Origin of the sequence: Bacillus sp. BF2-3 (genome assembly GCF_008368795.1) — a bacterium.
GTDB lineage: Bacteria > Bacillota > Bacilli > Bacillales > Bacillaceae_G > Bacillus_A > Bacillus_A cereus.
Genome location: NZ_QOSA01000020.1, coordinates 172,348 through 230,018, shown reverse-complemented (window position 1 = coordinate 230,018; position 57,671 = coordinate 172,348). Strand labels below are relative to the sequence as shown.

Here is a 57,671-nt window from a genome sequence, read left to right as displayed (position 1 = left end):
CCGCCATTCCTCCAATTGCTGGTGCATTACGGCGGTGACATGTTTGAATTACTTTCAAAGAATACGAACGCATAAATGGCGCCGTCATCGTGACTTGTGCTCTATCTGGTAGTAAGAATTTATTATGATTACGGAAACTCTTTAAAAAGCTAAAAATATAATCCCATCTTCCGCAATTTAAGCCAGCAGAATGATCTTTTAGCTCATATAAAATTTCATCCATTTCAAACGAAGCGTGAATCGTTTCTAGTAACACAGTTGCTTTAATCGTTCCGTTTGGAATGCCGATATATTTTTGAGCAAATACGAATACATCATTCCATAATCTCGCTTCTAAATAACTTTCCATTTTCGGTAAGTAAAAATATGGGCCGCTCCCTTTTGCTAAAAGAGCTTTCGCATTATGGAAAAAATACAAGCCGAAATCTACTAAACTACCCGACATATTTTTCCCATCAACTTGCATATGCTTTTCCTCTAAATGCCATCCTCTTGGACGTACAATGAGTACAGCTGTTTTCTCATTTAATCTATATTCTTTCCCTTTATCATTTTCATGTGAAATCGTTCCCTTTACTGCATCTCGTAAATTGATTTGCCCTTCAACTGCGTTTTTCCAAGTTGGTGCATTCGAATCTTCAAAATCCGCCATAAAAAGATGCGCGCCTGAATTTAAAGCGTTAATGACCATCTTTCTATCTACCGGTCCAGTAATCTCTACGCGGCGATCCTCTAAGTCTTTTGGCAGCTTGGCAATTGTCCAATCCGCTTCACGTATGTGTTTTGTTTCTTCTAGAAACTTCGGAAACTCCCCTGCATCAATTCTCTTTTGTTTTTCTACACGTTTTTGTAAAAGTTCTATGCGGCGCTCATTAAAATTCTCATGTAGTTCCTTCAAAAAACTAAGCACCTCAGGTGTCAATATTTCGTTGTACGCTGGTAACATTTCTCCAACGAGTGTAACCCGTGAAGTTTGCGTCGACATATTAGCATCCCCTTCTTAAACTGTTTTATAACAGATTTGATTTCATGTTTTATATTATATAACAAATCTTCAGAAAAGGAAGTTTTTTTCGAAAATTCATTTCATTTTTTTTCAAAACGCCATTCTTTCGCGCTTTATTTCATACAAAAAAGGCCGCTGTTATACAACAACGACCTTTTTGTATTATTTTTAAATTTCACTTTGACTAGTTAAACTTTATTACTGCCCTTGTTCCATATCATGCAATATTGCTCTATGTAAAAACTGTGCGTATTGTTCTCTCGTTACCTTCATAGACGGACCGAATTTACCTTCTCCGATTCCCATTGTAATACCATTTGTTTGTACTGCACTAATTGCATTCGTTGCCCATGAATTTGTTGAAACATCATTAAAGTTATGAGATCCCTTCGCCTGTAAGTCAAAAGCATTCGTAAGAACTTGTGCCATTTCCGCACGCGTTAACGTCGCCTTCGGTCTAAAGTTTCCATTCTCGTCTCCCTGGAAAATTCCCATTTCCGTTAACGCCAATATCTCCTCGATAAAGCTTGTTGAATTTTCATCAATATCTCCATATGGGTTTTCATATTCATCTTGTTCTTCCATATCAAACACACGGTAAATTAAAGCTGCAACTTGCTCACGTGTTACATTATCCCCAAAACCGAATATTCCATCGCCATATCCCAAAATAATTTCTTGTTCCGCTAATTCATGAATTGCCTCATATGCCCAATGTCCTTTTGGTACATCTTTAAATACAATTGTATTTGTTTTTTGCAACGGTGCACTTTCCGCTTTTACACTGTTACTCTCTGCTGAGAATAATACCCCACCCATAATTGTTAATGCTGTAGCTGTTTTTAATAATTTTTTGCTCATCTAATTATCTCCCCAATATGTATATGTTTTTTTAAAAATATACAGAATAAATGGTATAGCGACAATATATTTTTCGACACATTTCGTGACGGTTTTGTGAATCATATTACACATCATGTCTTTTTTATCGGGTTGATTATAAAGCTTGTGTATAACCATAAAAATACATAAATACGAATAATAATTCTTTTTTAAACAAACAAAAAAGCACAAATATTTCTATTTGTGCTTTCATATTTCACTCTACTTCCAATCCTCTTTCAAATGATAATTAATAATCGCATTATTAATAAACTGAGCATATTGTTCTCTAGGTACAGGGCGATTTAATTCATACATGTCATTCCCAGTTCCTCTCACAACATTATTAGATTGTAACGCACTAATTGCATCTTCTGCCCAGTGGCCTTTTGGAATATCTTTAAATGTATGTTTTTGTTTCGTTTCAAAATGAAATGCTCGTTTTAAAATGACAGCCATTTCCGCTCTAGAGATTGGTGCTTTCGGCCTAAAATTCCCTTGGCCATCCCCTGAAAAAACACCACGTTTTGTTAACGCCAAAATTTCCTTTTTAAAAGTTGTTGTACTATCAGAAACATCTTTATATGGATTCGCTACTGGCCCTTCTTCTTTTATCTCAAGTGTTCTGTAAATAGTCCCAGCTACTTGTTCACGTGTTATAAGATCGCCAACACCATACTTCCCGTTTCCATACCCTAATATAATTTTATGATATGCTAAGTCCATAATGGCATCATATGCCCAAAATCCGTATGGAACATCTTCAAACACAATCATTTGTGGATACTCTTCCGCTTTTACAGGCGTCACATTCGTCCCTGCAAATATACCTCCTGCCATTGTCGCAATCATCATTACACCCAATATTTTTTTCTTCATTGTCCTCTCTCCCTATTTCATTCAAATAAAATGAACTTCATTGTTTCAGGAGTATTATTTTTTGGTGAATGTAAGATAAAATGTAAATCTTCTAGAAGAAATATTTCCACTACCTTTCTGCTTTATACTCCCTTCTTTCTTTTTCAAAAAGGAAGTTGTCACATCTAAGGTGTTATATACTAAAACATTCTACAATCTCTTTATAAACTCCTTTTCACTTTACAACTTCCCTTTATTGGCACCTAAAGGAGATACCTAGTGGAGGCTACTATATTCATGGTTTATATTTCAGAGGTAGCATTCCCCTTCACTGATAACTCGTTTTCGCTGAATTTTGAGGTGGGGGGTCTTACTGTCCAGCAAATAGCGGGATAAAAAAATCATCCTTTTTTCTTAAAAGAGGATGATTTTTTTTTATTTATTAACACTCAAATATGCTACTACTTTTGAAGAGTAAATTGGGCAACTATTTGTTTTAGTTTTCCTGCTGCGTTATGCATATGTTCAATTGAAACCGAAATCTCTTGAACAGATTTTTCCTGCTGTTGAATAGACTCTTTTACCCTATCAGTTCGGTCAGATGATCTTTGGGAAATTTGAGCCATGTCTTCTGCAGAAGCCGAGATTTCCTCACTACTCGCTGCAATTTCATCTGTAGACATAGATACCGTTTGAATTTGCTCAGATACTTGCTGTACTTTTTCTGTAATTGTTCCAAATACTTTTTCTGTATGCATTACTACTTGTGTACCTGCCTGTACCTCATTATCTACTTTCCCCATCATATGTACTGTATGGTTCGTTGTTCCCATAACTTGAGTAATAAGATTCTCAATTTGTTTTGCAGAATCACTAGATTGTTCTGCTAATTTCCGCACTTCATCTGCCACAATTGCAAATCCTCTACCACTTTCACCAGCACGTGCAGCCTCAATTGCGGCGTTTAATGCTAATAAGTTAATCTGGGAGGTAATACCTTGCATTACATCAATGATTTTAACAATTTCTTCTGATTGTTCTTTCATAGTCTCTACTTGTTTCACACCGCTATGTACCGAATTTTGGATTGTATCCATCTGTTGAATCATTTGTTTCATTAATTTGTTACCACTCTCTGCATCTAATGCTGATTGAGCAGATAATTCATTTACAGAGGATGATGTATTGACTATACTCTGCATTCCTTGTGTCAACTCTTCCATCGCACCCGCAGTTTGTTCCATTGCTTGCATTTGACTCTCTGCGCCATTTGCGACTTCTTCAATATCCATAGTGATTTTTTTGGCTGCACTACTAGATACTTCTGACGCAGATGCTACTCCGTCTGCATATTGGAATAGAAGCTGAATATTATTCTCTACTTCTTGCATATTTGTTCTTAGCCCTGCAATCATCTCATTAAAATTACTTACTAATACACCTAATTCATCCTTAGCAGTATAATCACCATGTACAGTTAAATCTCCTTCTTTCGCTCTTTCCATCATACGACTAACCGTTTGTAAAGGAGCAACTATAAGCTTGCTAATAATATAACTTACTATACATATAACGATTGTAGTAACTACTACAAGAATGATAAAGGTAATAACGGAACGATCAATCATTTTTTGCGAATCTTTAAATACTTGGTCAGCTAAATTTGAAACATACGATTCTAGATCCACTGCATAACCAGCTAACTCTATTCCCTTCGGTTTTAATTCCTTCTGAAATTCATTTATCATTTGCGGCTCGTTTGTTGCCTTTGCCTTTTCAAATAATTTCTTATATGTATCTTTATAACTTGGTAAAGATTTCTTCATCTTCTGAAACAGTTCATCCTCTTGCTTACTTAAATTAAAACCATCATCATATTCTTTTAATAAAGAATCATATTTTTTAAGATCCTTTTCAATATTATTAATTATTCCCTCTTTATTTGCCACTTCATTTTGTGATGCCGTAATTAACTCTAATAAGTTATATTCTAGTGAATTTTGTGTGCGAAGCATTCCTTCTAATAAAATTGCAGAATATTGATAATCATCTACTACAACCTCTGTATCGTGCTTAATCTTATTAATAGAATGAATTGCTACACTGCTTATAATTACCATACCTAAAACTGCTAATGAAATAAGCGCTAATAATTTATATTTCACTTTTAAATTTTGTAAAAAATACATTTTTTCACCTTTATTCCTTTATATATAGATTTTTAGAATTTTATAGCTTATTATTTACAAAATCGCAATAAAAAGCAATGATAAATATTCCCAATATTAAACTTATATCTCTATAAAAAAAAGTAGCATAATAGCTACTCCTTTTTGCTTTGTTTCTCATATTGTTCAAACGTATGAATTCTTTCAAAAATTGGTGGGTGCGTGTATAAGAAAAATTTCACTAACGCAGGCGGATTCACTTGGCTTAAACTTGTTTTTGATAAATATTGAAAAGTTTTCACACCAGATTTTCCGTCCTTCGTCATATTTAAAGCATATTGATCTGCCGCTCTTTCTTCTATACGTGAAACATAGTTTGTTGCTGGTTGTACTGCAAATGAGAGTATAGAAGAAATTAAGAAAAATAAAGGTAAAATGGAGAAACATGCCACTTTTGAAATTTGCAATGTATCTCCCCATTTGCGAATACACATATTTATAATACGACTAATTAAAAACATACCTATAAACGATAGCAATACATAACTTGCAACGCCAAAATATATATGCTTCATAACATAATGCCCCATTTCATGAGCCATGATAAATAAAATCTCTTTATCTTTTAACTGCTTAAGCGTTGTATCCCACATTACAATACGGGCGTTAGGGCCAATTCCTGTTACGTAAGCATTTAATGCATTCGTTTTTTCTGACATATTTACTTCATATACGTGTTTAGCAGGAATGTCCGCTTTGTCTGCTATCGCTAAAATTTTCGTTTCTAATTCTTTATTTTTCAGCGTCGAGAAGTCGTTATACAGCGGATCAATAACGACAGGCTGTATGAATGTTAAAAAGATTGTAAATGGAACAGAGAGTGCCCATCCTGCGAGCCACCATCTCTTCGGAAATTTACGGATAAGCCATAATAGAACGGTAACTACGATTAACATAGTCGCATAGCTTTCCCAAAAACCGATAACATGATCTTTTATCCAGCTTTGTGTACTTTGCGTTGAAATGCCGTAATCAACGGACACTTTCCGGCCAATCCATTGCATCGGTAAGGCAAGCACTGTTGTCAGTAATGATAAATAAAAGAAATAAATCGCAACTTGCAAAACACTTATTTTAGTCGTTTCCTTCGACCATTTCTCAAACTTTCTTGAAATACCTAGCACAAGTACAAATAATAAAATAATCCATTCAAGAGGCGTCGCTAAAAAGTATAGTAAATTTTTCACGCGCGAATAATCTTGGCTTAGCGTAAGCTCTCTAGCACTCATAAACGTTTCTGGATCTGCACTCGTTCCCTTATACATGTCCGGAATAAGTTCATGATTCCATCCAAATAAATACCAATATATAAGTAACGCAAATCCAACGTACAAAAAAAGCGACCAACCGATAACCTTCCTCACGCTATTCCCTCCTCTATGCTGCCTGTCTATTATTATTGTAAGTTCGTACACGCTAAATTAGAACAAGCTTATTATGTGAATTGCTCGAAATCCTTTTATTTACATAAAAAACTCTTCTACATAAGAAGAGTTTTGCCTATCTTTAAACACTTTCTTCGGTTCACAATCCGTAATAAGGATCACACTTACAAACCAACACGTACCCTACTTGCTTTTTAGATAACATAAAAAGCCTCTTTAAGGAAGTACATCTATTAATAAACTAAAATCTTGTAAAGAGAAAGAACTATATTTCATAATACCCTGTACAGCTAAAAGTAAAACAAGACCGATCACACACATATAGTTAACGCTTTCTTCATTCTTTTTTTCAGTAACGACTCCACCACTTATACATAAAATCCCCAACAAATGGAGCGCTAAATACATGAAAAAGTAAGCTTCCTCCCAGCGCAAAATAACATTCACTGTCGTTATTAACACTAGACTAAGTAAAATCAAATAAAAAAACTTATTTGATGATATCGTTTCATTCATATAATTTTATACATCCCTTTCAAATTTCGAATTAATGATGTTTCAAAGCTATAAAGTAAATGATTGTTTTCATACCATAAAACAAAAGGAAAGCCACCATGACTTTCTCGAATACTTTATGAACCCACACATACTTCTCTTCATTCTTTCTGAAGATGCGCTTCATCATTTCTTCTACAATTAGACCAAATATTAGTAAAACCCCGAACACAAGTAAGAAGAGAAATAATATTCTCTTTTAAATGAGTACTAGAAAATAAGTAATACTCTGGAAACACAATCGTATCTACTACAGGTTGAATCCAATGACAAACGCTTTTATCACACATATCTGTAATAGACGTAACATCTATAATGTCTTTTAATATTTTTTCAACCGTCTTCTTCATCTTATTTACTCCCGACTACATCTGAAAAGCTCTTTTTCTGCTCTGCATATATAACTGGCACTTCTTTACTCCAATATTTGCGATTAACAAATAAAAAGATAAGTACTAAGTTTAATCCTGTTATAAAAATAATAAGTCCAGGAAAGAATGTCGTATAACTTGAGAAATCGGCAAAACTCATAATTTTTTCTCTACTTATTAGAAAAGACGCACCTATTACAAATGCATTATTTAACATATGTATTGCAATTGGCATGAGTAAACTTTTCGTACGAATATATACGATTGACAATACGATGCTGAATATGGCTGCACCGAGGAAATCAACATGTAACAACGCAAACAATATTGCTACAACGATGGTCGCTATGCTCGTTCCCCATTTTGTTGCAAAACGTTGAAGTAAAAATCCGCGAAAAACAAATTCCCCGATAATTGGTGCGATGAATACGACCCTAATGACTTGAGATACATATCCCCCAGTACTATCTACAATTGGTTCATGCAGGGCGTTCATAATAAAGTCCGGTGTAATCCATGCAAAACTATACATATACAAAATAAGATACCCGTAACTAAACATGCATAACATAACCGTAATGTATAAAACTTGTACCAAGTTAAATGTTTCATTTTTATTAACAAATAATGAAAATGAAATGTGGTGCTTTCTATACTCATAAGAAATCCATACCATCGGAAGGATATAGAATATAAGGATATTTATAAAAGAAGAATTTTGTATATGAAATATACTTGTTAGCAAATCGCCACTACTTCTCGCTATTAAAATTAATAGTGCAAATACAATTAAAAAATATCTAGCTCGCATCACTTGAAACGGGTTCACACTCATCTCCTCCCCTATGTTACTTTTATCATATCATTTGATTCTTAATTTTTTGCGAAAGAAAACCTTAAAATTTCCTTAAAAATTCCATAAGTTACAAAATGATGATATGATATTCGAGAAAATTAGGAGGGATGTTTATGTACCAAGCAAATATTTTACTCGTTGATGATGAAACAGCAATTTTACAATTACTAACTACCATTCTTGAAAAAGAAGGCTTTTCTCATATTACAACTGCAACATCAGCTGAAATGGCTTTATCTCTAACTAAGCAAAACAATTACGATTTAATTATTTTAGATGTAATGCTTCCTGGACAATCTGGTTTTGATATTTGTCCAATCATTCGCCAACAAACAGATTGTCCAATTTTCTTCCTATCAGCAAAAGCATCTGATTTAGATAAAATATCCGGATTTTCATACGGTGCAGATGATTATATTACAAAACCATTTAATCCATTAGAAGTAGTAGCACGCATGAAAGCACAGCTTCGGAGACATATGAAACAAACCGTACCACACGAACAAAAATCACACTCGATTTCATTTGGAAGATTTGAAATTGATCAGCACTCTGCAGAACTAACAGTAGATGGGCACATTGTCGAATGCTCCGCTCAACTCTTTCAACTACTACTCTTCTTTTGCGAGAATCCGAACTACGTATTTTCGAAAGAGGAAATATACGAAAAAGTTTGGGGAGCACCTGCCTATAATGGCGATGACAACACTGTTATGGTCCACATTCGAAAACTACGTGAAAAAATTGAACATGATCCAAGTAAACCAGAATATATAAAAACCGTTCGCGGGCTTGGTTATAAGTTCGTTACAAAGTAGGGTGACGATATGAATTTTAATAAACGACTTATTATTCAATTTATCATGCAACACGTTTTTGTTTTAGTTACATTACTTATCGCTGTAGTTGCTGCTTTTACTTATTTAATTTTTCTTCTTACTAGTACTTTATACGAACCTAATATTCCAGATTCTGATAGTTTTACAATTTCAAGATACATCTCTTCAGAAGATGGGCATATTTCGTTACAATCTGAAGTGCAAGATTTAATAAAGGAGAAAAATGATTGGCTCCAAGTTGTAGATGAAAACGGAAAAGTCCTCTACCACTTTAATACACCAAATGATGTTCCGAATGCTTATACGAAGACATCTTTAGTCGCATATATACAACATCATATCGAAAGTAATTATAAATTTACATATTGGGAAATTGAATTAGAAGAAAAGAAAGTACTTGTTATTTATGGTGGTATGTTAAAAAGCAATGCGTTACTGACAGCAATTCAAAAGGATCACTCCTCTTTAACGATGGATTCGTTCACATTAACAGATCAAGAAAAACAGTTACTGTCTAAAGAAAAAGCAGCACTTCAAATATTTAATCAAAATGGCGAAGAGGTTTTTGCCTATCCAGCTGGAAAGAAAAAAACATTTTCAGCAATACAAATCGCCCTTAATGAAAAAGAACCGTGGAATCATAAAGAAAATACGTCTAGCTTTTACGATGCAAATAGTGGCAACCTTCTCGTTGTAACTGCAAAAAATGAGCACTACTATCCAGGTGACGAAATTGAAGATGTATTTACTAAGAAGTTTCTCATCGGATGCGGATTAATCCTTCTTATCGTATTTGTTTATTTAGTCATTCTTTCTATTTGGTACGGTAATAAATTCGGGAAACCGTTATTACATGCGATGCGCTGGCTTAAAAATATCGCTGGTGGAAAGTATGAAGAACCTATTAGTAAAAAAGGAAAACCCGTCAGGTTCCGGCGATCTGGTAAAGAAAAATGGTCATTCCGTTTATTTAGAGATGTAACAAGTTCACTAGAACACCTTTCTATTACACTCAAAAAAAATGATGCGATGAGGCAAGTCCTCCAGCAAACACGAGAAGAATGGATTACCGGTCTAACACACGACTTAAAAACACCACTTAGCTCTATATATGGCTACGCATTATTACTCGAATCGAATCAATATAACTGGACTGATCGTGATATTCAGCAATTTGGTAGTGTTATGAAAGAGAAATCTCAATATATGACGACATTAATTGATGATTTAAGCTTAACGTATCAATTAAAAAATAACAGCCTTCCTGCCCAACACGTAAACGTTGAAATCAATCAGTTCGTTCAAAAAGTGTTATTGCAATTTATTAACAATCCAACACTCCAAAATCAAAATATTGAATTCGTACCGAGCTCAAATAAAATTCAATATTTCATTGAAGAAAAATGGTTCCAGCGTATTATCGAAAACTTACTCGTAAATGCTGTAAAACATAATAACGAAACAACTACTGTCATCGTAAAATTATCACAAAACGCTAATTCCTTTACACTCTCCATTTCAGATGACGGAAAAGGAATGGATGAAAAAACGAAAGAACTTCTATTTGAACGATATTACCGCGGAACAAACACAGAAGAAAGCAACATCGGAACTGGACTTGGCCTAGCCATTACAAAACAGCTCGTTCATGCTCATAACGGAACAATTTCCGTTGATAGTGCACTCGGAAAAGGAACGACGATTATTCTTGTATTTCCGTTTCGTTCGTAGGAAAGACGCTATGTGGCGTCTTTTTTCTTCCCTGGAATAATTTTACTGTAATTGAAATTATGTGGATCGTTTTTTTTGAGGTGTTTTAGAGGTATATGAAATTATATCGGCGATTTTTTGAATATATCAGCGCAACTCGAATTATATCAGCGATTTTCTAGATATATCGACTTACCGACAAAAACCGACAATACTAACATGCTTCCCTACTATACAAAGTAAAAATAAAACTATTAACAAATACATTTCTAAACTGTTATACTATAAATAGAAGTATAAACTAACTAAGTTTTGCATAAAATGAAGTAGACGAGGTGCTTCCAACACCCCGTCACTGCAACTAATTACCGCAAGGTGGAAGGTTGCAACTAAAGCTTATTTGCGCTTAGAAGACTTCCCACGCTTCGCAGGCAGACGGGTGGTCTTCTTTTTGCGCTTTTTTGCCGTTAATTTCTTAAATCCAAAAACTATACCTTCTCTAGCTATAGTTTTTGTAATTTCCAACAAAATTTGCAAAAGAAATTCCATACGATTACACCTCCTTTCTTCACAAAATGAAGAAAGGGCATAACCTTCCACCCGCAATATTTAATTGCTATTTTATTTTACCATTTTCATATGTATTACAGATAAAACAATACAAATTTAACAATCCACTTATAAAAAAAGCGAACCATCTCCCAATGATTCGCTCTTACCCTATTATTTTTTCTTCACCGGTATCCAAAGCTCTACTTGTGCAAACTCACTCTTATCTTCGTGGCAACGCTCATCGTATAATTCAAACTCTGTAACGCCGCAATGTTCATAGCCTGAATGCGGAAACCATTCTGAGAATACTGCATTCCAAGTTTGGTGGATAGACGATACCATTTCTTCATGAGGAACTTTCGGCGTTGTAAATACTGCATATGTTGCTGCCGGGAAAGTACGCTTTGCAATTTCATTTGGTACATTTTCAAAGTCTGTAACTTCCATTCCGATAATATAAGTGAAGTCTCCTGTTTCTAAATTAAAATCAGTACATAATCCAAGCTCTACCCATTGGCTCGTATCTTTACGATTCGGAATCGTTGTCCCAAGATTTTTTTGTAAATATTCTTGCCAAAATACTGGAATGTCTTGATGGTTTTTCCCTTCTTTACTTGTCGTCTTCAGTTCATAACCCGCCACTAAAAATTCTGGTTTATTTACAATACGATATTCCATTTGTATGCCTCCTAAATACGGATTTAATTTTCTTTGCTTTACATTCACTCTGTAATACATCGGTGTTTCAATTTCTTGTTTTCGATATTCACTCGGTGTCATTTGAAATAATTTTTTAAAGGCTCTCGTGAACGTTTCGTGAGATTGAAAGCCATGTTCAAACGCGATATCAATAACTTTTTCATCCGTATGAGAAAGTTGATAAGCTGCCCGGGCTAACCTCCTCTTTCGAACATACTCCATTACTGTATCACCTACTAATGCCTGAAATACACGATGAAAATGCGACTCAGAAAAACCTGCAACCCTCGCTAAATTACGCAGCGTTTGTTTTTCCATTACATCTTCCTCAATATAATCAATTGACCTTTGAATTTGTGTTTCATAGCTTTCCATCTCTGTTCACCCGCCTTATATGTATTATGATAAAAGAGAACACAATCCAATTCTTGACGTTTTTTACTATAATTCCATAAAAAATTGTAACTTTTTTATATGTATTTCGTTGTTATGTATGAAGGGAGGGAAATGTAGTGAAACGCAAACAATCATTAGAAGAAATTTACTCAGAGCATATGCAAGATTTATTTCGCTATCTTCTCTCCCTAACCGGAGATTCCCACTATGCGGAAGATCTCATGCAAGAAACATTTTACCGAATGCTCGTCCATATTGACTATTATAAAGGAGAAGAAATTAGAGAGGTTCCTTCGCTTGCACTTGAAGCAACGATCCCAAATAGCCGTGTTATGGGAGGCGTAACAAGTGTAGAAGCTTTTTTCCGTACGAATAGCCAATTTGATTTAGTACGAACCGTCGGTAAAAAAGAAATGCCCCTCGGTACAATAGAAACAAAAAGCTTTTTATCATCTGTAGATGTTACGAAGCGAACTTGGATGAATCCGTTCTATCAACCAAAACTCTTCTTTGTTCATCCAAAAACAGAGCAGGGTGATTATTTAAAGGATTCATCAAAAAAAGTATGGGATACACTTGCAAAAGTACATGATGGAACCGTTGCAGAAGTAGCAATTTCTTTTGATAAAGCTTACACTTTAAAAGAATTAGAACCGCTTTTATATAGCACATTCGAGGCACAAGAACTCCCTCCAACTCCTTTATGGTACGCTTTAGATACAGGACAAGAAAGAAAAAATGTAGATGACTATATCCTACATGGCGGAGAAGCTATAGGGTTTCCAGAACATGTAAGATTCCTCGATAATGAAACTGACGGGCAGAAAACGCAAGAAGACAAAGTAACCGAAATGATGCGCGTCCTTTCTATCCATAAAAAAACGGTAAGCAAAATAGCAGCGCTTTCTGAGAAAGAACTAAACTTAGATAAACGTTATGAATATGTAAAAGAGAATGGCGTAAAAGTATACGGCATTGTCATTACTGGCCCGTCGAAAGAGTTATTAAAATTACAAAACTCCCCGCACGTACGTTATGCGACTCTTGGAGATATTGAGATTTGGAATTGGTTTGATCATTAATAAAAAAGAAGTAGCGCTCTAAAAACGATGCGCTACTTCTTTTTTAATTCGAAATCACTTTCACATACATCCCTCTCACCGCTTTTTCATAAGCAATATCACTCATCTGTCTTATGTTTTCTGACACAACAGATGCTGGAATAACTTCACCTTCACGAAGTAACGGAGGATCAATAAGACGGACTTTATTTTTCTGATACAAATCGTAATCGTCTCTATCTTCTTTTACTTTTACATTGGGATGAACTTTTCTTAATAAAGCATGGACTTCTGAATCATTACATTGCTGCAATTTCGAAATAAGCTCCTCATCTTCAAGAAGGAAATCATCTGCATGAATAACCTTTTTATGAAGAGCTAACTTTAACGTTTTCACTAACATATCATTTCCGTAAATATTCATTGGTTTCATAAAGAAATCGATTACTTCTTTGTAATACGTTTCTGTAAACCACTCTGCCATTTCGATACTTTGAAGGACCATTTTCCCCTCTACTGCGATAATATCCTCTAAAAATCTATGAACCTCTTCTAAAGAAATATATCCGTATGTATACATATCTCGTAACGTATAATCCACTCGATCTGCACATAATTCGGGCGCTGACCTTTCCAGTAATGTCCACTTCGAATCATCTAATAAAATATCTTCATAGTTATAACCATGCTTCGCAAGGATCGCTGGAATTTCTGAGTTTTTCACAACAGAACTAAATATCTCTTCATGATAACTTTCATCTTCATTATCAAAAACGTAATCAATCACGTGGGAAAAGGCAGTATGCGATACGTCATGCAGTAAACTAGCGATCTGTTCTTCTACTGAACCACCTAGTTTTTTAACTAATAACATAACACCAACTGAATGATCAAAGCGCGTTACATTCCATTTCTCGTTCACTAAGTAACTTGCGCCATTTTGATGAATTCCCTTTAGTCTTTGCATAGACTTACTTGAAATTAATTCTTCTACTACTTGATCCACTTCAAATTCTCCGTATAGTACATCTGATATGATCACTTACAATCCCCCTTTATTTTAATCGAGTCTCTTTTATGAAATTAGCACCAACATAAATATTTATTTTTATTTGTTTTTATTAAAAAAAATAGAGAGCCATCAACTCTCTATTTCATAACCCCTATTCAAACGTAACTTCTACCTGCACAATCTCCGACCTACTACCAAGTCTAAGCGGGGGTCCCCAAAATCCAAATCCAGAAGAAACAATTGCGTGGAACGCACCTTTTTGTGCGTATCCCCAGTCTAGCTCGTACATTCTTCTCGTTACAATATGATTGGGCGCCATTTGTCCGCGGTGCGTATGACCGGATAATAATAAATCTACACCTGCCGCTGCTGCTTGTTTCAATTCAAATGGCTGGTGATCCATTGCGATAACAGGCATCGATTTATCTACCGTACTCATTAATTGTTCAAAGCTTTGGCGATCTCGCTCTGTTTTATCTCTTCTTCCAATGAGATAAAAGTCATCTTCAATTGTAATTACTTCATCTAAAAGAATACGAATATCAATCTTATCCATCTCTTGTAAAAACTCTGGAACTGCTCTGCCGTAATATTCATGGTTTCCTAAAACGCCATATACGCCTAATGGAGCTTTCATTTGTTTCATGATTGGTCCCATATTCTTTTGAATGAACACACCTGGATGATCATCGATAATATCACCTGGCAGTAAAATAATATCAGGTTCCATCTCATTTACATGACGAACAAGTCTTTTTAAATGCGAAACGCCAGACAGTTTACCGAAATGCATATCAGAAGCCATCGCAATGCGTAAACTTTTACGCCCCTCTACCTTTTTCGGTATGTGCACCTCGTACTTTCTTACTACCGGACTATACGCATTAAATACTCCATACGCAAAGATAAAGATAAATGCAACTATCACAGCCGCCCCTGTCCAAATAATTGCCGCTTCTTTCTCTACTGAAAACTGTAAAAGAAAGACCATAATATCAGCTAATGGCAACAACATAAGCGCATATTGTATGACCGCAAACCAAATCGAACCTATCGTTCGCAGAAATGGCAAAAACTTAAACACTTGCACGAGAATGTACGCATATGAAATAAATGCGACTATGAAAGCATAATATCCCCAAGATTCCCAGCCAAATACCGCATGAAGCCAAACCCATCCGTTCCAGCCGATGTAAAACATAAGTAGTGTGTATATAATTAATATGGTAAATATATTGAGATAACGAAGATTCTTCACAGCCAGCCTCCTTATTGATTTCTTTTATTATAACTTGTTATGCACTTATAACGTAAATATTAAGCGCTTCAATCTTCAGAATAAGAACATTGATAAACATATTGTCTTAAAATTTTTAAGAACGGCTGTAATGGACATTTTCGAGTCTTAAGTGTTGGATGAAATTCTATTATCTTTATCCTTCAAAACTCATCTATGCAATTATGCATAACTATCCATTACGTTTTATTTTCATGTTACGATATAAATGTAATACGACATATATCGACAAAGATAAAAGGAAGTGATTGTATGAAACGTTCTAAAACCTACTTAAAATGTTTAGCATTATCCGCTGTTTTTGCTAGTAGTGCTGTAACTCTTTCAACACCTGCTACTTACGCTCAAACGACGTCACAAGTTGTAACAGATATCGGGCAAAATGCAAAAACACATACGAGCTATAATACATTTAATAATGATCAAGCTGATAATATGACAATGTCTTTAAAGGTAACTTTTATCGATGACCCAAGCGCTGATAAACAGATTGCCGTTATTAATACAACTGGTAGTTTTCTAAAAGCAAATCCTACTATAAGTGATGCACCTATTGATAACTACCCAATCCCTGGCGCTAGTGCAACATTACGTTATCCTTCACAATATGATGTTGCATTTAACCTTCAAGATAACAGCGCTCGTTTCTTTAACGTAGCACCTACAAATGCTGTAGAAGAAACGACTGTAACATCTAGCGTATCTTATCAACTTGGTGGCTCTGTTAAAGCTTCTGTAACGCCTAATGGACCTAGCGGTGAAGCTGGTGCAACTGGTCAAGTCACTTGGTCTGACTCTGTAAGCTATAAACAAACTAGTTATAAAACAAATTTAATTGACCAAACAAACAAAAACGTAAAGTGGAACGTATTCTTTAACGGATATAACAATCAAAACTGGGGTATTTACACACGTGACTCCTATCATTCTTTATATGGAAACCAACTTTTCATGTACTCTCGCACATACCTATATGAATCTGATGCAAAAGGTAATTTAATACCGATGGATCAACTTCCAGCATTAACAAATAGCGGTTTCTCTCCTGGTATGATTGCTGTTGTTATCTCTGAAAAAAATACAGATCAATCTAACTTACAAGTCGCTTATACAAAACACGCCGACGATTACCAACTTCGTCCAGGCTTCACATTCGGAACTGCAAACTGGGTTGGAAACAACGTAAAAGACGTTGATCAAAAAACATTTAATAAATTGTTCACACTAGATTGGAAGAATAAAAAATTGGTAGAGAAAAAATAAAGAAAACCGAACCGCCACTTAGATGACGGTTCGGTTTTTATTTAAATCACAAAATCCTCCGGAATAAACACTTTCACTTCTTTCGGCTGTACGTATACGAAATCACCCGCTTGAATGCTGAGATGCTTGAACTGTTCTTTACTTATTTCTGCTTCTAAGTACTCATCTGTTCCATCTCGTTTTAATTCTACATATACGACAGGTCCAACTGCGTGAGAGTATGATACTTTGGCCGGGATTGCATCTACGCTTTGTTTCGTACGAGAGATTGATAAGTCATGCGGCCTTACGTAGGCTATTCCGTCTACGTTGGAAACGTGCTTATGCTCTGGTGCTTCTAGTTCGACCGACCCTACATTTAGCTTTCCTTTATGAACGCGGCCGTGAAATAAATTTACATTTCCTAAAAAGTCATATACAAACGGACTTGCTGGGTTTTCATATACTTCTTCCGGTGTTCCCATTTGTTCAATGCAACCTTCATTCATTACAACGATGCGGTCTGCAACGTCTAACGCTTCTTCTTGATCATGTGTTACGAATACGCTCGTAATTTGAAATTCGTCATGTAATTTTCGGAGCCATCTTCGTAATTCTTTTCTCACCTTTGCATCGAGTGCACCGAACGGTTCATCGAGTAATAAAATTTTCGGTTCGACTGCAAGTGCCCGGGCTAGTGCAATACGTTGACGTTGTCCACCAGATAATTGCGCTGGATAACGTTTAGCAAAGCCATCCATTTTTACGAGCTTTAATAATTCTGTTACCTTTTCTTCTATCGCTTCTGCTGACGGTCTTAAGCTTTTCTTTCTTACTTTTAAACCGAAAGCGACATTCTCAAATACATTCATATGTTTAAAGAGCGCATAGTGCTGAAAGACGAAACCGACTTGCCTGTTTTTCACATGAATGTCTGTTAGATCTTCCCCATCAAATGAAACAGAGCCTCCATCCGCTTCTTCTAATCCTGCAATAATGCGTAATAACGTCGTTTTCCCAGAACCTGACGGGCCTAATAAGGCAACAAGTTCACCTTTTGGGATATCCAAATGAATGTCTGTTAGTGCTTGAAATGTACCATATTGCTTTGATACACCTTGAATTTGAATACTCACCGTAATCCCCCTCTTATTGTCGTTTTTCCATTCGCCATTCAATCCAGTTTTTTATAACGAGTGTAAACACTGCAATTAATGACATTAACGTCGCTACTGCAAATGCTGCTGAAAATTGATATTCATTGTACAAAATTTCAATATGGAGCGGCATCGTATTCGTAATACCGCGCACGTGACCTGATACGACAGAAACGGCTCCAAACTCACCGATAGCACGGGCATTACATAGAATCATGCCGTACAAAAGACCCCATTTTATATTTGGAAGCGTAACGCGCCAAAACATTTTCCAGCCACTTGCGCCAAGTGATAAAGCTGCCTCTTCTTCACTTTTCCCTTGCGCCTGCATAATGGGAATTAATTCACGTGCAACGAACGGGAAGGTTACAAAGATTGTTGCGATAATAATGCCTGGTACAGAGAAAATGAGTTTCACTCCATGTTCAAGTAACCATTCGCCAAGAGCACCCCTCGGTGTGAAAAGTAAAACGAATACTAATCCTGCGATAACTGGTGACACAGCAAACGGCAGTTCAATAAGAGAGAGTAATACTTGTTTTCCTTTAAACTGAAACTTTGTAATAAGCCATGCGGCCGCTACCCCAAATATCGTATTAAGCGGCACAACGATTAACGCAACGAGAAGCGTTAATCTAATTGCTGAAAATGCTTCTTGATCTGTAATAGCGGCAATGTATACATCCATCCCTCTTTCAAAGGCTTTTAGAAAAATAGTTATGAGTGGCAGTAATAGAAAGAGAGATAAAAATAAAACTGTAATCGTAATTAATATGCCTGGTACAAGCTTAGATTCTTTTTTAGCTGATACGCTTTTTACTATTTTCTTTTCTAATAATGTTGGTTCCATTTTCTCTCCTCCTATTCACTTTTTAGTTCATGCCTTCTACTCCAGCTTTGAATCATATTAATAAGAAGAAGGAAAAGGAGAGAAATAATAAGCATCACGGTCGCTACAGCTGTTGCCCCCGCATAATCATATTGTTCTAGTTTCGTCATAATCATCAGTGGCGCAATTTCTGTTTTCATCGGCATATTACCTGCGATGAAAACGACAGATCCGTATTCTCCTAATGCTCTTGCAAATGCGAGTGAAAAACCTGCAAGAAGAGCGGGAAAGATTTCTGGTAAAATGATTTTCACAAATATTTGCAAGCGGGATGCACCTAAACTCGAAGCCGCCTCTTCTACTTCTTTATCAATATTTTGCAGCACTGGTTGCACCATTCGAACGACAAATGGTAAACCGATAAAAGTAAGCGCAACGATAATTCCGATTGGTGTAAAAGCTACTTTTATATGAAACAGACTAAATATTTTCCCAATCCATCCATTTTCCGCATAAAGCGTTGTAAGTGTAATACCAGCTACAGCTGTCGGAAGTGCAAACGGTAAATCAATGAGTCCATCTAATAGTCGTTTCCCTGGAAACTTGTAGCGTACGAGCACCCAAGCTATTAATAAACCGAAAATGGCATTTACAATAGCAGCTGCAAATGAAGTTGTAAAACTAACTTGATAGGAATGCAACACACGCTCGTTCGTTATAACCCCAGCGAACTTCTTCCAACCTAACTGTGAAGTTTGAATAAATACGATAGAAAGTGGTATAAGTACGAATAAGCTCATGTACAACATTGTAAATCCAAGCGATAATCCAAACCCTGGTAAAACACGCTTCTTCCTCATCCTCTTTCACCTCATCCCCCTTTAGCAGTACGCATTATTTTTGATAAATTTTATCGAATACGCCGCCGTCATTAAAGTGTTTTTCTTGTGCTTTTTTCCAGCCACCAAATAGTTCATCTACTGTAAATAATTGAACTTTCGGAAATTGAGATGCATATTTTTCTGCTACTTTTTCATTACGCGGACGATAAAAGTTTTTCGCCGCAATTTCCTGTCCTTTTTCTGAGTACAAATATTCAAGATACCCTTCTGCTACTTTTTTCGTTCCTTTTTTATCAACGACTTTATCTACAACCGCTACTGGTGGTTCTGCAAGTACACTAATAGAAGGGGTTACAATTTCAAATTTATCTTTTCCAAGCTCTTTTTGAGATAATAACGCTTCATTTTCCCATGCGATTAATACGTCACCAATTCCTTTTTCAACAAATGTTGTCGTTGCTCCGCGCGCTCCTGAATCTAATACTTCTACGTTTTTATAAATTTGGCTAACAAACTCTTTCGCCTTATCTTCACTATTATTATATTTTTTCAATGCGTATCCCCACGCCGCTAAATAGTTCCAACGTGCTCCGCCTGATGTTTTTGGATTTGGTGTAATGACAGACACACCTTTTTTCGTTAAATCATCCCAGTCTTTAATTCCTTTCGGGTTTCCTTTTCGAACAAGAAATACAATTGTTGACGTGTATGGAGTGGAATTATTCGCAAGTCGCTTCTGCCAATCTTCTGCTAGTTGTTTTTTCTTACTAATGGCATCAATATCATAAGCAAGTGCTAGTGTAACAACGTCTGCTTCTAAGCCATCAATAACAGAACGCGCCTGACTTCCAGATCCCCCGTGTGATTGTTTTACATTTACTGTTTGCCCGTGCTTCTCTTTCCAATACTTCGCAAAATCTTTATTAAAATCTTGATATAACTCCCTAGTTGGATCATAAGAAACATTTAAAAGCTCAACTGTTTTTTTATCCCCACTTCCTTCAGAATTACTAGTGGATGTTGCCGAACCACACCCTGATAAAAGTACAACTGCTGATAATAAAACACCTGTACTTTTCATAAACGCTGCCTTACCCCACTTTTTCATCGTTAAGCCCCCTTAGTTTATACAATAGAAAAAGGCACACAATATATTCACAAATGTGAACATTGTGCGCCTTCAGTTTATCTGATTAGCTTCTAATGTATTGTATTCGATTTCTTTTCATTTTAATTCTGTAATTCATATGTGTCAACTTGGATTTTAAATTTTCTTGCTAAACTAAAATATTGGCATACTTCGAGCCCAATGATTTTTCAAATCAGCAAATTCTTTTGGTAACTTACTATTTTCATTCCATTCTAATTTATATGCATTTACTAACACCGTAGCCATTGATTCACGGTTCATTACTCCATTTTGATTAAAATTACCGTTCTTATCATTTTCAGAGTTCATCCATAATTTCACAAATAAGATATTGCACTCGCCGTAAGCGTTAATCCCTTCTGTTCTATGTATATCTCCTCCTTGTTGGTCATATGAAGCTTTAAATATATGGCACCACAGCTTAATCAATGCACAAAAAAATGAGGCAACCACCTTCAAAGATGGTTGCCTCATTTTTACACTTGCATCGCTTTCTCTCTCAATGCTCTTCTTAACAACTTACCCGTCGTATTCTTCGGTAATTCTATTAAAAACTCAATGCTTTTCGGCACTTTATATTTCGCTAAATGTAACGTACAGTAATGCATTAGTTCTTCTTCTGTTACGTTTGCTTGCTTCAAAACGACGTACGCTCGCACAGCTTCTCCTAAGTTTTCATCAGGAACACCGATTACGACAACTTCGGCTACTGATTCGTGCGTATATAATACTTCTTCTACTTCACGAGGGTATACGTTATAACCGCCAACTAAGACGATATCTTTTTTACGATCAACGATATAGAAGTAACCTTCTTCATCCATTTTCGCCAAGTCACCTGTATATAGCCAGCCGTCTTTCAATGTCGCAGCTGTATCTTCTGGTGCATTATAGTATCCTTTCATAACGTTAGGTCCGCGAACGATTAATTCGCCGACTGCGCCGACAGGTACTTCTTCCCCAAGTTCATTTACAATTTTATTTTCTACATGCCAAATATTTGTGCCAATCGACCCTGGTTTACGAGGACGATCTAGCGGATTGAAACAAGTAACTGGTGATGCTTCTGATAAACCGTATCCTTCTGAAACAATAACGTTAAAACGTTTTTCAAAGTTTTGTAGAAGAGCAACAGGCATCGATGCGCCACCGGAAATACAAAGACGAAGCGTCTTCACATCTTCTGCGCTTGCTTCTTCAAATAAATATAAATAATTGTACATCGTCGGTACGCCAGCAAAGATCGTTGGTTCGTACGTACGACAAATACGGAATACTTCTTTCGGACTAAATTTCGGTAACATTAAAATCGTTGCCCCGTTCACAATCGGTGCATTTACCGCAACTGTTAAACAGAATACATGGAACATAGGCAGTGCCGCAACAACGCGGTCATCAGCCGTATATTGTAAATACGAAGCCACATCGCTCGCATTACTATATAAATTTTTATGTGTTAACATAGCGCCTTTCGGTTTTCCAGTTGTGCCCGAAGTGTATAGGATAACCGCTACATCTTCTTCATCTAGTTCAGGACCTTCGTAAGTTGTATCTCCAGTCCCCACAAAACTAGTAAACGTTTTCATTTTTTCGGTTTCTGTATGGTTAAAATCTGATGAGGTTTCGCATATGATGATGTTTTCTAATGAAGGAAGTCTTGTTGTAAGAGATTGTATAACAGGTAGAAGGACGTCGAGTACGATGATTGTTTTTACATCTCCATTTTGTAAAATATAATGCATTTCGTCTGCTGTATAAATTGGATTAACTGGAATAACAGTTGCTCCGGCTTTCATTGTTCCGTATAAACCGACCAAAAAATGTGGTGAGTTCCCAACAACTAATGCGACATTGTCCCCTTTTCCAATGCCCATTTCTGCTAAATTGCCAGAAAACCTTGTGACCATTTTGTTTAATTGGTCATATGAGACCGACTGATCCATAAATATATAAGCCGGTTTATCCCCCTTCTTTTTTGCCGTTTCAGCCAAAGATTGAACGAGATTCACAAAAACCCCACCTTTATAAAATTTAGAATATTTAAAAATTCTAAATTAATTATATTAAAAGAAAATTAAAGTGGCAAGTGATATTCTATTAACTGCATATAGACAGACCACCTACTCTTAGTTTACTTTGGAAGAATAAGGGGATTTTATTTGTAAGTAATTTATGAAACTAGACCAGAAATCATTTTAGGATAATATGCATTCATCTTTTCTCTAAGTTTATTAAGTTCCTCTTTATTTAACGTCGTATGCTCGCCGTGCAAGTTAAGAGCGTCCGCTCCATCTTCATGAAAATACACCGTAACATATAACGTCGGTAACCCTTTGTTGTTTTCATCTATTGATAAGACGACATCTGGCGTTTTATTAACAGTGCTGAATGTTTCATTTCTTTTCCACTTCTTATTTTGAAACATGTCTTGTATATCATGTATCTTTCGTTTGTTATCTGTATGCGTAAAATATATAACATTATCCTCAGCCGGTTTTCCGATAGACAAAATTGTACGACTTGAGGGCAATCCACTGTTACACGCTGTCATTCCGATGACGAAGCTGAGCAATAATATAACGTACATTACTCTTTTCATTTCGATTCGCCTCCTTTTCATATATATATTCCTTTATAAGAGGCAGATGTCCTGTAAGTATACATTTTGTGGTAAATGGAATTATATCGACAAAACTACAAAAAGAAAGAGGCTGCCTTTATGGCAGCCTCCCTCATTTTTAGAAGAATAAATGTAAGAAATCTTCAGTTGTAATGTTACCGAAGTAGCGTGCGATATCTACGCCTTCTAAAGCTGCAGTGAATGCATCTTTATCGAACTGAACGCCTGTTAGACGCTCTTCGATATCATGAACATCTAGTGAACCGAAGAAGTCGCCGTAAATTTTACATTCTGTTACTGTTCCTTTTTTCACTTCAAGACGAACATCAACTTGTCCAACTGGGAAGCGGTGTGAATGTTGTAAGTTGAACTTCGGTGATTTTCCGTAGTTCCAATCCCAATTTTGGTAACGTTCTTCAGAAAGTTTGTGGATCTCTTTCCAATCATTTTCTGTTAATTCATACGTTGGGATTTCTGTTTCTCCTTCGAAAATTGTTTCTAGAAGAAGTTGTCTAAACTCTTCTGTCGTCATTTCTTCGTTTAGGAACTCTGTAATGTTCGCAACGCGGCTACGGATTGATTTAATACCTTTTGATTGAATCTTATCCATTTTTACTTTTAACGCTGATACGACGTGATCGATTTCAGAGTCAAATAGTAACGTACCGTGGCTGAACATACGACCTTTCGTTGAGAACTGCGCGTTACCTGAAATTTTTCTACCTTCAGCTAAAATGTCGTTACGACCACTTAGTTCAGCATTTACGCCTAATTTACTAAGCGCTTTCGTTACAGGCTCTGTGAATTTTTTGAAGTTGCTGAAACTGTCTCCATCATCTTTCGTAATAAAACTGAAGTTTAAGTTTCCTAAATCATGATATACTGCGCCTCCGCCTGATAGACGACGAACGACATGAATACCTTTTTCTTTTACGTAATCTGCATTAATTTCTTCTACTGTGTTTTGGTTTTTACCAATGATAATCGAAGGCTCATTAATGTAAAACAGTAAATATGTTTCGTTAATATCTAAATTCTTCACACAATATTCTTCAATCGCTAAGTTTATTCTAGGGTCTGTAATTCCTTTATTATCAATAAATAACATCGTATCACCTCATGAGTTCCATACGTAGCCACTATGCGCTAGCGTAATGTGACCACTGAAAATTTGTTTTGCTTCTGTTACTAAATCAGATGGGTTGCCTGTATGCGGTAAGTGCGTTAATAAAAGTTCTTTTACATTCGCATCTTTTGCAATACTTGCTACTTCTGTACTATTCATATGCCCTGCTTTTGCAGCCTCTTGATGTGCATACATATTACACTCACAAATGAAAAGATCAGCATCTTTCGTGAATGGAATAAACTCAGGAATATAACTGGAATCAGCGCTGTATACTACGATATCACTACCTGCTGTAATGCGCATCGCAAAGCATGTAACAGGATGAACAGTTTTTAAGAATGAAATCGAGAACGGTCCAATTTGAAGTGTTTCTTCTGGATTGTACGCGATTCCTTTCGTATGCGGTTCATGTGTTAAAGAATGGAAACCATTCTCATCAAACGTATGACCGTATATTGGTAGTTCTGGTAGTTGCCTTGTTGTCGCACTCGTAATTAGTCTCGCATATTGCAATACCCCAATGTCTGCAACATGATCGTGATGATAGTGCGACAGTACAACTGCATCTATATCAGACGGTGTTATATATTTTTGAAGCTGTGCTAGTACACCACTACCACAGTCTACAAGTAAACGAAAACCATCGTGTTCAAACAAATACCCCGACGTTGCTTCTCCCGCTTCTGGAAAGCCGCCCCAAAAGCCGACAACAGTCATTTTCATATGTATCCATCCTTTCTAAAACCGAGTAGAAATGCATGTTTTGCTTACATCCTACATTGTTAACTATAATCCATTTCCTAAACTTTTTCATTAATTTTCAATTTTGTTATAAAACAGTTATTGACTTTTATTTTTTGTACTAATACAATGATAGTAAGAAATGGAAATGGAGGGATTGACATGATCGATCAACCAATGGAGTTTTTCAGAAATTTACCGACGAAAACTTGTGCGCACTGCGGGAAAGAAATTGATGAGCAGCACGAAGCATACCATAACAAATGTGATGATTGCGTTCACGAAGAATAGTAGTTTGTGAACAGAAAAAAACCTAGCAGACATAGTCTACTAGGCTAATAACATCTTATCCTTCATCGTTGAACCTTTCACCAAGAGCTCCAGTTCAAACTCATACAATTCTTTTTTTCGATAATTTTTCGTATGAATTTTATCCATCATTAGGTCGACAACTTTTCGGGCCATTTCATCAATTGGCTGTTCAATTGTCGTAATACCTGGTTCTGTAATCTGCGATAATATTTGATTATCAAAACCGATAACAGCGAGATCATCTGGAATGCTCCAGTTATGGCGTTTCGCCTCTGAGATAATTCCAGCTGCTACCTCATCGCCTCCTGCCAAAATCGCGGTAGGATTTTTTTTGTCCTTTAATACTTCATGGAATATTCGTTTTCCATCTTCCCAAGAGAAAGCGTTTTCAAGAAAGTCAATCGCTTCTACTTGGCGGCTCTTCTCAGTTATTGCACGTAAAAAGCCCATTTTTCGCTGCTGGCTAACGACTTTGGTTTCGTTACCACGGCAAAAAATAAGATTACGATATCCTTGATCTAAAACATGCTTCGCAGCTATGTATGCTCCTTGCGCATGATCAAATTTCACTGTTGGAATATTTGCTTCCTCAATATATTCATTACACAACACGATTGGACCGTGCTGTAAGTATGGCTCTACATCTTCCCACGGATTTTCTAGTGAACATAGAATAATCCCATCTACTTGTTTCGTAGATAATAATTGTAAATACTCCATCTCTTTTTCCGGTAAATACCTTGTTTGACAAATAATCAGTTTATATTTATGTTCAGAAGCAGCAATCTCGATTGCTTCGATAAATCTACTGAAGAAAGGATTTGTAATCCTTGGAACGAGCACCGCAATTGTTTCCGTTTTTTGTTTACGAAGCCTTCTCGCCGCAGAATTAGGAACGAAGCCTAAATGCTTCATTGCTAATTGAACCCTTTTTTTCTTCTCATCTGAAACATATGGATGATTATTAATCACCCTAGAAACCGTTGTCCTTGATAACCCCGCTAATTTCGCCACGTCCTCTATAGTCGACACGAAATTCTCCCCCTTTGCATGAAAACGTTTTCTTAAATTGATTATATAGTATATTATTGGAAACTGCAATATCGGTTGTTATGATTTTACTATATTAATATTATACATAGGTAAAAGTCTGTTAATGCATGGGCAATATACTGCTTTTAGAAATTTACGTTATGTACATTCCTTTTCTTAATACCATATATCCTTTATTCAATATAAAACCCCATCAATACGTCATCTCCATATGATCCATCTTCATACTTTATTTGCTTTCGTTGTCTGCCTTCTTCTACAAAGCCCATACGTTTGTACACTTTAATTGCCCGATCATTAACAGAAACTACACCTAAACAAATTTTCTCTAAACCTTTCTGCCCTTTCGCCCAACTAATAAGAAATTCAATTAATTTCGTGCCGATGCCTTGATTACAATACGCCTCTTTAATCCCCATTCCCATTGTGCCTGCGTGTTGTAACCGTTCTAGTTCATATCGGTTGAAAATTAAAAAGCCAACTACTTTCCCATCTACTTCATACACGATATAAAGATTACCTTTCTCATTACTTTTCCGTATCTTTTCTCTTTCTGCATTCATATCATTCGGTAACTTCTTTGGGGATACTATGAAAAATTTTGTAGTAGTTTCCGATAATATAATTTCTTTTCTAATATTCATAATTGCTTCTGCATCAGTCTCTTTTACTAACCGTATCATTGAATCACCTCGTACTTTTTCTTTTTAAAAATAATATTACAACTATAAAACGGCCAATATGCAATATTACATATTGAGAATCTTTTTACTCTTGATACAATATTCATATATCAAAATAAAAGGAATGTATACAATGAATCCAATCTTAACAGCTGCAAAACAACTATTACATAAAGAAGAAAAAATTTTATCTACTTTAAAATGTTCACTTACTGGCTATATGATTACGCATAAAGTCCCGTATCCTGGCATGTTACTTGCTACTAATCAAAGACTTCTCTTTTTTAGCCAATATAAAAACACATTCATTGCCGAATTTGATTATGAAAAAATTCTATCCATAGAAACGAAGAGAAGAATCTTTGACAAAAAAATAATATTTTACTATGAAGATGAATATATAACGCTTGGATACATTACAAGTTCGAATGTTGAAGCGTTCATAGACTTACTACATAGAACGTAAGTATTCCAAATGCATCTTTCATACTTGTATATACTTCTTTATCAAACAATATAGATGAAAGGGCATAAACAAGAAAGATGATTAGCGGATTTACGATAAAATAATAAGTAAGATTGCCTTTCATCATATCAACTCCTCTACCCTATGTTTCTCTGTAAATTGTTGTAATTCCTTTTCTTTCGTTTCTATAGCTTGTAGAAAGATTTATAGATGAACTAAGGAAAAGATGCCCTCTATTAAAATAAAAAAGCACCAAAAAGGTGCTTTTATCTATGCTTCAACCGATTGATTTTCAGCAACATTTTTAAATTGTCGTTTGTGCATCAAAGTTAAAGAACCGATCGTTCCAAGTGATAATATAACGATAAAGATCATGAGCATTCCTATGTTTTGCCACATGAAGTCAAAGTCTCCACTTGATACGACTGCTTTCAATCCTGATACAGAGTATGTCATCGGTAACCAAGCATTGAATGGTTGTAAAAACTTCGGAATCAATTCTAGCGGGAATGTTCCGGCACTCGTTGTAAGCTGCATAATTAATGTGATGATGGCGATAAAACGGCCTGCATCACCGAATGCTGTTACTAAACATTGAATTAATGAAATAAACGCTAAACTTGTAACGATACTAAAGAGTATGAAGTACGGAATACTTTGTACTTCTACACCTAATCCGAACAGTAATATAACATCTGCTACTATCGCTTGAATAATACCGACCGATAGTAAAACACCGAACTTACTAATAAACCAGCTAAACCCTGATTTTGGAACACCAACTGTGTCACGTAATGGATATACGATAGATAATAGTAATGCCCCAACGAATAAACCGAGTGATAGGAAATACGGCGTAAATCCAGTTCCGTAGTTTGGAACTTCCGCCATTTTCTCCGTCTTCACTTTTACAGGACTTGCAAACATATCATACGTTTTATCCGTCCCTTTTACTTCACCAGTTTTTTCTGCTCCTTCGCCAAGTTTCTCTGCAAGTTCACTTGAACCATCGTTTACTTTCACTAGTCCATCAGTTACTTTTCCTGATCCGTCTGCTAGTTTATTTACTCCGTCGATTAGCTGGGTTGAGCCATTTGATAATGTACCTAAGCCTGTTGTTACTTGACCGGAGCCATCTGCTAATTGATTTACTCCACCTGCCATTTGATTTGCTCCTACAGATAATGTTCCTAAACCGCCTGTTACTTGACCGGAGCCATCTGCTAATTGGGACACCCCTACAGATAATGTTCCTAAACCGCCTGTTACTTGGCTTGAGCCATCCGCTAATTTCGTTACTCCTGCAGATAATATTCCTAAACCGCCTGTTACTTGGCTTGAGCCATCTGCTAATTGATTTACTCCACCTGCCATTTGGTTTGCTTCTGCAGACAATGTTCCTAAACCGCCTGTTACTTGACTTGAGCCATCTGCTAATTGATGTACACCACCTGCCATTTGATTTGCTCCTGCAGATAATGTTCCTAAACCGCCTGTTACTTGACCAGAGCCATCTGCTAATTGATTTATCGCATCAATTAATTGACCGGATTCATTTTTAAATTTATTTGTGCCTTCTTTTGCTACATTTAAATTCTTACCAAACCCTTGGAAATTTTCAACAAATCCTTTTTGTGCACTGGATAATTTCTCAATACCCTCTGTTAAAGAGTCCAATTTCGCTGTATTCGGTAGTTTGTTTTGTGCATCACTTGTTTTTTGATTTATTTCGCCTTTTAATTGTTTTACTTCTTCATTTAATTTATTTGTTCCACCTGCTACTCCGGCAGCTTTTTGTTGAACTGTAGCTGTACTTTTTACAGCACTTGTTATAAATGGTTGTAACTGCTCTTGATATTCTTTCGGTAAACTCTCGATTTGCTTTTGTAAATTCGCTACATCTTGCGCTGCATTTTTTGCATCTCCTGCTGTTGATTGCGTAAGTTCATTTAACTGATTTACATTCGCCCCAGCTCCATCTATTTTCTCATTTACTGTATTCAATATAGAAGGGCCTTTCGACTGTATTTCCTCTAAACCTGCAGCAGAACTTTTCACTTTACTATTTAAATCTTGCAAACCCTTTTCAATTTTTTGAGAAGCTACCTCTAATTGTTTTTGTCCCCCAACCAGTTGTTCCATACCATTTGATAGATCAGTTGTTCCTGTTTTTAATTCACCGGATTTACTTACTAACTTGTTCAAACCACCGGTCACTTTCTCAGATCCATCACGCAATTCGCCAATACCTTTTTGCATTTCACCCGTTTTGTTATTTAACGTATTTAAACCGTCTGTTACTTTTCCTGACCCATCTACTAATTTTCCGATACCTGTTTGCATCTCACTTGTTTTACTATTTAACGTATTTAAACCGTTCGTTACTTTTCCTGAGCCGTCTACTAATTTCCCGATACCCGCATTGCCATTTAGTGCATGTAAACCGTCTGTTACTTTTCCTGACCCATCTACTAATTTTCCGATACCTACATTGCTATTTAATACATGTAAACCATCTGTTACTTTTCCGGAGCCATCTACTAATTTCCCGATACCTATTTGCATTTCACCGGTTTTGCTATTTAACGTATTTAAACCTGCTGTCACTTTCCCAGATCCATCAAATAGTTTCCCAACTCCATCCTTCATCTCCCCAGATTTCCCTTGAAGCGTATGAAGGCCATCCGTCACTTTACTTGAACCATCATGCAACTCACTTGATCCGTCGTGTAGTTTACTTGCCCCTTCCGCTCCATCTGCTAATCCTTTTGAGACGTCTTTAATAGAATCGAACATTTTCTCTGCATATGTTTTCGTTAACGTGCTTGATACTTCAGTTTTAATCTTTTCAATGGCTGTTCCTCCAATTTGTGAAGATAAGAAGTTTAAACTTTCATTTGGAATGTACTCTAAGTTTAATGGCTTTGGATTGTCTTTTAGTAACGTTGTAGCGTTACTTGAGAAGTCATCTGGAATGCGCACTAACATGTAATACTTTCTATCTTCCATTCCTTTCTTCGCTTCTTTTTCACTTACGAACTCCCATTTAAAACTTTTATTATCTTTTAAATTATCAACGAGCCCTTTTCCGACCTCAATTGGTTTCCCATCAAATACTGCGCCTTTATCTAAATTGACTACTGCAACTGGTAAGTCATCTAACTGTTTATACGGATCCCAAAAGGCCCACAAAAACATCCCTGCATATAAAATCGGTACGAATAAGACCGCAATAATTGGAATTAATATTTTTTTACTTTTTATAATTTCCGTGAACTCTTTCCGAAGTAACTGATTCCCTTTCATAATTTCTCCCCCTTTTTATAAAATGACCAAAATGTTCATATAGTCATTTTTACCCAAACAAAAAGGCTATACTTGTTCATACATATGCCTTATCCCTGAATTTATTACTATGCAACTTTTTCTTATTATGATTATAATTTTTCTATATCCCCCCTTAACTTAAATATATGACCGCATTGTTCATTTGGTCATTTTTTATAAAATTAAAAGGATTATCTTAGTTTGACAATCCTTTTAATAAATAAAGTTCAAATAACTCTGCAATTTTTTCTTTTTCTAGCGGTTCGTGATTTTTTTCCCAATCAAAAATAAGCGATACATATAGACGAAGCATAATAAATGCTGTAATTTCTGGATCACATTTGCTAATTTCACCTTTTTCAATCGCAATCTTTAAATACGATTGAATAACAGAAACGATTTCCACATCAACTTGTTGCATAACTTCTTGTACTTCTTTCGTTCCCATATCGCGCTCTTCTTGAATTAATTTAATCATGAGCTGATGTTCTTTTCTAAATTCCAAGATGCTATATAATGCTCTATGTACATTTTCAAAAAATGAAACATCTGAACGAATTGCACTTTCTGCAACTTGCTTCATTTCTGTAATTAAATTAGAAATAATTTCACCAAATAGCTCTTCTTTATTTTTGAAAAAAGTATAAATCGTTCCTTTTCCTACATTCGCTAACTTCGCTACTTGATCCATCGTTGTTGCTTTATAACCGAACGCTGAAAAAGACTTTGTTGCAGCTTCAATAATAGAACGTTTTCGATCTATCGCCACATTGTCACCTCCAAAAATGACCAATTGGATAATATAGTCAATCAGTACATCTTTGATATTACCACACGCTTACATTCTATACAAGTTCTCTTTTTATTATTTCCAGTATAAAAAAATTCCAGTCAGTGTATATCATACTGTCCATAGTTTATCAAAAAGTATACTTGTATGGAAAGCTAGAATATATTCGTAAATAATTGCTGACTAGATCCCACTAGAAATTTAATAAAATAGACAGTGTTCTTAAAACCAAAGGTTAAGAACACTGTCTATTATTTTGACATAGAAAGTAATATTTTCTCCATTTCTTTCTTAGTTAGCTCATCATCGATTATCTCTTCGTATATCTTTGTATCTCTTGTAAAAATATCATTCACTATGACAATTTGATAATCACTATTCTTACCTTGTGCTGGTACAAACATTTTAAGGCCTCTTAACTTCCCCTCTCCATGAGAAGATTTATTATAGACCATTCCTTTCCCGTCTAAACTATAACTTTCTAAATTCTCTTCTCCAGGCATCATATAGTGTAGTGGATCCTTACCACCATTAACATTACCATCCATATACATCCTTGACTGATAAATCGTAAAACCATATTTCCCTTTTGTATATTCTGATTTAATAACTAATTCTACATCTCTTCCAAAATATGAGTCAGCCCATTCTCTCTTTAGCTCATAACCTTCTGGTATATAAGTCGGCTGCTTAATTTGATACGGTACATGTTCTTTTGCTTCTTCTATAGTATATGTTAAAGACTTCTCCAGCTTATCTTCAAGCGGCTTTAATGTCTTCTCAATAGTAGCTAATCTTTCTTGATCAGCTTTCTTCAAGCGTTCAGGTTTATATTCCTTTGTATCTCCATCATAATTCTCAGGCACATTTTTCTTAACCATTGCTTTCTTATGAATTTCTTGCGCTTCCTTAAATAATTGAACATACTGCTCAAATTCTTCTTTCGTAAAATTCTTTTCTGCCAAATACAAAAAATCTGTATTCATTTTATATGACTTTATCGACATACCCCATTCTCTACTTGCATTCTCTGGTGTACCTAATACTGTTTCTATCGCTTCTTCAAAAGCCGCTTTATGTTGCTTTTTTCCTACAATTTTTTCTTCCTGTCTTTCATCTCCCTCAGTTATCCTTGCATTTAATAAAAATCCGCCTGCTATAGCTGCTATCGCAATCACTCCAAGTAAAGAAAGGCGATACGATTTCTTTTGGAATTTTTTAATCATAACGATTCTCCTTTTTAGTGTTCGTTTATTTCTACTTAAATTTGCTAGGCTTGGTACTTGATAGGAATAATGTTCTAGAAGGGTAATAATTGTATGACCGTATGCAATTTGTTCCTCTTTATCTATAAAAGTAAGTGCATATGCATCACAGGCTAATTCTTGATCTTCTCGCATACAAAAATAGGCGTACCAAAGAATCGGATTGAACCAATTTAATAGGATTAAACTGTACATAATCCAATTTACAGCTACATCGTTTCTCTTAATATGAGCTAACTCATGGTAAAAGACATATTGTAATTGTTGTTCATTTAATACTTTCATATGTTTTTTTGATAGTAATACTTTCGGACGAAAGAAACTAAACACAGTTGGGCTCGCAATCTTTCCCGCCAGACGTAACGAAACTGCCTTCTTTATTTTCATAGACTGCTTACAGCGATTAAACACTGTAACGACCTGTTCATTCGTAATATCCGGTTGTTTCTTTATGTACGAATATAACCGTCTATTTGTACGAAACGTAATATATGCTAATACGATGACCCCAGCTAGCCACACATACAAAGCAATTTTGTATAAAGAAAATGTAGTCTGTTGTTCCGAACTTACTTCTACTTCCGGTTCGCTAGTTTTTGTCACCATTTTAGGATTTGATTCCAATTCCACTTTACGGTCGCTTTCTATGTTCACTATATTCTCAGTAGCCGGCATATTTTTTGGAATAACTTCCGATACACTAGAACGATAGGAAAGTAATGAGTAAATGCTATAAGAGCTATCTGGCGACCACGGTAAAAGGAGTCTTATCATTAATACGATCCACAGCATATATTGCCACCGGGGGGTTAATTTATTTCTAAATAGAACTTTTATACATAAAATAAATCCGACTAATATGCTAGCCATAAGTGACGTTTCTATAAGCCAATCAAAAAAATGAGGAAGGTATACATTTATAAGCGTGTTTATCATTTTTATCGATCCTTCCTCTTATTCTCCTCTGTCTTCTCATCTAAGATGCGTTTTAATTCATTAATATCTTCTGAAGATAATTTCTCCTCTTTTAAGAAATTAACAAGTAATGGCTTAAACGCTGCACCGCAAAAACGTTTTAGTAAAGATTTCGTTTCCACTTGCAAATAATTATCTTGTGATACTAACGGATAATAAGCGTACATACGCCCTTTATCTTGATGGTAAGAAACGGCTTCCTTTTGTACTAATCGATTAATTAATGTGCGGATTGTTTTCGGTTTCCAGTCCATTGCATCTTCCAGTTCTTCTATAATTTCATTCGCTGTTTGCGGAGAACTCGACCAAAGTACTTTCATAATTTCTAATTCCGCTTCAGATATTTTAGGTAATTGATTTGTCATCGTATGTTTCACTCCTAAGTATTACATTTGTAATCTATAATTAAGATTACAAATGTAATAATTAATTGTCAACCATATTTTAGAAAAATTAATTTCAGCTAAACCTTACTTCACAACAACAAAATTCCTCTTTTTCAAATAATCAAATAAAAAAACAAGAAAATCTTTACAATTAATAGTAATATAGAAAATAGACAAGTTTATCAAAATAGTGGAGGCTTTTTCAGTCATGATGCGTGCGCTTCGTTTAAATATAAAGCAAGCTTTTTGTAATCGTGTTTCTTTAATTATTATGTTTAGTGGATTTGTTCTTATTTGTATTTATCATTATTATTATGTAATTCGTTATTTAGGAGACGCTGCGAATGGACCTATATCGACGGATATTAAATGGATTGGATTTCGTGGAAATGAAATGGATGTTTATTTATTATTAATGCCAGTTATTGCAAGTCTTCCCTTTAGTACAAGTTATAACTCGGATAAGTCCGATGGTTTTAAACCGTTTGTCAGTAAAGAAATTTCTTTATTTTCTTATTCAGTAACGAAATATATCGTTACATTTTTTTGCGGCGGACTTCTTTATACATTTCCATTCATCTTATCGTTATTATTTTGCAAATTAACCATTCCAGACGGAGTACCAACGGCTGGTTCAGGCATTATAAATGATAACGGGATGTTCGCAAACTTATATGAAACTTCCCCCATCACTTACATTGCTGTATATATCGGAATTAATTTTTTATTTGCAGGTTTGATGGCTCTTTTAGGACTTGCTGCATCTGCATGGTCCCAAAAGGACTATATGGCGCTTCTATTTCCATTTGCAACTACCTCTATTCCTTACGTCCTGCTAAATACGGTACTCCCTACAATAGGCGGAGCACCTATTCATTTATATGATCCAAGGCAGCCGCTGCATGGCATGTCACCATATATTTTGACAATACAATGTGCCTTCTTCCTCTTCGTTAGCTTAATCATGTATATACAAGGAGTAAAACGTGATAGAAAAAAATATAGAAGAAGGTTGCAAAAAAGAGAGCGGTGCAGAAAAGCGTTTCAAGTATAATAAAACCCTAATTTCCTTACTATATTGGAAATTAGGGTTTTATTTACTATTCACTTACGGTGTACCTGCCAATCCCCATAAAATAACAACCGCTACAAAATAAATCGCTTTAATCGCTATTACTAAACATAATGAAACAATTGCATATTTACTTAATTCTCTTCTTGCACCTATTAAAGTGAAAATAACCGCCAAACTAAATGTTATATAAGAAGCTGCTGTATGTATTAAGTTATACGTAATATCTAGATTGCTTGTAAGTCCTGTTATATCAGCTACAAACTGAAGCATGATGATCGTACTAAAAAAAATTGCAAACTGATTCATTACCTTTCCATTTATTTGTAACTGCATTGTTGTCCTCCTTATTAAAAACTAAATATTCAATCAATTTTATCATTAGATTACAAAAAAAGGAATCATCTCTTTATACTATTCTATAACGATGCAAACAAAGAACGCTTAGTTACCTAAGCGTTCCTTTCTTTAAGAAGCTTTCTTCAAATCAATTTGAGCAAGTACTGGGTCATGGTCGCTTACACGTCCGTGCTCTTTCATTATATTTGAGTTTAAGTGCACTGGATCTACAATTGTGTGTGGTGCGATATTATTTGTTACTAAAATATGATCTAACACTTGTGCATTTCCTTCGTGAATGTACGTGTAACGATTCTCTTTTGGCACTGTGTTTAACATATCTTTTAAGATTGTTCCCTCTAGTGTTTTTAGTGGTTTAGAGAATTCGAAATCGTTCATATCACCTAACACGACAACTGGTGCATTCGTATTCTTTTTCTGAATTCCTTGCACGAAATGATTTACCTCTTGTGCTAACTGAATTCGTTTGTCTTCACTTTTTAATACGAGCGGCTGCACTTTTCCAAATGGCGTTGCATCTCCTAGTTTTGAGTTTAAGTGATTTGCAACGACAACAATGTTTTGTCCTTGGAACGTAAATTCTGCCGCTAACGGTTTACGTGTACTTTCAAATAATGGATTTTCGTCTCCAATACGAACAACATTTTTATCAAGTAACTTTGGTACCGTCGCTAATTTCACGCGTGATGGATTATAGAAGAAGCCGACGCGAATATTCGCTCCTGGTGCTCCTCCGTCTTGATTATTGTTTGGAGCGATTTCTACATACTCATACTTCGGTCCACGAATTTCTAGCACTGCATCAATGATACGTTTTGCGCTTAATGACGCATCTGTTGTACCGTCATTAATTGATCCGTTATTATCTTGCATTTCCTCTACACCGATAATATCTGGCATTTTTAAGTTGTATTTAATAGAATACGCTAACGCTTTTACCTTTTCATCTGTTGTTTCTTTTTTATTCGCTGAGAAGTTTTCAATGTTATATGTAGCAACCGTTAACTTATCAAGACGTGGCTGAATATTTGCGCCTACTTGCTTAAATCCACCATCCACTACAGCTGGCAGTTCTGTTATTGACGAAATACGGAAAGAACCGTAATCATATCCTACTACCCCTGTTATATCTCCAGTAAAAATATCTCCTACTTTTGCTACATAATCACGAGGTACTTTCACAGAAAGACGCTCTGGGTTTAATTGGTTTTCATCTAATAGAGGTGTGCCATATTGTGTTACTATTTTATCTCCACCATTTTTTACTGTTACATATAAATTTCCATTTTTCTGAGGTGCAATAATTTTTGGTGTTGGCATCGTAACACGCATGCCTTCTATACTTTCATAAAAGTCGATTGCATCTTCATTTGGATCAAATAAACCGAATGCATCATTATCAATAATCTGGTCCGGGATTTTCACACCGTTTTCCCCAAGTACAATCGGTGCTGGCAAAGATTGATCTTTTGCGATTACAGCAACGCGACTCGCCTTAATTTCTGTCGTCGTTAAGTCTGTTTCAAATCGCTCTGCATATCCTGGTCCAACATATTCTTCTACTACTCCATCAACTTGAATAAGATCTCCTACTGCTACATTCGCATCTTTTTTATATACGTACATACCTTCTGAAGTAGCTGGATCATTATCTGGCTGATTATCTTCTATATAAAAGCCGTTTTTATCAAGCGCTGTGACAACGCCTTCCACTTTGTTTACTTTCTTCCCGTTGTAAGGAGACATATGTGATTTTCCTTGAATGTCATGAATACGAACTGGTTCATTATTTACGATAATAAATGAAAATGTCGAAATTGCTGAAGAAGTAAGTCCTTCTTTTTCTGCGATTGCTTTCACTACACTATTTTCATTCACTATAATTTGTCCATTATAACGAACACTTTTATTAGTAGGATTAGAGCCATCTAACGTATAGTAGATTGTTGCGCCTTCTGTATTCGTCGTTAATGTTACCGCTGTTCCTTTAGCAACTTCTCCGCCGTTCGGTGAAGCTACTACATCGCTAACACGGTTTTGTCCTTCACCTTGAAACTTATAAGCTGTTACTGATTTTAAACCTGGGTTACTAAAATATAATTCAAGAGTCCCAGTCAAACTAACTTTCTTCCCGATATTTTCAGGGTGATCTTTTACATTCACTGCCGTTCTCACATCACCTTTTGGCAACTGAACGGGCATGATTTTGTCTGGATTCGTTTCGTTTGGCGAATCTGCAATTGCTACGTTTGTATCATCAAACTTAGCTGGATCCTTCGTATATTTAGAAGAACTTTGCGTATATCCGACAATATATCCTTCCACAATCCCCTTCGTTTTCCCTTGCTGCTTAAATACTTGAATTGCTTTTTCTACTGACATAGAAGCAGTTTCTTCTGCTTGCGCTAAAGTTCCAGTAAATGAAAGCAATAGCAAGAATGATAAAAAGACGCTTAACAATTTCTTCACAGCCATTTTCCTCTCCCTATTTCATATTTTCTCAGCATTTCTATCATAACAAATGATTCGTTATATAGAACTATTTTTCGACAAATTTTACAAAAGATTTATTTAATTTACAAGCTTTCAAACTATAATACAAAATAATAATTTTACACCTTCTACAAATGCACTCTATAATGTTAGAGAGAGAAAACAGAAAATATCGACATTTGATTGGCATGTAAAATGGATTCATTTGAATAGGAGTGATTGGATGGAAGTGCAAACAGAAACATACCGCGCAGCTATGAATGGAACATTAGAACGTCATTTTTCAGATATGATTGCTGTTATACCAACTAGAATTACAATTGAGCAGTTAAAACAACGACTAGAAACTATTGCTACTAAAGTTGATGAGTTAAAAATTGTTTATAGTGATGAGACAAGCCTTATTGTTGAGTTACATATGGATGAAACAATCATACCGTATGAACTGTATATTGATGAGGCGAATGACCCAGAAGAATATAAAATGTACAATAGACAAGATTCTACAATCATAGATCGTAATTTTGAAGATGCGGCTTTCGGCACCAAAATTTTCACTCGTACGCTATTTGTAGGCGATGTACTGGACTGCTTTTTCCAGCAGTTACAGTTTTTATGGAACCTCGCCCCAGATTTGTTATTTGTAATTGATTCAAGTGCAGCAATGAAAGTGCTATCTAGAAGCTATATTGAATATCACGTTGAAAATGAATTATTACCTGACATTCCTGACTTATACGTTATTCATTCCGTTTATGAAGACGATAAAGAAGGCGAGCCTACGCAACATTGGTTTCATACACACGGCCTTTTAAGAGCGGGCGTAACTGAAATAGAGTTAATTATTCCAAATCGCATTTCTTCCTACTACGGCATTGGCGATCTCTTTCAAACATTTGCTAATAATGCCGTTGAGAATGGACAAGTCCCTATGAATGAGCCTATCGTTATCGCGCATAGTCAGCAAGGTTCTATACATACAGTCGCTGTTCCGTGGGAGAAAGGATTATCTTATATAGGGCATAAAACGAGTATGGACCAATTATCTTCAATCAAGGATGAAGAAGTGAAATTACAGCCAATAGATGCACAAAATACATTCTTAGGCGGAATGGATGCCCGAGATGAATACCATCAATCTCCATCCGTTCTCTTATTCAAATTTAATACTTCAGAAGAATATATTGAAAGTTTTTTCAAAGAACACGAGGAAGCTACAGGGCTCATGTTCTATAAAACAAATAGTGAAACCGATCGTATGGCTTATAATGCGAAAAATACTTTCGAGTATTTCAGCAATATTTTTCAAATTGAAAAATCCAATGAAGAGTTTCGTTTTCTCGCTAAGTTTGGTGTTTCCTATGAAGAGGGTAAAAGCGAACATATGTGGTTTGAAATGCAACATATTACAGAAGACCTGATTCAAGGAATACTCATCAATGAACCATATTTTATAGAAGATATGAGTGAAGGAAATAGTTATCATTTAGATTTTGATAACTTAACAGATTGGGTTATTTATGCAGGAGATGCTGTTATAAAGCCAAATAACTTATATATGTTTATTGGCGAATAAGTATTTTATATAATAAACGAAACGCCTTCAATATGATTGAAGGCGTTTCTTATAATTTATTGTGCGATTAATTCAGCATCTATTACTTTCTCCAAATGAGATAATACACGCTTTGCAGCTTCCTCACCTTGATTCATACAGTCTGGAAGTCCAGCACCAGCATAGGAGCTACCTGCCAAGTATATACCTGGCAACTCTTTCTCCATAAATGTTGTGAGCTTTTTCATTCGCTCGTTATGGCCCACTGTATATTGAGGCATCGCTTCTTTCCAGCGACTTACGATTGTAAACTCTGGATCCTCTGTAATATCCATCGTCTTCCTTAAATCTTCTAGTACGAGCTGAACGAGTTCTTCTTCAGTTTGTTCTACAACCGCTTCATCACCAGCACGTCCAACGTAACAGCGAAGGAGTGTTTTTCCTTCTGGCGTTGTATGTGGCCATTTTTTATGCGTCCACGTACATGCTGTAATGGTGTAATCGCTATTTCGTGATACGACAAATCCTGTACCATTAATATCGCGCTGGATTGCAGACTTTTGGAAAGCAAGTGCCACATTCGCAACGGATGTGGATGGAATATTACGGAAGAAACGAAACTGCTTGTACTGAGCAAACATGGACGGCAATACTTTATGCGAAGTTGCCACTACGATGGCGTCCGCTTCTATTTCTTTTCCGTTACTAAGAGTAATCGTATAACCATCACCCTGTTTCGCAACTTTTTCAATGCGAGTTCCCTTTATTATCGTACCTTCATGCATCTTTACTTCGAGAGATTTTACGATAGATTCTAAACCTGTTTTCACTGTTTGGAACATTCCCTTTTTCGGTTCAGCTTTCTCTTCTTTCGGAGCGAGCGTACGCATACCGAGTGAAATACTGCGATGTTTCTGCTCAATTTGATACATTTGCGGGAATGTTGACATTAAGCTCATTTCATCAATATCCCCTGCATAAATACCCGATAGTAACGGCTCTATTAAGTTTTCAACCACTTCGTTTCCAAGACGATGTCTGAAAAATTGTCCGAGTGATTGGTCAGATACTGGCTTTGACCTCGGCATTAATAGATCAAAGCCAGCTCTTAGTTTACCAATTGGGGAGAACAGCCCGGAAAATAGAAACGGCGTAATTTGCGTTGGAATTCCCATCATTGATCCATTCGGCATTTTATGTAACCGATTGTTTACAAGGATAAATGATTGACCGGCTTGATTATTTACAAGTTCATCGCCAAGACCTAATTCTTTCACTAATCTAGCTGCACTTTCTTTTCGTGCTAAGAAAGAATCTGGTCCGCGCTCAATTGTAAATCCATCTTTTCGAACGGTTTGAATTTTTCCGCCAAGTTTACCCGATGCTTCTATAAGTAATGTATCAATCGGCAAGTTTTTTTCATGAATATTTTTTTGTAAGTTATACATTGCTGTTAATCCAGTGATGCCTCCGCCGACGATCACAACTTTTTTCCTCAAGCAGGCTCCTCCTTTCTTCTTACAGTACAGATTCTTTTTTCTTTAATACAACATCTGTTAAACAATCAATAAATGCCTCCGATGCATTTGGCATTTCTGGACGATAATATTTTGCACCAATTTCATCCGTTACAACTTTACACTCAAAGTCGTTGTCATATAAAACTTCTAAATGTTCCGCAACAAATCCAACTGGTGCATATACGAATGAAGTATAACCGTGCTTTTCATTTAGTTCTCTCGTTAAATCTTGTACATCTGGACCAATCCAAGGATCTGGTGTGTTTCCTGCACTTTGCCAGCCTACTGCATAGTTTGCTACTTCAGCTCCGCGCGCGATATAGTCCGCTGTTTCATTTAATTGATCTGGATATGGATCGCCCATTGCAATAATTTTCTCTGGTAAGCTATGTGCAGATACGATTAATACTGCTTTTTCACGCTCTGCATCTGACATACCGTTATATATACCTTTCACTGCATCAACCCAGTACTGGATGAATTTCGGCTCTTTATACCAGCTATCAATGCCATGAATTGTTAAGTTTCCAAGTTTCTCAGCTTCTTCTTGTGCTCGTCCAACGTATGATTTCACGCTAAACGTAGAATAGTGAGGTGCAAGAACAAGTGCGATTGCATCTTGTATTCCGTCGTTATGCATATCTTTCACTGCATCTTCAATAAACGGTTCAATATGTTTTAAGCCAAGATACATATGGTACTCTACTTCATCTTGTACTTCATTTAAACGCTTCTCTAACTTCTTAGCTTGCTCTAATGTAATAGTAGCTAAAGGAGAAATACCACCAATTGCACGGTAACGCTCTGTTAAATCTTCCAGCATTTCAGGACTTGGCTTTCTTCCTCTACGAATATGTGTATAGTAACGTTCAATATCTTCTTCTTTATATGGCGTTCCGTATGCCATTACAAGCAAACCAATTTTCTTTTTCATACAGCAATGCTCCTTTACTTCGCTAACTGCCCTTTAGAGTATTCATGAATAAATGTAGTTAAACGTTTTAATGTATCTGGATTTACTTCTGGGAATACACCGTGACCTAGGTTAAAGATATAACCCGGCTGTTTCATCCCTTGATCTAAAATACCTTTTACATGTTCTTCAATAACAGACCATGGTGCAAGTAAGAATGAAGGGTCCATATTACCTTGTACCGCCTTATGAACGCCCCGTGCACGTGCTTCTTCAATCGGTAAGCGCCAATCTAAGCCGACTACATCAAGCGGTAAGTCGTGCCACTCATTCACTAAGTGTGCAGCTCCTACGCCGTGCATAATCATTGGAACACCCATCTTACGAACTTCTGCAAAAATACGCTCCATTGCTGGTTTAATAAATACGCGATAATCCGCTACATTTACTGTTCCAACCCAAGAATCGAAAATTTGAACTGCTTTTGCTCCTGCGTTAATTTGCGCTTTTAAATATGTAATAACCATATCTGCTAGTTTATCCATTAAAGCGAACCAAGCTTTTGGCTCTGCATACATGAACGCTTTCGTATTATGGTAGTTACGAGATGGACCGCCTTCAATCATATAGCTCGCTAATGTAAATGGAGCTCCTGAAAAACCGATTAACGGTACGTCTAACATTTCTGTCGTTAATAAACGAATTGTATCTAGTATGTACGGTACGTCATCTTCTGGATTGATTTCCCCTAGTTTTTCTACGTCTTGTAAAGAACGGATTGGGTTATCGATAACTGGGCCAATACCTGATTTAATTTCTACATCCACACCAATTGCAGGTAGTGGTGACATAATATCTTTATAAAGAATTGCTGCGTCTACGTTATACTGATCAACCGGCAATTTTGTAACGTAAGCACATAACTCTGGATTGTGTGTAATTTCAAATAAAGAATACTTTTCTTTAATCTTTCTATATTCCGGCTGTGAACGACCTGCTTGACGCATATACCATGCTGGTACATAATCGGTACGTTCCCCCCTACATGCTTTTAAAAATGTCTCATTTATAGTTCTTACCAAGACCCTTGCTCCCTTCCTTACCAATGCTTCGAATACGTTCGATATTTATCTTTTTTTACTATACAGCTTGTAAAAACAAAATGCATAATATTATGTACGTTGTTCATTAAATTGACACAAACATTCTTAAAAACGCTTACTATTTTCACAACATTCTTATTATAACACAGAGAAAAACTATGGTTTAGCTACTTTTGACTTTTCTCCTTCACGATTCGTTTGTGTATTATATGGTACAACGTAAAAGCTCGGTTTTGAAAATATGTTAACGAACTTTTCCTCATATTCTCCAGCACCATTTACAGTGCTAACATGCGTATGAATTCCGTTCTCCACTCTATAGATTCGGTACATAATTCTGTTATCTGGAAGTGGCGTCCAGCTTAATTTTGCTTTAAATAAACCGAAAGGGCTAAATGATAATTTCATTTTTACATCTTCAATTTTGCGCAGCCGAATCGGAGCGCCGATTGTTTCCACACCTTCAGGCTTCATAAACTTCTCTTTATGTTCTACATTAGCCTTCGTTAAAATTTTCTTAAACAATTTTGTCGCAGATGCACTTTCTCCTTGCAACTGATGCTCCTTATCCGTGCGGTCATAACCAATCCAAACAGCGCCTACTAAGTTTGGTGTATAGCCGACGAACCACATATCTCTTGCTCCCTTATCGTCATTTGGCAATGAAGTTGTACCTGTTTTCCCAGCTAACGCACCGTTATATACACCAACTCTCGCTGTTCCTTCCTTCACAACTCCTTCTAACATTTTCGTCATATACCATGCTGTCTGCTTCGAGAAGATTTTCGTCTCTACTTTTGGAGATTCCCCAATGACTGCACCGTGTCTGTTTAATACTTTATCAATAACGTGCGGCTCGATAATATTTCCATTTGCTAAAAATGAACGGTACATTTTTACAAGATCAAATGTTGAAACGCCATTTTTCAATCCGCCAAGCGCTGTACTTAAACCAGCATCTGCAATATGAACATTTCCTTTTTCTAAATATTGCTTTCCTTCTTCTACCCCTAACTCATTTAATAAAGAAACTGCCGGTACATTTGCCGACTCTAAAATCGCATCATACATCGTCATTTCTTTTGAATACTCATGATTATAATTTCGAGGTTCATACCCTTCAAAAGAATTTCTTTCATTCGTTAATAAAGAATACGGATTATACTTTTTCGTTTCTAGTGCTGGTGCATAAACGATAAGTGGTTTTAAAACAGATCCAGGCTGCCTTTTGGCAAAAACACGATTAAATCCTCTCGGGACGTACTTTCTTCCCCCAATCGCCGCTTTAATCCCTCCCGTACGATTATCCATTAATAAGAAAGCACCTTGCGCCCCCTCTTCTTTCCCAGGGAAATTCCTTGCATCTTGAAACTGGTTATATGCTACCTTTTGAATCTTTTCATCCATAGGTACGACAAACGTATATCCTCCGCGAAGTACTTCTTGATGAGACAATCCGTATAAACGAGCGGCTTCATCTATGACCATATCAATATACGGCATATATGCAAGCTCATTCTCATCTAAATTTTTATATAGAGCAATTGTCTTCCCTTGATAACGAACGCTTTCTTCTGCAGTCAAATAGCCTTGTTTATGCATAAGTGACAACACTAGATCACGGCGTTCCTTACTCTTCTCTGCAGAATAGTACGGTGAATATCCGTTTGGTGACTTCGGAAGGCCTGCAAGCATTGCCCCTTCCTCTACTGTTAAATCCTCAACATTTTTATTAAAATACAACTTTGCTGCCGCTTGAATGCCGTAAGCCCCATGCCCAAAATAAATATGATTCATATACATTTCAAGAATTTGTTGCTTCGTATATTTTTGCTCTAATTGAAGAGAAATTGCGACTTCCTTCAATTTGCGCGTAAATGTTTTTTCACGAGTTAAAAAGACGTTTTTAGCGAGTTGCTGCGTAATGGTACTACCGCCCTCTACCTTTTCTCCAGCTAACGTATCTTTATAAAGAGCACGGAATATAGACGGATAATCAATCCCTTGATGCTCATAAAAACGAGAATCTTCCACCGCAACAAACGCCTGCTGCACATACTTCGGAATTTGCTCGATTGGTACGAGCTCTCTATTTTCTACGTATAATTTCGTAATTTCTTTCCCTTTCTGGTCAACGATACGTGATGAAGAGTGGAAAACGAGCTGCTTTTCATCCATCATATAGCCACCAGCTAACACGATAAGTTTATAGATTACAATCGCTACTACGAACGTTGCGACGCCGCCTAATAAAGTCCACTTTACTTTCTTCATACATCGTCCTTCTTTCCAAATGATGGTACATTTATTATTTGAAAAAGAAGTATCTTTATGTATATAATCTTCGAAGTTTTTTAAGAGAGTTGATATAATAGAAACAAACTATTAAGGGGGCATTAAAATGAAGGCTATTATTTCATACGAAACACCTCTAGAACAAGCACATTTCACTGCAAAAAATGATGAAAAAAATATGTTTTATAAAGAAAATACAGAAGAATCTGTAGAAGGTTCACTTCAGTATGACGTACTAGATGCTGTCGGTGAATTTAAAGGACAACCTGGCTATATCGTTTGTAACAACATTTCTGTCACAGACGAAGGTCGCCCTGTATTTGAAAACCGTTTTAAAAACCGCGCAGGCCTTATTGAAAACGAACCAGGATTCCAAGCAATCCGTGTTCTACGTCCATTAAGTAACGATACATACGTCATCTTAACGATGTGGGAAACAGAGCAAAACTTTAAAGACTGGACAGAATCACGTTCATTCGAAAACGCTCATAAGAAACGCCCTGTACAAGCAGAAGGACAAGCTCCAGCGCATCCACATGCGGAACAGCAAAAGAGTATTTTCTCTCGTCCATCTTTTGTGACTACTTTTGATGTGTTAGTTTAATTAAAACATAATACAACACTAACAGTACGTGAAATTATATCAACGATTTTCCGAATATATCTATCACATCTTTGAATATATCAACGATTTTCCGAATATATCTATCACATCTTGAAATATATCAACGATTTTCCGAATATATCTATCATATCTTGAAATATATCAACGATTCGACTAAAGATATCAATTTAATGACAAAAAGGAAACACCATTACACACCGGTGTTTCCTTTTTCTTTGTACCAATTATATATACGAAGTGAATCTTTTTTTCTCATATGCTTTACTTCATAACCGCGCCCAGCTACCGCTACAAGAGTTGTACATAATTCATCTTTTCTTTGAAAATACGATTGATTATAACCTACTGCTTGAACATGTCTTCTTCGCATTATTCCTGTATATTTCGAAAAATTACGATATACAACCGTTAGTTGATTTTCTCTTAATTCATAACCGCCACTTTTATATCTAGCATACGCAAGTAACGAAAACACGATAAATAACGGTAAAATAACAAACAACGCAATATATTGTTTAAAATATATACTCACGCTGGCAATTAGAACTGTGAGTATGATACTTATTAACCAGCCCATAATGAAATAACGACGCAACGCTGTTTTTGGTAAGTGAACGATCTCCGCTTCGATTTCATATGGTAACTCTAAATATGTGATCAGGTGCTGTACATCTTTTTTCTTCATAAATGGATGCAACATTACTTCGTTACTTGCTGCTCCAATACTTTGAATTGCTTCCACTTCAACAGCACAATAGCCAAACGGCTGGCGAAGCATACCTTCTTTTACAGTAATCGCTTGAATGCGGTGCAATTTTAAGACAAACTCTTTCTTTTCAAATAATCCTTGAACGATACGAATCTCTTCCCCTTTTCGCTCAATTTTAAAGTTTGCATATTTCAACACATATCCAGCCGTGGAAATAATCCACGAAATTGCCATTAAAATTAATGCAATTACAATTAGTTTATAAACACCGTTTCCCATCACATACACTTCTACTTTACTTGTGAATCCTTCAGGAAGAACAAAATCAAACTTTGTGTAAAGAAGTACTAGCCCAGAGAACACTAGTCCGAACCGACCAGATGTAATCGCTGCGGCTAAAACCTCTTTCGCTGTTAACTGATAAACCGTCTTGCTTTCTTCCTCTTCTATTTCTTCTTTTACAGTAGTTTCTTTCTTATGTAATAAAGAAATTAAATGTTTTGCCTCGTCTTCTTTAATACCAGCCAACATCACTTCTGGTTCATTACCACCACCGGCTACTTCTATATTTAACTTCATAAGTCCGAGCATTTGATAAATGATGTTAGAAGACGTACTAATATTTTGTACACGCTCTTTATTTAAATAGCTTTCCTTCTTTACAAAAACACCGTGCTTTATATGTAAAATATTATTCTCAATCCAGTAAACTTTAAAATACCATTTAATTGCTGAAAAAATAGCCATGATGAATAAAACAACCAGAAGAAAAAGATAAAATAAATACCAAGGTTCCACTTGTTCATCAGGTTTAAATAAAACAAGAATAATAAGTGGCAACAAACTCGCAATCCTAATACCTAACAATATCGTAATCGGATGTTGCCTCTTATACATCCTTATCACTCACTTTCGCAAGTTCTCCAATTTGTCTTTTCAGCTGTTCTGCTTCTTCTTTCGTTAAACCTGGAATACTATGAGAAGTTGCGGCTGTTGAAATATGTAATTCTGCTAAATTATACTTTCTCATGATCGGCCCTTGCTCAATCGTTACGTGCTGCACACGGATCATCGGAATAAGTACGCGTTTTACAACAAACATTCCCTTTTGAATCTCAATCTCTTCTTCATTTAATCTGTAACTATAATAGCGTTGACGTAAATTTGGAAACACAAAATAATCAAGGGGAATAAATGTAATAGCTCCTGTTACTAATAGTCCGAACAACCAGCCCCACCAGTTAAAGTTAATCATAAAAAAGAAATACGCAATTACGACTGTTAGTATAACTACCGCCCCAATTAAAGCGTGCATCCTCCACACTTTCAGCATATTAGAATGAATCTCCCTTTCTAACGGCTGCATCTCATCACTCCAATTCTATGAATTTATTACTTATATATTATCAAAAAATAAGGTTTTATATACATTTTTGTAAATTTATAGTCAAATAAAAATAGTTGAATCAAAAGCATATTAAAGAAACACATACCTCAGTTTTGAAAATTATGTATTATAAATATGAATTATATTGAACTAAAATAAACCTTACATGATTCATGCAAGGTTTATCGTTTTATACACAATATATTTCATTATTGTTGAGATATACTAGCATCGCTTTCAATTCGCTTTTCTTTTTGGCTTAGTTTTTTATCTTTAGATTTTTTTAATGTTAAAGTCATGCCAATAAAAATAAAAAGAATTCCTGTTATTTGCATTAAAGTTGGACGGAATCCAGTAAGTACAGTATCTAATAATATTGCCACTGCCGGATCTAAAAAAACTAATATTGAGATGGTTTTTGTAGATAAATAGCGTAAACTATCAAAAAACAGATAATATACTATCCCTGTGTGAATAAAACCAGTAGCTATAATATATGTCCAATTACTTTGAGTGAGGCCACTAAAAGCATCTAAATCTATAAATGGTATTAAAAGAAATATCCCCAAGAATGTTTGTAAAAATGTCATTGCATACGCACTCATTTTGTTAATCCCTTTACCAAATAAAGTTGTAAATGCATAAAAGAGAGCCGCAAGAAATCCCCATATCATACCTGAAGACATTAATGAGCCGACAGAGAAGCTTCCATCAATACCAGCAATTAATAAAGCTCCTGCAAAACACACAATTATTGAAATGATAGATATGAATGTTAATTTTTCTTTAAAGACGATACTTCCAATTAACAGTACAATTACTGGTGCAAGATGATAAACTGAGATAGCAATGGTAACTGACATATTTTCAAAGGCTTTAAATAAGAAAACCCAATTAAATACTAAGAAAAAACCACATATTAAAACTTGAATAACTTCTTTTCGTTCCCATTTATCTTGTTTATATTGCCCTGTAAGCAACCAGCATACACTTAAAAATATTGTCGCAAAAATACACCTTACAAACACTAATTCAAACGAAGGTAAGTTTGTTTGAACAGAAAAAAATCCAACTGATCCAAAGATAACCATTGATGCTATCATCTTTAAGGCCGGTACCGTTTTCTCTTGCTTAAAACTCTTTTGAAGCAAATTAATCCCCCTCCAATAAAAACTCGGTTTATAGTAAGAAAAACACCAGCCTAAAAAAAGGACAGGTGCTTTTCCTCAAAAACACTCAATTATAAATTTTTCCCAGCAGTCCAACCACCATCAATTACAAAATTAGAACCAGTAATAAAGCGGGCCTGATCAGAAATCAAGTACTCAATACATGAAACAATATCCTGCGGCAACCCCCAAGTATCTAAAGATTGATTACTTTTTATCATAGACATCAAGGCTTTATTACTAAAGTATTCTTCTGTAAGTTCGGTTCTAATAACACCGGGAGAAATGCTATTTACCCTTATATTTTGCTTCCCAAATTCCATAGCCATCTGTTTAGTCAATCCGATTAAAGCATGCTTTGATGCAACATAAGCAGCTCGCTCTGGTTCAGCCATTAATCCAGAAACCGATGCTATATTCACAATACAACCTTTTATTTTCGATTCACACCATCGCTTAGCTACTTCCCTAGAAAGGATAAATGGGGCTACTAAATTTACATCAATTACTTTTTTAAACATATCATCGGATAAATGTAAAACAGGTGTTATCTCTCGAATACCAGCTGCATTTATTAATATATCAGGAGAAAGCTTTTCTAAATCTAATTGAGTAAAAAGATTATGAATCGCTTCGCTATTACTTAAATCAATTTGCACTACTTTCAAAGGCATATCTGTTTTCATATAATCTATTAAATTATTATTATGAATATCAAGCGCTATTACATAAAATGATTTTTCTAAAAAGTATTTTATACAAGCATGACCTATACCGCTATTGGCTCCAGAAATCATAATTATTTTATTCTCTCTCATTTTGTCTCCTTATAAGAAAATGTTACTAATAAAATATCACGAAAAGCCTCCGTACTACATTCTGTTCCAAGTGGCGTTACGGCATGGAAGACCTTTTGTCCAAATACTAAAGTTTCTAAAGGCTCCTTCAAACTTATAAATTGATTAATTTCTCGAGGAGAATTAGCTATTAAATTATCTCCACCAATAGCTGTATTACTTAAATTCATAAGGTGTAAAAATACTACTGGTTCATCATCTTTATGTAACCAAATAGGTGAACTAAAAGATGGTCTTTCTTTAGTAGCTTTATATCTTACTTGATGTAAACCTATAATTAAGTCTTTACTTGTATCTATTATATTTGTTTTAAATGCAAATTCAGTATCGAAACGCACGATATTTTGAATTAAAGGATTGCATAAAAAGCTATCATTTATGCTATTGAACTGTCTAACTTTCCCGCCATCGTCATAGTTATATTCTTTAGATTGGAAGTAATCATTACTATTATCTAAAATATAATCTGGTGAATCAACATACTTTATATACCTTGAATAAGATCTAGCACGGCATTCACCGTACGCATCATCTTCCAAATTATAATAATCTAACTGTGCTTGTGTTAATAAACGATGATTCTCTTCCTCTTGTAAAAAGATTTCATTTGAGATTTCAAGGAATCCTTTAGATTCAAATTCATGTACCTTTTCTTCTATGCTAAACCCATTCATTTTACTAAGAACAAACGTCATTATAAAAACCTCCACACTATTGTATTTTTCTATCTCACCCTATGTTAGAAATGCAATAAGTAACCGAGATTCTTGCTTAATAAAATTTAAAATTATGATATTCAATTAATACACCAAATGAAATATATGTAATTCATTAAAATTATTTATTAAGCAATATTATATATCCTTTTGGGTATTTTTTCTAATTATCTGAAGATTTATCAACATTAGTCTTAATATTCGAAATTAAAGAAATGGATTTTTCAGAAAGATAAAACTGCGCGTATTGCAATTATTTATGTATATAACTTTTTTAAAAATTATATTTTAAATATAGCTAGTTTTTTATAAATTTTTTGATATAATTACATACGGGAAAAGGGAAGAATTTTGTCTTCCCTTGTGTTTTTATTTGCATCTAGTACTTTTGCTAGATGCTTTTTTTTATGCTAAAAAAGGTATCCTCAAATACTTTGAGGATACCTTTTCACCTTTATTATCTCTGCTGTTTTCTACCTAATACGAGTAATCCAAAACTCATCATTACAAGAAGTGCTCCCATATATGGTTCCACAGGCATTTTCTGCCCTGTCTTCGGTAATTCTTTTTCAGGTTTCTCTGGATTCGGTGTCCCTGGCTTTTCTGGATCTGGTGTTCCAGGTTTTTCTAGATCTGGTGTTCCAGGTTTTTCTGGATTCGGTGTTCCAGGTTTCTCCGGATCCGGTGTTCCAGGCTTTTCTGGATCTGGTGTTCCAGGTTTTTCTGGATCTGGTGTTCCAGGTTTTTCTGGATCTGGTGTTCCAGGCTTTTCTGGATCTGGTGTTTCTGGACCTGGTGGTGCTAAATGATTCAATTTGTTTAATACTTCTAATTGAACTGCATTTATCATTCCATTTGTAATTTCAAATGGAATTGGATTAGTTAATTTTTCATATCCCTTTGGTGCTTCTACTTCTACTAGTGTGTAGTTACCTACAGATAGATCTGTGATTTTTGCCTTTCCATCTTTATCTGTTGTTACTTTCACTACTACTTTTCCCTTTTCATCATGAACTTCAAACACAGCTCCTGATAAGACTTCCTTGCTTTCAGCGGCCATTTTTGTAATCTCCACTGAACCTTTGTCTAACTGTTCGTTCTCTACTTTCAATGATAAGACTTTTGTCATACCTTTTGTAATTTCGAATGATACTGGTTCCGTTAACTTTTTGTAACCTGGTAAGCTCTTCGTCTCTACTAATTTGTATTTTCCTACTGATAGATCTGAAACGTTTGCTTTTCCTTCTTTATCCGTCGTTACTTTCGCAACTACTTTGCCTTTTGAGTCACGTACTTCAAATACAACATTTTCTAATGGTGTTTTACTGTCTTTATCTATTTTTGTGATTTCTACATTCCCCGTATCTACCATTTCATTTTCTACAGTGAACGCTAAAGATTTTGTCATACCTTTTGTAATTTCAAATGGTACAGGCTTTTCTAATTTTTTGTAGCCTGGTAAACTCTCTACTTCTACTAGCTTGTACTTTCCTACTGATAAATCTGAAACTGTTGCTTTTCCAGCTTTATCTGTCGTTACTTTCGTTACTACCTTGCCTTTGTCGTCTTGTACTTCAAAGACTACACCTGCTAACGGTGCCTTATTATCTTTATCTATTTTTGTAATTTCTACATTTCCCGTATCTACCATTTCATTTTCTATGTTTAATGATAGAACTTCTGTCATACCTTTTGTAATTTCAAACGATACTGGTTCTGTTAATTGTTTGTAGCCTGGTAAGCTTTCTTTCTCTACTAATTTGTACTTTCCTACAGATAAGTCTGAAATTTTTGCTTTACCATTTTTATCTGTTTGTACTTCTGTTACTACTTTTCCTTTGTCGTCTTGTACTTCGAAGACTACGCCTTCTAATGCTTTTTGACTATCTTTATCTACTTTTGTGATTTCTACTGAACCTTTGTCTAACTGTTCATTCTCTACTTTTAATGATAAGACTTCTATCATACCTTTTTTAATTTCGAATGATACTGGCTCTGTTAGCTTTTTGTAGCCTGGTAAGCTTTCTACTTCTACTAGTTTGTAATTCCCTACAGATAGATCTGAAATTTTCGCTTTTCCTTCTTTATCTGTTTTTACTTTCGTTACTACTTTGCCTTTTTCATCTTGCACTTCGAATGTTACGCCTTTTAATAACGCGCCACTTTCTTTGTCCACTTTTGTAATTTCTACTGAGCCTTTATCTACTAATTCGTTCTCTACTTTTAGTGATAAAACTTCTGTCATACCTTTTTTGATTTCGAATGATACTGGTTTCGCTAGTTTTTTATATCCTGGTAAGCTTTCTACCTCTACTAGCTTATATTTTCCTACTGGTAAATCTGAAATTGTTGCTTGTCCTTCTTTATCTGTCGTTACTTTTGTTACTACTTTGCCTTTTTCATCTTGCACTTCGAATGTTACGCCCGCTAATACTGCGCCACTTTCTTTGTCCACTTTTGTAATTTCTACTGAACCTTTATCTAACTGTTCGTTCTCTACTTTCAATGATAAGACTTTTGTCATACCTTTTTTAATTTCGAATGATACTGGTTCCGTTAACTTTTTGTAACCTGGTAAGCTTTCTTTCTCTACTAATTTGTACTTTCCTACAGATAAGTCTGAGATTTTTGCTTTACCATTTTTATCTGTTTTTACTTCTGTTACTACTTTTCCTTGCTCATCTTGTACTTCGAAGACTACGCCTTCTAATACTTTTTGACTATCTTTATCTACTTTTGTTACTTCCACATTTCCCTTGTCTAACATTTCGTTTTCTACTGTTAAAGCAAGAGATTTTGTCATGCCTTTTTCAATTTGGAAAGTAATCGGATCTACTAATTGTTTATACCCTTTTGGTGCCTTTACTTCTACTAACTTGTATGTGCCGACTGATAAATTAGTAACTTGTGCTTGTCCTTTTTTATCTGTCGTTATTTTAGCGACTACTTGTCCTGCTTCATCTTGAATTTCAAAGACTGCATCAGCTAAAGCATCTTTATTTTCTTTATCTACTTTTGTAATTTCTACATTTCCTGTATCCACTAATTCATTTTCTACAGTCAATTGTAATGCTGTTACTCTACCCTTTTCATTTTCGAATGAAATTGGCTTTTCTAGTGGTTTGTATCCTGCCGGTGTTTCTACTTCTACCAACTCATACTTTCCAATAGATAAATCTGAAACGTTTGCTTTTCCTTCTTTATCCGTTTTTACTTTCGCAACTACTTTTCCTTTTGAATCACGTACTTCAAATACAACATTTTCTAATGGAGCTTTACTATCTTTATCTATTTTTGTTATCTCTACATTCCCTGTATCCACCATTTCATTTTCTACTTTTAATGATAGAACCTCAGTCATGCCTTTTTTAATTTCAAATGATACTGGTTTTTCTAACTTTTTATAACCAGGTAAACTTTCTACCTCTACTAATTCATACTTTCCTACAGGTAAATCTGAAACATTTGCTTTTCCTTCTTTATCTGTCGTTACTTTCGTAACTTCCTTACCCTTTTCATCTTGTACGATGAATGTTACTCCCGCTAACGGTGCTTTATTATCTTTATCTATCTTTGTTATCTCTATATTTCCCGTATCTACCATTTCATTTTCTATTTTTAATGATAAGATCTCGGTCATACCTTTTGTAATTTCAAACGATACTGGCTCTGTTAATTTCTTATAGCCTGGTAAACTTTCTTTCTCTACTAATTTGTACTTTCCTACTGATAGATCTGAGATTTTTGCTTTACCATCTTTATCTGTTTTTACTTCCTTTACTACTGTTCCAGCTTCATCTTGCACTTCAAAGACTACGCCTTTTAATGCTTTTTTGCTGTCTTTATCTATTTTTGTAATTTCTACTGAACCTTTATCTAACTGTTCATTTTCTACTTTCAACGATAGGACTGTTGTCATACCTTTTGTAATTTCGAATGATACTGAATCTGTTAGCTTTTTGTAGCCTGGTAAACTTTTCGTCTCTACTAATTTGTACTTCCCTACTGATAAATCAGAGATTTTTGCTTTACCATCTTTATCTGTTTTTACTTCTGTTACTACTTTGCCTTGCTCATCTTGCACTTCGAAGACTACGCCTTCTAGTACTTTTTGGCTATCTTTATCTATTTTTGTAATTTCTACTGAGCCTTTGTCTAACTGCTCATTTTCTACTTTTATTGCTAAAGCTTTTGTCATACCTTTTTTTATTTCAAATGGTACTGGTTCTGTTAGCTTTTTATAACCTGGTAAGCTTTTTGTCTCTACTAATTTGTACTTTCCTACTGATAAATCTGAAACGTTTGCTTTTCCATCTTTATCTGTTACTACTTTTCTTACTACTTCATCTTTCTCATCTTGGACTTCAAATTCGACACCCGCTAATACTGCTCCGTTTTCTTTGTCCACTTTTGTAATTTCTATATTACCTTTGTCTACCATTGCATTTTCCACTTGTATTGGGAATATGTCGTCCCCTGTTACATTTACTTCGAACTCTGCTTCTTTTAATTGGTAGCCTTCAGGCGCTTTCGTTTCTTTTAAAATATATTTCCCTGGTGCTAACGGTTTAGAGATTGCCTTACCATCTTTATCTGTAACAATATGTTCGACTACTACACCGTCTTTTACTATATCAAACTCTGCATTTGCTAATGGTTTTTCACCATTTTCCGAATCAATTTTCTTTACTTCAATTTGACCCTTTTGCATAGTATTTTTAATTTCAATTGTTTTTGTTTCTCCAGCTTGAAGTGTAACCTCTACTGGTTCTTTTAATTTTTGATATCCTTCTGGTGCTACTGTTTCATAAACTTTATACGTTCCAGGAGCTAAAGTTTGAGGTACTGAAAAACCTTTTTCGTCCGTTTTCAGTTTTGCAACAACTTCATTTGCACTATTTCGGACTTCAAATTCGGCACCTTTTAACCCTTTGTTCGGATTCTCAGAATCTATTTTATGAAGCGATACTGTACCATCTTTTGGAGCTTCAGGCGGCGTAATAGTTACTTCTTTTGATGTTAATGTTTTATCATCAAAATGTAATTCCGCTTTATTAGGAATCTTCTTATCTACGTAAGAAGATAAGTCTGCATTATTTTTAATTTTCGCCTTGATACTAAGATTGATTCTCTGGTCTTCATATGACTTATAGTCAAAATTCTCACCAAACGTAAATGTTACTTCACTTCTTTGCTTATCTATCTTTAACGTCCCTTTAGAAGTAATATCTTGGCCATTTTGATCATATACTTTTGCCTCTAATACTTCTAAAACATCTTCTAAATCATCACGAATTACCATTGATGTGTATTTAGGAGGATCGTTCGGTATATGTGTACCAACTTGGTATTGAATCACTTGATCCATTTGTGTTAGCTGCTCATTCTCTACAAGCTTGCCATTCTCATCAACTATATTTTTTTCAATACTAGGTGGATTATCGTCACCTGAACCGGTTCCCCCTCCACCACTTACAAATACTTGTCCTACTTTTTCTTCAGTTTTAATATTTTTACCTTCTAATTTCACAGTATTTTTATGAGGCTTTGCAGAAGGATTAGTAATCTTTGTTTTATATCTTAAAATATAACCTTTTGAACTGTCTGGAAACTCAATTGTAAATCCAGCCTTTGTTGCATTAATTTTAATGTTAGATAAATCTGCTGGCTTAATATTTGTTGGTGCATAACCATCTTCAAATACAGCCTCTTCTAATACTACGCTGTCTGTAATTAACTCATGCCCAGGTCCTAATGTATCTGTTAATTTAAGATCTTGCATTTCTGTTCCAGTTGCATTTACATATACAAGCCAATCAGCAATCGAAGGATCTTCTTGATTATAAGAACCCCATTTCAATAGATTATCTGTATTGGGCTGTGGCTTCGGTCTCTCTGTCGTATTACTTACATTTACTTCTTTATTGACGATTTGACCATCAACGTTAAATTCTAATGGAATTTCTTTAACACCATCATATGCTTCTAGACCAAAGTAGAATTCTACGAATAAAGAACCTTTAATGTTATTCTTTCCTTCTACGTAATCCCCCATAGTACACGTTAATAGACCCTTTTTCATCTCACATGTACCAACTGTTTTTCCTTCAGCATCTTTTAAAGGAAAACTCATATTCATAAGGTCTTTTCGAAACTCTTTTGGCATATCAATTGTGAATTGATCTCCACTTTTTATTTTTTCTTTAGCTGACCACTTCACTTC

At 35.4% G+C, this 57,671-nt stretch carries 47 protein-coding genes and 5 pseudogenes (2 of these 52 only partly in view); 11 read left to right on the top strand and 41 right to left on the bottom strand.

Annotation, left to right across the window (positions count from 1 at the left end; genetic code table 11):
- The 9 genes and pseudogenes from aceB to DN401_RS16665 all read right to left on the bottom strand — a co-directional run.
- Positions 1-985, bottom strand: partial view of a malate synthase A gene (aceB, locus tag DN401_RS16700; RefSeq protein ID WP_149287874.1) — the 5' portion only. The gene continues 605 nt to the left of window position 1, outside the view; 985 of the gene's 1,590 nt are visible here — the first part of the coding sequence; it begins with the start codon at positions 983-985; its stop codon lies beyond the left edge, outside the window.
- A 219-nt stretch (positions 986-1,204) separates the two neighbouring features.
- Entirely contained in the window at positions 1,205-1,867 is a 663-nt protein-coding gene (locus DN401_RS16695) for an S-layer homology domain-containing protein (protein WP_000038564.1), read from the bottom strand.
- A gap of 243 nt (positions 1,868-2,110) precedes the next feature.
- Positions 2,111-2,767 (bottom strand): S-layer homology domain-containing protein, encoded by a 657-nt coding sequence (locus DN401_RS16690; RefSeq protein WP_000727102.1) that lies wholly within the window; start codon positions 2,765-2,767, stop codon positions 2,111-2,113.
- Between the two features lie 440 nt (positions 2,768-3,207).
- The gene (locus DN401_RS30595) at positions 3,208-3,999 is read right to left on the bottom strand and encodes a methyl-accepting chemotaxis protein (RefSeq protein WP_404978265.1); all 792 of its coding nucleotides are present in this window, start codon (positions 3,997-3,999) and stop codon (positions 3,208-3,210) included.
- A 156-nt stretch (positions 4,000-4,155) separates the two neighbouring features.
- A pseudogene (locus DN401_RS30590) lies at positions 4,156-4,935 on the bottom strand (MCP four helix bundle domain-containing protein); the annotation flags it as partial.
- Positions 4,936-5,069: 134 nt separating this feature from the next.
- The gene (locus DN401_RS16680; protein WP_119683085.1) at positions 5,070-6,338 is read right to left on the bottom strand and encodes a M48 family metallopeptidase; all 1,269 of its coding nucleotides are present in this window, start codon (positions 6,336-6,338) and stop codon (positions 5,070-5,072) included.
- Positions 6,339-6,575: 237 nt separating this feature from the next.
- The gene (locus DN401_RS16675) at positions 6,576-6,875 is read right to left on the bottom strand and encodes a DUF2101 family protein (protein ID WP_001006050.1); all 300 of its coding nucleotides are present in this window, start codon (positions 6,873-6,875) and stop codon (positions 6,576-6,578) included.
- A gap of 31 nt (positions 6,876-6,906) precedes the next feature.
- Positions 6,907-7,264, bottom strand: a pseudogene (locus tag DN401_RS16670) (hypothetical protein).
- Between the two features lies 1 nt (position 7,265).
- Complete coding sequence (locus DN401_RS16665) at positions 7,266-8,114, bottom strand: CPBP family intramembrane glutamic endopeptidase (RefSeq protein WP_001067988.1); 849 nt, start codon at positions 8,112-8,114, stop codon at positions 7,266-7,268.
- Between the two features lie 140 nt (positions 8,115-8,254).
- On the opposite strand from DN401_RS16665, the gene DN401_RS16660 reads away from it, so the two are divergent.
- Complete coding sequence (locus DN401_RS16660; protein WP_000283871.1) at positions 8,255-8,959, top strand: response regulator transcription factor; 705 nt, start codon at positions 8,255-8,257, stop codon at positions 8,957-8,959.
- Between the two features lie 9 nt (positions 8,960-8,968).
- Positions 8,969-10,711 carry a sensor histidine kinase gene (locus DN401_RS16655; protein ID WP_001010457.1) on the top strand — a complete coding sequence of 581 codons (1,743 nt, stop codon included), beginning with the start codon at positions 8,969-8,971 and terminating at the stop codon, positions 10,709-10,711.
- Between the two features lie 375 nt (positions 10,712-11,086).
- On the opposite strand, the gene DN401_RS29905 is transcribed toward DN401_RS16655, so the two are convergent.
- Together DN401_RS29905 and DN401_RS16650 are read right to left on the bottom strand one after the other, a co-directional pair.
- Positions 11,087-11,239, bottom strand: coding sequence for a hypothetical protein (locus DN401_RS29905; protein ID WP_000394943.1), 153 nt, complete (start codon positions 11,237-11,239; stop codon positions 11,087-11,089).
- 174 nt (positions 11,240-11,413) lie between these two features.
- Positions 11,414-12,316, bottom strand: a complete 903-nt coding sequence (locus tag DN401_RS16650; RefSeq protein ID WP_000446858.1) for an AraC family transcriptional regulator — start codon at positions 12,314-12,316, stop codon at positions 11,414-11,416.
- A gap of 137 nt (positions 12,317-12,453) precedes the next feature.
- Here DN401_RS16650 and DN401_RS29900 point away from each other — a divergent pair.
- Positions 12,454-12,621: pseudogene (locus DN401_RS29900) on the top strand (sigma factor); the annotation flags it as partial.
- Positions 12,610-13,419 (top strand): annotated as a pseudogene (locus DN401_RS16645) (anti-sigma factor); the annotation flags it as partial. The pseudogenes DN401_RS29900 and DN401_RS16645, both read left to right, overlap by 12 nt.
- A gap of 43 nt (positions 13,420-13,462) precedes the next feature.
- Here the strand turns inward: DN401_RS16645 and DN401_RS16640 are convergent.
- Both DN401_RS16640 and DN401_RS16635 read right to left on the bottom strand, forming a co-directional pair.
- Entirely contained in the window at positions 13,463-14,440 is a 978-nt protein-coding gene (locus DN401_RS16640) for an HD domain-containing protein (RefSeq protein WP_000587076.1), read from the bottom strand.
- A 121-nt stretch (positions 14,441-14,561) separates the two neighbouring features.
- On the bottom strand, positions 14,562-15,668 hold the full coding sequence (locus tag DN401_RS16635) for a metallophosphoesterase (protein WP_000793729.1): 1,107 nt from the start codon (positions 15,666-15,668) through the stop codon (positions 14,562-14,564).
- Between the two features lie 34 nt (positions 15,669-15,702).
- On the opposite strand from DN401_RS16635, the pseudogene DN401_RS30480 reads away from it, so the two are divergent.
- Positions 15,703-15,816 (top strand): annotated as a pseudogene (locus DN401_RS30480) (TetR family transcriptional regulator); the annotation flags it as partial.
- 143 nt (positions 15,817-15,959) lie between these two features.
- Positions 15,960-16,970 carry a beta-channel forming cytolysin CytK2 gene (gene cytK2 / locus DN401_RS16625; protein ID WP_000830632.1) on the top strand — a complete coding sequence of 337 codons (1,011 nt, stop codon included), beginning with the start codon at positions 15,960-15,962 and terminating at the stop codon, positions 16,968-16,970.
- Positions 16,971-17,011: 41 nt separating this feature from the next.
- Here cytK2 and DN401_RS16620 read toward each other — a convergent pair whose 3' ends face one another.
- The 9 genes from DN401_RS16620 to DN401_RS16580 all read right to left on the bottom strand — a co-directional run bounded on the left by DN401_RS16620 (position 17,012) and on the right by DN401_RS16580 (position 25,399).
- Positions 17,012-18,085 carry a sulfate/molybdate ABC transporter ATP-binding protein gene (locus tag DN401_RS16620; RefSeq protein ID WP_100654940.1) on the bottom strand — a complete coding sequence of 358 codons (1,074 nt, stop codon included), beginning with the start codon at positions 18,083-18,085 and terminating at the stop codon, positions 17,012-17,014.
- A gap of 13 nt (positions 18,086-18,098) precedes the next feature.
- Positions 18,099-18,956 carry a sulfate ABC transporter permease subunit CysW gene (cysW, locus tag DN401_RS16615; RefSeq protein ID WP_000433826.1) on the bottom strand — a complete coding sequence of 286 codons (858 nt, stop codon included), beginning with the start codon at positions 18,954-18,956 and terminating at the stop codon, positions 18,099-18,101.
- 11 nt (positions 18,957-18,967) lie between these two features.
- The gene (gene cysT / locus DN401_RS16610; protein WP_001227877.1) at positions 18,968-19,795 is read right to left on the bottom strand and encodes a sulfate ABC transporter permease subunit CysT; all 828 of its coding nucleotides are present in this window, start codon (positions 19,793-19,795) and stop codon (positions 18,968-18,970) included.
- Between the two features lie 34 nt (positions 19,796-19,829).
- Positions 19,830-20,885: a sulfate ABC transporter substrate-binding protein gene (locus DN401_RS16605; protein ID WP_000758695.1), complete on the bottom strand. Its 1,056-nt coding sequence runs from the start codon at positions 20,883-20,885 to the stop codon at positions 19,830-19,832.
- Positions 20,886-21,059: 174 nt separating this feature from the next.
- The gene (locus DN401_RS30475) at positions 21,060-21,236 is read right to left on the bottom strand and encodes a hypothetical protein (protein WP_001986183.1); all 177 of its coding nucleotides are present in this window, start codon (positions 21,234-21,236) and stop codon (positions 21,060-21,062) included.
- A 167-nt stretch (positions 21,237-21,403) separates the two neighbouring features.
- Complete coding sequence (locus DN401_RS16595) at positions 21,404-22,936, bottom strand: fatty acid--CoA ligase family protein (protein ID WP_001055150.1); 1,533 nt, start codon at positions 22,934-22,936, stop codon at positions 21,404-21,406.
- Positions 22,937-23,097: 161 nt separating this feature from the next.
- Positions 23,098-23,526: a hypothetical protein gene (locus DN401_RS16590; RefSeq protein WP_000832612.1), complete on the bottom strand. Its 429-nt coding sequence runs from the start codon at positions 23,524-23,526 to the stop codon at positions 23,098-23,100.
- Between the two features lie 139 nt (positions 23,527-23,665).
- A complete protein-coding gene (locus DN401_RS16585; RefSeq protein ID WP_000897285.1) occupies positions 23,666-24,655 on the bottom strand; it encodes a lipoate--protein ligase in 990 nt (329 codons plus the stop codon).
- Between the two features lie 9 nt (positions 24,656-24,664).
- Positions 24,665-25,399, bottom strand: coding sequence for an MBL fold metallo-hydrolase (locus DN401_RS16580; protein WP_000784668.1), 735 nt, complete (start codon positions 25,397-25,399; stop codon positions 24,665-24,667).
- A 180-nt stretch (positions 25,400-25,579) separates the two neighbouring features.
- Between DN401_RS16580 and yhfH the strand changes: the two genes are divergently transcribed.
- Positions 25,580-25,708: a protein YhfH gene (gene yhfH / locus DN401_RS16575; RefSeq protein WP_000567010.1), complete on the top strand. Its 129-nt coding sequence runs from the start codon at positions 25,580-25,582 to the stop codon at positions 25,706-25,708.
- Between the two features lie 39 nt (positions 25,709-25,747).
- Here the strand turns inward: yhfH and DN401_RS16570 are convergent, their stop codons facing one another.
- On the bottom strand, positions 25,748-26,761 hold the full coding sequence (locus DN401_RS16570; protein WP_000103715.1) for a LacI family DNA-binding transcriptional regulator: 1,014 nt from the start codon (positions 26,759-26,761) through the stop codon (positions 25,748-25,750).
- Between the two features lie 194 nt (positions 26,762-26,955).
- Entirely contained in the window at positions 26,956-27,465 is a 510-nt protein-coding gene (locus tag DN401_RS16565) for a GNAT family N-acetyltransferase (RefSeq protein WP_000620467.1), read from the bottom strand.
- 133 nt (positions 27,466-27,598) lie between these two features.
- On the opposite strand from DN401_RS16565, the gene DN401_RS16560 reads away from it, so the two are divergent.
- Positions 27,599-27,931 (top strand): PH domain-containing protein, encoded by a 333-nt coding sequence (locus tag DN401_RS16560; protein WP_001068219.1) that lies wholly within the window; start codon positions 27,599-27,601, stop codon positions 27,929-27,931.
- Here DN401_RS16560 and DN401_RS29895 read toward each other — a convergent pair.
- The 5 genes from DN401_RS29895 to DN401_RS16540 form a co-directional block, all read right to left on the bottom strand.
- The gene (locus tag DN401_RS29895) at positions 27,906-28,055 is read right to left on the bottom strand and encodes a hypothetical protein (protein ID WP_000678024.1); all 150 of its coding nucleotides are present in this window, start codon (positions 28,053-28,055) and stop codon (positions 27,906-27,908) included. The two genes, DN401_RS16560 and DN401_RS29895, sit on opposite strands and share 26 nt — an antisense overlap.
- Before the next feature lie 146 nt (positions 28,056-28,201).
- The gene (locus tag DN401_RS16555; protein ID WP_127063853.1) at positions 28,202-31,237 is read right to left on the bottom strand and encodes a YhgE/Pip domain-containing protein; all 3,036 of its coding nucleotides are present in this window, start codon (positions 31,235-31,237) and stop codon (positions 28,202-28,204) included.
- A gap of 217 nt (positions 31,238-31,454) precedes the next feature.
- Complete coding sequence (locus DN401_RS16550; protein WP_000963381.1) at positions 31,455-32,027, bottom strand: TetR/AcrR family transcriptional regulator; 573 nt, start codon at positions 32,025-32,027, stop codon at positions 31,455-31,457.
- A gap of 272 nt (positions 32,028-32,299) precedes the next feature.
- The gene (locus DN401_RS16545) at positions 32,300-34,249 is read right to left on the bottom strand and encodes a M56 family metallopeptidase (protein WP_002204830.1); all 1,950 of its coding nucleotides are present in this window, start codon (positions 34,247-34,249) and stop codon (positions 32,300-32,302) included.
- Between the two features lie 2 nt (positions 34,250-34,251).
- Positions 34,252-34,653, bottom strand: coding sequence for a BlaI/MecI/CopY family transcriptional regulator (locus DN401_RS16540; RefSeq protein WP_000184509.1), 402 nt, complete (start codon positions 34,651-34,653; stop codon positions 34,252-34,254).
- 229 nt (positions 34,654-34,882) lie between these two features.
- Here DN401_RS16540 and DN401_RS16535 point away from each other — a divergent pair, with 229 nt between their 5' ends.
- On the top strand, positions 34,883-35,728 hold the full coding sequence (locus tag DN401_RS16535) for a hypothetical protein (RefSeq protein WP_000984145.1): 846 nt from the start codon (positions 34,883-34,885) through the stop codon (positions 35,726-35,728).
- Positions 35,729-35,782: 54 nt separating this feature from the next.
- Here the strand turns inward: DN401_RS16535 and DN401_RS16530 are convergent, their stop codons facing one another.
- Together DN401_RS16530 and DN401_RS16525 are read right to left on the bottom strand one after the other, a co-directional pair.
- The gene (locus tag DN401_RS16530; RefSeq protein WP_001176843.1) at positions 35,783-36,082 is read right to left on the bottom strand and encodes a hypothetical protein; all 300 of its coding nucleotides are present in this window, start codon (positions 36,080-36,082) and stop codon (positions 35,783-35,785) included.
- A 132-nt stretch (positions 36,083-36,214) separates the two neighbouring features.
- Entirely contained in the window at positions 36,215-38,581 is a 2,367-nt protein-coding gene (locus DN401_RS16525) for a DUF6359 domain-containing protein (RefSeq protein ID WP_100654943.1), read from the bottom strand.
- 241 nt (positions 38,582-38,822) lie between these two features.
- Here DN401_RS16525 and DN401_RS16520 point away from each other — a divergent pair, with 241 nt between their 5' ends.
- The gene (locus tag DN401_RS16520; protein ID WP_100654944.1) at positions 38,823-40,175 is read left to right on the top strand and encodes a DUF4026 domain-containing protein; all 1,353 of its coding nucleotides are present in this window, start codon (positions 38,823-38,825) and stop codon (positions 40,173-40,175) included.
- Positions 40,176-40,231: 56 nt separating this feature from the next.
- Here the strand turns inward: DN401_RS16520 and hemY are convergent, their stop codons facing one another.
- From hemY to DN401_RS16500, 4 genes are all read right to left on the bottom strand, one after another.
- Positions 40,232-41,653 (bottom strand): protoporphyrinogen oxidase, encoded by a 1,422-nt coding sequence (gene hemY / locus DN401_RS16515; protein ID WP_078439368.1) that lies wholly within the window; start codon positions 41,651-41,653, stop codon positions 40,232-40,234.
- 19 nt (positions 41,654-41,672) lie between these two features.
- Positions 41,673-42,608 (bottom strand): ferrochelatase, encoded by a 936-nt coding sequence (hemH, locus tag DN401_RS16510; protein ID WP_000726779.1) that lies wholly within the window; start codon positions 42,606-42,608, stop codon positions 41,673-41,675.
- A gap of 14 nt (positions 42,609-42,622) precedes the next feature.
- On the bottom strand, positions 42,623-43,669 hold the full coding sequence (hemE, locus tag DN401_RS16505; protein WP_000252605.1) for a uroporphyrinogen decarboxylase: 1,047 nt from the start codon (positions 43,667-43,669) through the stop codon (positions 42,623-42,625).
- Positions 43,670-43,846: 177 nt separating this feature from the next.
- The gene (locus tag DN401_RS16500; protein WP_000756286.1) at positions 43,847-45,964 is read right to left on the bottom strand and encodes a transglycosylase domain-containing protein; all 2,118 of its coding nucleotides are present in this window, start codon (positions 45,962-45,964) and stop codon (positions 43,847-43,849) included.
- A gap of 127 nt (positions 45,965-46,091) precedes the next feature.
- Between DN401_RS16500 and hmoB the strand changes: the two genes are divergently transcribed.
- Positions 46,092-46,589: a heme-degrading monooxygenase HmoB gene (hmoB, locus tag DN401_RS16495; RefSeq protein WP_000644067.1), complete on the top strand. Its 498-nt coding sequence runs from the start codon at positions 46,092-46,094 to the stop codon at positions 46,587-46,589.
- 211 nt (positions 46,590-46,800) lie between these two features.
- Here the strand turns inward: hmoB and DN401_RS16490 are convergent, their stop codons facing one another.
- From DN401_RS16490 to DN401_RS16465, 6 genes are all read right to left on the bottom strand, one after another.
- Positions 46,801-48,216, bottom strand: coding sequence for a PH domain-containing protein (locus DN401_RS16490; RefSeq protein WP_000278133.1), 1,416 nt, complete (start codon positions 48,214-48,216; stop codon positions 46,801-46,803).
- Entirely contained in the window at positions 48,209-48,685 is a 477-nt protein-coding gene (locus DN401_RS16485) for a PH domain-containing protein (RefSeq protein WP_001182728.1), read from the bottom strand. The genes DN401_RS16490 and DN401_RS16485 overlap by 8 nt, the downstream gene beginning before the upstream one ends.
- 230 nt (positions 48,686-48,915) lie before the next feature.
- On the bottom strand, positions 48,916-49,857 hold the full coding sequence (locus DN401_RS16480) for a DMT family transporter (protein WP_000939625.1): 942 nt from the start codon (positions 49,855-49,857) through the stop codon (positions 48,916-48,918).
- A gap of 89 nt (positions 49,858-49,946) precedes the next feature.
- Positions 49,947-50,693, bottom strand: coding sequence for an SDR family NAD(P)-dependent oxidoreductase (locus DN401_RS16475; protein WP_001208947.1), 747 nt, complete (start codon positions 50,691-50,693; stop codon positions 49,947-49,949).
- Entirely contained in the window at positions 50,690-51,427 is a 738-nt protein-coding gene (locus DN401_RS16470; protein ID WP_000144813.1) for a 2OG-Fe dioxygenase family protein, read from the bottom strand. The genes DN401_RS16475 and DN401_RS16470 overlap by 4 nt, the downstream gene beginning before the upstream one ends.
- Positions 51,428-51,905: 478 nt before the next feature.
- Positions 51,906-57,671 carry the 3' portion of a SpaA isopeptide-forming pilin-related protein gene (locus DN401_RS16465; RefSeq protein WP_149287871.1) on the bottom strand. 192 nt of this gene lie beyond the right edge of the window, so 5,766 of the gene's 5,958 nt are visible here — the last part of the coding sequence; its start codon lies off the right edge, out of view — the gene reads right to left on this strand; it ends in the stop codon at positions 51,906-51,908.

Coding starts and splice junctions, on each gene's coding strand:
- hemH (WP_000726779.1), bottom strand. CDS start 42,608: ATGAAAAAGAAAATTGGTTTGCTTGTAATGGCATACGGAACGCCATAT.
- DN401_RS16675 (WP_001006050.1), bottom strand. CDS start 6,875: ATGAATGAAACGATATCATCAAATAAGTTTTTTTATTTGATTTTACTT.
- DN401_RS16500 (WP_000756286.1), bottom strand. CDS start 45,964: ATGAAGAAAGTAAAGTGGACTTTATTAGGCGGCGTCGCAACGTTCGTA.
- DN401_RS16475 (WP_001208947.1), bottom strand. CDS start 50,693: ATGAGAGAGAATAAAATAATTATGATTTCTGGAGCCAATAGCGGTATA.
- DN401_RS16520 (WP_100654944.1), top strand. CDS start 38,823: ATGGAAGTGCAAACAGAAACATACCGCGCAGCTATGAATGGAACATTA.
- DN401_RS16660 (WP_000283871.1), top strand. CDS start 8,255: ATGTACCAAGCAAATATTTTACTCGTTGATGATGAAACAGCAATTTTA.
- DN401_RS16545 (WP_002204830.1), bottom strand. CDS start 34,249: ATGATAAACACGCTTATAAATGTATACCTTCCTCATTTTTTTGATTGG.
- DN401_RS16490 (WP_000278133.1), bottom strand. CDS start 48,216: ATGTATAAGAGGCAACATCCGATTACGATATTGTTAGGTATTAGGATT.
- DN401_RS30595 (WP_404978265.1), bottom strand. CDS start 3,999: ATGCAAGCAATGGAACAAACTGCGGGTGCGATGGAAGAGTTGACACAA.
- cysW (WP_000433826.1), bottom strand. CDS start 18,956: ATGGAACCAACATTATTAGAAAAGAAAATAGTAAAAAGCGTATCAGCT.
- cytK2 (WP_000830632.1), top strand. CDS start 15,960: ATGAAACGTTCTAAAACCTACTTAAAATGTTTAGCATTATCCGCTGTT.
- DN401_RS16605 (WP_000758695.1), bottom strand. CDS start 20,885: ATGAAAAAGTGGGGTAAGGCAGCGTTTATGAAAAGTACAGGTGTTTTA.
- DN401_RS16530 (WP_001176843.1), bottom strand. CDS start 36,082: ATGCAGTTACAAATAAATGGAAAGGTAATGAATCAGTTTGCAATTTTT.
- DN401_RS29905 (WP_000394943.1), bottom strand. CDS start 11,239: ATGGAATTTCTTTTGCAAATTTTGTTGGAAATTACAAAAACTATAGCT.
- DN401_RS16585 (WP_000897285.1), bottom strand. CDS start 24,655: ATGTTATTTATTGATAATAAAGGAATTACAGACCCTAGAATAAACTTA.
- DN401_RS29895 (WP_000678024.1), bottom strand. CDS start 28,055: ATGAAAGGCAATCTTACTTATTATTTTATCGTAAATCCGCTAATCATC.
- DN401_RS30475 (WP_001986183.1), bottom strand. CDS start 21,236: ATGAACTCTGAAAATGATAAGAACGGTAATTTTAATCAAAATGGAGTA.
- DN401_RS16655 (WP_001010457.1), top strand. CDS start 8,969: ATGAATTTTAATAAACGACTTATTATTCAATTTATCATGCAACACGTT.
- DN401_RS16485 (WP_001182728.1), bottom strand. CDS start 48,685: ATGCAGCCGTTAGAAAGGGAGATTCATTCTAATATGCTGAAAGTGTGG.
- hmoB (WP_000644067.1), top strand. CDS start 46,092: ATGAAGGCTATTATTTCATACGAAACACCTCTAGAACAAGCACATTTC.
- DN401_RS16695 (WP_000038564.1), bottom strand. CDS start 1,867: ATGAGCAAAAAATTATTAAAAACAGCTACAGCATTAACAATTATGGGT.
- DN401_RS16690 (WP_000727102.1), bottom strand. CDS start 2,767: ATGAAGAAAAAAATATTGGGTGTAATGATGATTGCGACAATGGCAGGA.
- DN401_RS16565 (WP_000620467.1), bottom strand. CDS start 27,465: ATGATACGGTTAGTAAAAGAGACTGATGCAGAAGCAATTATGAATATT.
- yhfH (WP_000567010.1), top strand. CDS start 25,580: ATGATCGATCAACCAATGGAGTTTTTCAGAAATTTACCGACGAAAACT.
- DN401_RS16580 (WP_000784668.1), bottom strand. CDS start 25,399: ATGAAAATGACTGTTGTCGGCTTTTGGGGCGGCTTTCCAGAAGCGGGA.
- cysT (WP_001227877.1), bottom strand. CDS start 19,795: ATGAGGAAGAAGCGTGTTTTACCAGGGTTTGGATTATCGCTTGGATTT.
- DN401_RS16540 (WP_000184509.1), bottom strand. CDS start 34,653: ATGACAAATCAATTACCTAAAATATCTGAAGCGGAATTAGAAATTATG.
- DN401_RS16535 (WP_000984145.1), top strand. CDS start 34,883: ATGATGCGTGCGCTTCGTTTAAATATAAAGCAAGCTTTTTGTAATCGT.
- DN401_RS16555 (WP_127063853.1), bottom strand. CDS start 31,237: ATGAAAGGGAATCAGTTACTTCGGAAAGAGTTCACGGAAATTATAAAA.
- DN401_RS16470 (WP_000144813.1), bottom strand. CDS start 51,427: ATGACGTTTGTTCTTAGTAAAATGAATGGGTTTAGCATAGAAGAAAAG.
- DN401_RS16590 (WP_000832612.1), bottom strand. CDS start 23,526: ATGAAAAGAGTAATGTACGTTATATTATTGCTCAGCTTCGTCATCGGA.
- DN401_RS16650 (WP_000446858.1), bottom strand. CDS start 12,316: ATGGAAAGCTATGAAACACAAATTCAAAGGTCAATTGATTATATTGAG.
- DN401_RS16560 (WP_001068219.1), top strand. CDS start 27,599: ATGAATCCAATCTTAACAGCTGCAAAACAACTATTACATAAAGAAGAA.
- DN401_RS16525 (WP_100654943.1), bottom strand. CDS start 38,581: ATGGCTGTGAAGAAATTGTTAAGCGTCTTTTTATCATTCTTGCTATTG.